Below are 54,072 nucleotides of genomic sequence, written 5' to 3'. Positions count from 1 at the left end.
GTCGTCCTCGGAGCGCAGAAGGTAGGCCAGGTTGGACAGGGCGAGCCGGGCGATGTCGCCGGGGCCCGCGTCGATCGCGTGCTGGTAGGCCGTGCGCGCCGAATCCGAGTCCCCGCGCTTGGCGCGCGAGTAGCCGAGATTGATCCACGCCCGCGGCGCCGCGTCGGGATGGCCGGATTCGGCGGCGCGCTCGTACATCGCCTCGGCTGCCGCCGTGTCGCCGCGCTCGGCCAGCAGCAGGCCCAGGTTGTAGGCCGCGCGCGGCCCGGCGTCCTCATGGCCGGAATCGACCGCGACGTGGTAGGCGCCTTCCGCGGCCGGTTTGTCACCCGCCGCGCTCAGCAGTCCGCCCAGCTCCGCGGCGGCCAGCGGCGCCCAGTTCGGATGGCCGGAGGCGATGGCGATCTGGAACGCCTCGCGCGCGGCCGCCACGTCGTTGCGCCTGCGGTGCATCTTGCCGAGGTCGAAGGCCAGGTCCGGCGGCCGCTTCAGCATTGTTCCCATTCCAGCCTCGGCACCGAGTGGTGCGGATCCTTTTCCGAGAGTTCTACATCGGCGCGCGATTCATGGCTACCCGTGGCGTGGGATAGGCCCGGTGCGAGACGGTTCAGTCGGGGCCGATCTCGGTGGCCAACGTGCGCAATCCGGCGATCAGCTCGTCGGGCGACGGCGCGTGGTCGGGATCGACCAGCCACTGGGCCATGAGACCGCCGATCAACGCGTGCAGCACCGCGCCCACGGCGCGGTCGGCTTCCGCGCCGCGGCTCGGGCCGAACAACTGCCAGAGCTGCTGGCGCGCGTGTTCCTCCGCGGTCGCCAGCTCCGCGCGTACCTCGGGGGAGTGCAGCGCCTGCGCGAGGCCTTCGATATTCGCCGACCAGAGCGGCCGGTCCTCGGTGAACGACGCGATGAGCTTGCGCCAGAAGACTTCCAGGCGCGCCGCGGGCGTAACGAGGTCGTCCTGCGGCAATGCCTCGGCGATTCGCTGCACCGCCTCCGCGCTCGATTCGATCATCGCCTGGTTGAGCAGCTTGTCCCGGGTGCCGAAGTGGTAGTTGATCGCGGCCAGGTTGCTGCCGGAGGCGGCGACTATCTCGCGCACGGTCGTGCGTGCGTAGCCGCGCTCGGCCAAGCACTGCTTGGCCGCGGCGAGCAGGTCTTCGCGGGTTCCCACTCCAGCACCTTAGCAAGGGGCCATACGCGTGTTTATAACGTACGTTTCAAACAAATGTATGTGACAAGCGTTTGAAACGTACGTATGGTGGGGTTCGTCCGCACGAGAAGGAACGAGATGATGACCGATCACCGCCCCCTGTCCCCCTTCGAAAGCAGCTACTTCGGCTCCGACACCAGAATCGGCAGCATCCCGGTGGGTGGCATGCCGCTGTTCATCGGTTCGACCGTGCAAGGCGTCCTCGACGTGTCCGCGCTGCGCCGCGTCCTCGCCGAACTGGCGGCCGCGCACCCACTACTGCGCAGCCAGGTGACCGACGCCGAAGGCGCGAAATGCTTCCGGCGCGACGAGTCCTATCGGCCGCGCTTGACGATCACCGAGGGCGGCGAGCCGGAGTACCTGGAATTGGTGAACACCCCCCAGGACTGGACCGGCGGGTTGTTCCACGCGCATCTCCTGCGCGACGGCGACCACGATCGGATCGTGCTGGTCGTCCACCACGGAATCGCCGACGGCAGATCCGCTTTCGCGCTGCTCGCCGAGCTGTGGGAGCGCTACACCGCGCAGGTGACGGGCGCGCCTGCGCCACAGGCGAATCCGGACCAACGCCTGCCTGAGGCAATGGACACCAGGCTGGCGCGGATCGTCTCCGACGAGGAGGTCGGGGGCCTGCTCGACCTGATGAGCGCGGGCGCGGCCATGATGAGCCCGGATCTCGCGCCGCGGCACTTGCCCGAGCTCGGCGACGGCGCGCACCGGCCGAACCGGTTGACCCTGGACCGGATCGAACTCGACGACACCGAGACCGCCGCGGTGATCGCCGCCGCCCGCGCCCACGGTGTCTCGGTGAACAGCTTGGTCACCGGAGCTGCGCTCGCCGCCTTCCGCGCGGAGCTGGAGCCGCCTGCGGGAGCACTGCCGATGATCTGCGGCCATGCGGTCGACATCCGCGCTGACCTCGTCCCGCCGCTGCCCGTCAGCACCGTGCTCAACTGCGTGTCGGGAGTGGGCACCTACGCGCTCGTAGAACCGGAAGCCGATCCGATCGCGCTGGCGCACACGGTGGCATCGGGCATGCGCGCCTCGGCCGAGCGCAGAGAAGCACTGCTGGTGATGCTCGCCGCCCAGCGGGTCACCGACCCGGTGACCGCCGCGCTGTTCTCCTCGCCGAACACCTTCGCCATCTCCAATATCGGTCGCCTGCACGCGTTCTCGACCCCACCGGGACTGCGTATCGTCCGCAACGACGTCTTCGCCATGACGGTGGGCATGCCGCCGAAGCTGACGGTTTTCACGGTCGGCGACCGGATGACCATCCAGGTGGAGTACGACACCGCACGGCACAGCCGGTCGCAGCTGGGCGCGGTGAGCCAGGCGCTGACCCGGACGTTGGCCGCCGTTCGCGCCGCCTAGCCACGCGCCGTCGCCGGTTCCGTCCGACGGCCTGCCAGTGGAGATGCCACGACGCAAGCGGGATGGGGCGGGTTCGAACTCGACAGGCCGGCGACGCCCGCGATCGGCTCCGGTCGCGGTCTCACTCCGCGGGCGGCTCGTGACGGCCTGCCAGGCGAGTGGTCAACTTCCTGGCGAACTTCCGGCGGCGCTTGGGTGAGCCGGTCCGGCGATCGATGTCGGCCTCTACGTCGGCCGGGACGTCATAGCGGCGGATGTAGGCGCCGGAGAACGCCTGCACCGTCGCGGTGACCGGAATGGCGAGCAACGCGCCCGTGGCGCCGAGCAGCGCCGCGCCCGCCAGCACCGCGCCGAAGGCCACGGCGGGGTGCATGTCCAGGGTGGTCGCGGTGATGCGCGGTTGCAGTACGTAGTTCTCGAACTGCTGGTAGAGCACGATGAAGCCGAGGATCCACAGCGCCGTGCTCGGCCCGTGCACCAGACCGACGATCACCGGAAGCGCACCGGCGAGGTACGTGCCGACGGTGGGAATGAACTGCGAGACCACACCGACCCACAGCGCGAGGGCGAACGCCGACGGCACGTCCAGCAGCCGCAGCATGACGTAGTGCGCGAGTGTCGAAGCGAGCGCGAGCAGTGCGCGCGAGTAGATGTAGCCGCCGGTCTTGTCCACCGCGATGTCCCAGGCGCGCAACACATGCCGCTGGCGGCGCGGCGGCAGGAGCGAGCAGACGGCGGTGCGGATCCGGGGGCCGTCGGCGGCGAAGTAGTAGGTGAACAGCAGGATGCCGAGGATCTGGAAGAGCGCGCCGATCGCGGCCGTGCCGATGCCCCAGACGTTGCCCGCCAATCCGGTGAGGTAGCCCTCCAGGGTCGAGCTCCAGTCGGTGGCGTACTTCTGGATGTCCGTACTGGACAGGTCCTTGTGGAAGGTGTGGTTGATCCAGTCCACGCCGCGGTCGGCGTATTCGGGGGCGTGCTGCACCAACGTGGTGACCTGCTCGACCAGCAGCGCTCCGAGCGTCCAGAAGAAGCCGACGACGAGGGCGGTCAGGACGAGGAACACCAATCCGGTCGCCGGACCACGCCGCATGCCGCGCCGCGCCAGCCAGTTCACCGCCGGTTCGATCGCGAAGGCGAGAAACAGCGAGACGAGCAGAATCGTCAGCAGACTCCGCAGTCGCTCGAGCACCCAGAAGGCCGCCAGCAACCCGGTGACCGTCGCCGCGGCGAGCAGGAACGCGCGCGGCAGCCACGGTGGCATGCCGCGTGCGGCGATGTCCGGTCGTGGCGTCTCGTCTTCGTCCTCCGCAGGCACAAGGCCAACGTACCCACGCCACGACCGGTTCGCGCACGACACCGCGCGGCCGCACCGGTGGAGCGAGCGGGCTCACATGGTGGAGACGTCGATGACGAACCGGTAGCGCACGTCGCTGGCCACCACCCGGTCGTAGGCGCCGTCGATCTCGTCGGCGGCGATCAGCTCGATCTCGGCGCCGATGCCGTGCTCGGCGCAGAAGTTCAGCATCTCCTGGGTCTGTGCGATGCCGCCGATCATCGAGCCCGCCAGGGAGCGGCGGTACCCGGCGAGGTTGAGCGCCTTGACGCTCAGGGGCTTCTCGGGCAGGCCGAGGACCACCAGGGTGCCGTCCAGGTTCAGCAGGCGCAGATAGTCGTCCATGGGCAGGTTCGCCGACACCGTGTTGAGGATCAGGTCGAACCGGCCGCGCAGCTCGCGGAAGGTCTGTTTGTCGCTGGTCGCGTAGTAGTTGGTGGCGCCGAAGAGCTTGCCGTCGTCCTGTTTGCTCAGCGAGTGGCTCAGCACCGTGACCTCGGCGCCCATCGCGGCCGCGAGTTTGACCCCGACGTGGCCGAGTCCGCCCATGCCGATGATCGCGACCTTCTTGCCCGGCCCAGCGCCCCAGTGCCGCAGCGGCGAGTACAGCGTGACGCCCGCGCACAGCAGTGGCGCCGCGACGTCCAGCCCGATCCCTTCGGGGATGGCGACCACGAAGTTCTCGGTCACCACGATCTGCGTGGCGTACCCGCCGAGCGTGTGTCCGCCGGGCTCCACCGCCGGATCGACCGGGGTGTTGTAGGTCATGGTCGCGCCCGCGGTGCAGTACTGCTCCTCGTCGGCGAGACAGGGCGCGCAGACCCCACAGGAATCGACCATGCAGCCGACGCCGACGCGGTCGCCGACCCGGTGCTTGGTGACCGCGGATCCGACCGCGGCGACCACGCCCGCGATCTCGTGGCCCGGCACGCAGGGGTAGCGGGTTCTGCCCCACTCGTTGCGGGCGGTGTGGATGTCGGAGTGGCAGATTCCCGCGAACTTGATGTCGATCAGCACGTCGCGCGGACCCAGGTCCCTGCGGTGGATCGTGACCTTCTCGAACGAGCCATCGGCGGTGGACAGGGCATAGGCGGCGGCAGTACTCATGAGGACATGCCTACCGTCGCATGGGTGCGGTTGCCAACTTTGACACGGAAAAGGCGCGCTCACGAGCTATTTTTCCGGCGGGCTGCACGGTTCGATGATCTTCGGCGGCGCGCACCGGCGACAATGGATTCGGGAGGTTCGGCCGAGGCGGGAGAGCCATGGACGAAAAACGGCAGCAATGGATCGGGGCGCGTCGCGCGCCCGGTGGTGGCCGGGTGTTCGTGCTGGTCGTCACCCTCATGCTCGTGGTCGCCGCGTTCCTCGGGTATCGCGGCGATCTCCCGGACCGCGACCGGCCCGGCCCCGCCGGGACGGCGGCCTCGGTCGCGTTCGTCCCGCCCGAGCCGCTCGACGCGGGACTCGTCACCGCGGCGGTGCGCCCGGCGCTGGTCAACATCAACGCCTCGGCCGAGCGATCCGGGCCAGGTGCCGCGGGCTCCGGCATCGTCCTCACCGCCGACGGCGAGGTGCTCACCAGCCACCACGTGGTCAAGGGCGCGGACACCGTGACCGTCACCGACGTGGGCAACGGCAAGGTCTACGACGCGGCGGTGCTCGGCTACGACGCCGACGCCGACATCGCCCTGCTGGACTTGGCCGCGGCCAACGCGCTGCCGACCGCGACCATCGGCAGTTCGGCCGGGTTGCGGCTGCGTGAGGAGCTCCTGGCGATCGGCAACGCCGGCGGGACCGGCGGCACGCCCACCGCGGTGCACGGCCCGCTCACCGACCTTGACAGCGCGATCGTGGCGATCAACGCCGCCGATCTGTCGCGCAAGGCGCTCAACGGGATGCTCGAGGTGGCGGCGGCGGTCACGCCGGGACAGTCCGGCGGAGCCCTGGTCGATCACAAGGCGTCCGTCGTCGGCGTCATCGCGGCGGCGTCGGGCGACGGGGCGCGCACGGCCGACCATCCGGCCAACGGCTACGCGGTGCCGATCGATGCCGCGATGCGAGTGGTCCAGCAGATTCGCTCCGGCACCCCGACCGACACCGTGCACATCGGCCCGACGGCCACGCTCGGCGTGCTCGTCTCCAACGCGCTTCCGGCCGGTACCGGAGCGCGCGTGGACATGGCGATCTACGGCATGCCCGCCTCTGCCGCCGGTCTGGCCGCCGGGGACGTGATCACCTCGCTGGACGACCACACCGTCAGCAACGCGCAGTCGCTGCGCATCGCGCTGAACAGGCGCAAGCCCAACGAGACCGTCCGATTGGGCGTCACCGGCGCGAGCGGCGCGCGCACGGTGCCGGTGGCGCTGGTCGCGGGCCCGCCGAACTGATTCGGATCAGACCAGCGACAGCCAGTAGTCCTGGAAGCGCAGGAACACCAGCAGCAGCACGACCGCGTAGAACAGCGCGACGATCGTCCAGCGCCACTCGGCGAGCACCCCCAGCGGACCGCGCGAGCGCCCCCACAGCTGATCGGTGCACACCGCGAGCAGCGGCGTGATGATCGCCCACACCACCATGCAGTACGGGCACAGCGCGTTGATCCGGTACAGGCTCTGGAAGATCAGCCAGCAGATGAAGCCGACCCCGAGCAGGGTGCCCAGCCACAGCCCGCCCCAGACCCAGCGCGGGAAGCCGACCCCGGCTACCGACAGCACGCCGAGCGTGACGACGACCGAGAACCCGACGATGCCGATCAGCGGGTTCGGGAACCCGAAAACCGCGGCCTGATCGGTCACCATCACCGACCCGCAGGACAGGATCGGGTTGATGCTGCACGACGGCGTGTAGCCGGGATCGGTGAACAGCTTGAACCGTTCCACGGTCAGCGCCACGGCGGCCAGCCAACCGGCCAGCCCGCCGATCAACAGGACCCACGCGGCCCGGGGCCCCGCGGTGATCACTGGCCCGCGGCGGCGCTGATCACGGGTGCGAGACCGCCTGCGCCGAAGACCTGCTGGCTGGACTCGACCTTCTTGCCGTTGACGAACACCGACGGGGTCGACTGGATGCCGCTGTCCAGCACTTCCTTGGTGCGGGCCTGGACGTACTTGTCGTACTTGTGGTCGGTGATGCACTGGGCGATCGCGTCGTCGGTGTAACCGGCGCTCTTGGCGATCTGGACCAGCTGATCGTCGGTCAGGCCCGCGCCGCCCTCCGGGGGCTGCTGGGCGAACATCGTCTTCAGCCAGGCCTGGTACTTCGACGGGTCGGCCTCCGCGACGCAGTAGGCGGCGTTGGCCGCGCGCGAGGAGTAGCGCGTGGTGGACGCCTTGTCCAGGAAGGCGATGATGTTGTACTCGACCACCGCGGTGCCGTTGGCCACCGCTTCCTCGAGCACCTGTCCATTGGCCGCCTCGAAGGCCTTGCACGCGGGGCACTGGAGGTCGGCGACGACCCGCACGGTGACCTTCGCGTCCGGCTTGCCGACGCGGACGGCGCCGTTGTCGGTGATCGAGGCGGGCACGGGGCCCGCGTTCGCGGTGCCGGTCGCGGCGATGGACGGAGCGGGCCCGGGGTCGTCCTTGTGGGCCTTCTTCACCGCGATGCCGATGCCGATCGCCGCGATCAGAGCGACGAGCACGGCGGCGACGCCCACCTGGATCAAGATCTTGCGGTTGCGGTCGGCGCGTTCCGCCGCCAGCAGCGGGTTCGACTTCCCACCCTGGTTCTTGCTCACCGTGCGCTCACCACGCCTTTCGCTCGCCGGACGGTTTCTGCCGCCACGATCGTAGATCCGCCGACCTTCTCCCCGCGTGATCGGCCCACAGCCGCCATCATCGTCGGCCTACCTGAGAGATTCCGTAAAACAGGGCGTAGCGGCGCTTCGGGAGGCGCCGATACCGGCCGGGCCGCTGGTCCGCTGACGCTATGCCCGCGCCAGCCGCCGCTTCTGCTGTTCGACGTCGAAGGTCGCCGGGGGCCAGTCGAGGTCGAGCCGCTCTAGGGCCGCGATCAGCAACTCGGTGACGGCGAGGCGGGAGAACCACTTGCGGTCGGCGGGCACGACATGCCAGGGCGCGTACTCGGTGGACGTGCGGTCCAGCACCGCCTGGTACGCGTCCTGGTAAGCGGGCCAGAACGCGCGCTCGTCGATGTCGGACGGGTTGAACTTCCAGAATTTGTCCGTGCGTTCCAGCCGCTCGGCCAGGCGCCGCTTCTGTTCGTCGAGCGAGACGAACATGGCCACCTTCACCAGCGAGGTGCCCTCGTCCACCAATTCCTGCTCGAACGCGTTGATCTCGTCGTAGCGCGGCTCCCACACCGTCGGCGGCACCAGATTGTGTACCCGCACCACGAGCACGTCCTCGTAATGCGAGCGATCGAACACACCGAGCTGACCCGCGCGCGGCAGTGCCTTCCGGATGCGCCACAGATAGTGATGGCGGCTCTCCTCCGGCGTCGGCACCCCGAACGCGGCGTGGTCCACGCCCTGCGGATCGACCGATCCGATGACGTGCCGGACGATGCCGCCCTTGCCCGCTGTGTCCATGCCTTGCAGGATCAGCAGCACGTTGCGCCGGTCGCCGCCGGCCCGGCCGTTGGCGTACAGCTTCTCCTGCAGATCCGACAGCACCTGGGCGCGTTCGGCGAGCAAGGGCACGCCCGCCTTCTTGCCGCCGGTGAACCCCGGCGTCCCGGAGGTGTCCAGCTCGGCTACGCGCAAGCCATCGGCTCGCATGGCCTCGGTGGGCGGCACCGTCCACAATTTCGGCATGGCTCCAACCTAACCGCGTGGCGGTTCGGCCACGTCACACTTGCGCGAGCCGCAGTAACTGGGTGGCGAATTCCTCGTCCGCCACCGGGGTGAGGATGAGATCGTGCGCGGTGGTGAGCAAGTAGCGACCGTCGCCGGTGAAGTCCAGCCAGGTGCGATGGCGGGTGGGCGGGGACATCGGGTTCTCCGGCTCCACCGTGACGGTGATGAAGCCACGCCCGTCCACCGGCTTACGCAGGGTTTGGCGGAACTTCGCCGCGCCGCGGTGACCGTTGGTGACGAACGGCTCGGTGCGATCCGGATTCAGCACCGCGTCCTGCGGCTCCCGCATCGGGGCGAGCTTGCCCGGTCGCGCCGAGCCGATGATCTGCACCAAGCGTTCGCCCACGGCACGGGCGTGGCACATCTGTACGGTCACCCGGTCCGGCGTGGCGACCAGGATGCCCGCGTGGTTGTGCACCACCGCGGCGAACGCGAGGATCCGTTCGGTCTCGGACCCGCTGCCGTTGCGCGAGAGCGCCGAACGCTCGCCCGAGACGGTGATGGTGGTCGCGTCGTTGCGCGCGCAGAGCACCAGCGCGGCGGCGAGATCAGGATCGGCTTGGCGGGCGAAGCGCTGCGGCAGATGGAGGGCGTGGTACTCCGACTCGGTCCGCGCGGTGGCCGAAGGGACCATGTTGACCGGGTAGGGCCTACGGTCCAGGCTCGTTTCGTTCGTCCAGACATGCGTGAACTCGTCCGGGGTGAGCACCCATTTCACCGTGCGCCGCCTCCGCGCGCGGAATCCGGATCGCCGGGTGCGTTGTCGGCCGCCGAACCTTCCTGCGGCCGGGGGAATCGGGGAACGCGGTCGCCGGTGGCGGGCATCGTCGGGGTGTAGACGTAAGTCATCGTGTCCCGGACATCCGCTTCGATGTCTGCCGCCGCACTATCGTGTTCCATCCTACGTTTTCCACCGTAAACCGCTTCCGCGGCCGGGTCCGCCAGCGGCCGATACCGCTGCGGCGGCGCGATCGCGCCCCGGACCGTCTGCGCGGCATCGCTATTCAACTCCATCAGCCGAGCGACCGCCCGGCACACGTCGTGCGTATCCCCGCCCGCGCGGACGAACTGCCTGGTCGCGCTCACCGCGGCGTCGGCTGCCCGGCCCGACCAGCGCGCGAATTCGCGGTTGGTGGCATCGGAGAAGGCTTGGAACGCTTCGGCCACCGCGGTCGCGTTGGCCTGCCATGCCGCGGCGATCCGGCCCAATGCCGCAGGGTCGAGCGCTTCGTGCACCAGCTCCCAGATCTGCTGGTGGGTGTAGGCGCCGAACAGTTCCCGATCCGGCGCGTAGGCGGGATCGGTTGCGTCGTCGGTGAATCCGGCCAGTTCCTGCCGGATGCCGTCGGCGGCGGCGCGTGCCGTGGAGTCTGCCATCCGTCGTCCCCCTCAGTCGGTCCCGGCGCGCGGGTGCGCGCTCAACGGGGCTCCAGATAGTCGGCGACCAGCCGCAGTGCGGCCTGATTCGCCGCCTCGGCGTCGGCCAGCCGATTGGCCGCGGCGAGATACGCGGCCTTGAACAGCAGCGCCGTTTCCTGGAACGCGGCCAGGGTGTCCAGGTATTGCCTTCCCTTGGCGGAGAACCCGCGGGTGAGGCCGTGCCCGGTTGGCAGATCGGGGAAGCCGGTCACCTCGGTGACGAGGTGTTCGCCCGCCATCGCGCGGCCCAGATCGTCGACCAGTTGGTCGCACGCGGCGGCGAGATTCTCCGCGACCGCCGTGTCCAGCTCGAACCTTTCGCTCCCGCCCGCGCCGATGGCCGCCGCGTACAGCTCGCGCGCCGTCCCCTGTCCGGTATCGGGTACCGCCACGTGGAAGCCCCCTTCCGCTCGGTCCTGTTCGTACCGCGCTGTACTGGATTCGCACTTTACCGGGCGGTTCAGCGCGGCGGACCGCCTCGGTACGGGCTTGTGTGAAGGCCGCTGCGCACGTCTCCGCCGTTGTTACACTGACCAGCGGTCCGAGGGGCGGTGTGGGGAAGGCGACCGGTGGCCGGAATCGATGGCGTAGTCCCGAAGTATCTGCAGATCTCGGGGCATCTGCGGGATCTGATCGAGCGCGGGGAGTTGGCTCCCGGCGCCGAGGTGCCGTCCGAGCGCGAACTCGCCGCCCGCTGGAAGGTCGCCCGGCCCACCGCCGCCAAGGCGCTGAACACGCTGCGGCAGCAGGGAATCGTCACGTCACGTCGTGGGTCGGGCACCTACGTGGCCGAACGCTCGGCGCTGATGCGCGAGAGCGCGCCCCGATACGGCCCGTCCGCGTCCCAGCCCGATCCGGTGACCGTGCTGGGAGCTGAAATGGTGGAAGGACCGCAGGAGGTCACCGAATCGCTCGGTCTCCCAACGGCGAGTCCGGTGATCAGTGTGAAGTTGTTGTACGAGAACGGCTCCGGGGCAGTTCGGCTGGTCACATGCTGGTATCCCGGTGAATTCGCCGCAGCCGCCACGCTGGTGCACGGGACGGCGCCCGTGCCGGGCGGAGTCGTGCGGTGTCTGGAGGCCGTGATCGGCCGCGCCGCCGCAGTCGTGCGCGAGAGCGTCGGCGCCCGGCTGGCCACGGATGACGAACGCCGCCGTCTCGCGCTCCCGCATCCGGCGGCGGTGCTGGTCGTGCACCGCATCGGTCTGGACGTCCGAGGCGTCGCGCTGGAGTACCGCCAGAGCGTCCACCCGCCCGGCCGCCCGATCATGGAGTACGAGTATTCGGCCAGGTCAGCGACCGATTTCCGCCGTTGACACCCCTGTGCCGCAACTGGCATAGTCCACTTGTCGGAAGTATCGAAGGGTGGGAGGGGCGATGTCCGATCAGTTGACCGTCGGCGGCTGGGTGGTCGTGGGGGAGCAGTGCTCGGTCCGCTTGGCCCCGGTACCGCGCGACGACTTCCTGGCCTTCGTGTTCGAAAGCAGCGGAACCGAATTCGAATTGGCCTTGGCGCCCGCGATCCTGCACCGCATGGTCGCTCTCGGGACCGCCCCGTCCGCGCCGTGACATCGGCGAGCCACACCGCGGCGGAGCGCCTTACGCGCACCGTGGGTCGCGGCGGTTCCTGCCGACGCCTGCGGAACAAGCTGATCTCGAGGCCGAAAAGTCAGTGCGGGTGCGTGCTTCGGCTATCTCCGCGGTGTGGTCTACGCGTCGATGAAAAGGTCGTTGGCGAGAGCGCCGGAGCCCGGTACGACTCGGTAGTGGTCCAGGTCGGTGCGGCCATGGAAAGCGAGGACATCCTCGTCCAGGAGCAGCCGGCCGGTGTAGGTCGCGGCGGGGCTGGTCACGATCAGCAAAGCGGCGTCCGCGCAGATGAACGGGTTGCGGGACGCGGCGACGGCTTCCGCGCCGCCGAGCAGATTGCGCACCGCGGCGGTGTCGATCTTCGTGCGCGGCCACAGGGAGTTCACGGCGATGCCGTAGGGCCGGAACTCGTGTGCCAGACCGACGGTGGCGATGCTGACACCGTATTTGGAGACGGTGTAGGCCACGCCGTTGCCAACGTGCTCGGGGTTCATGTTGAGCGGCGGGGAGAGGGTGAGGATATGTGGATTCCGCCCGGCCGTCGCCGAGTCGCGCAGGTGCGGCAGCGCCAGCTTGGACAGCAGGAACGGCGCGCGGAGATTGACGGCTTGCATGTGGTCGTAGCGCTGCATGCCGATCTGCTCGGCGCCGGTGAGATCGACCGATCCCGCGTTGTTGACCAGGATGTCGATGCCGCCGAAGCGCTCGGCGATCCGATCGACCGCCTCCGCCATCGCCTTGTCGTCGCGGACATCCGCTACCAACGGCAGTACCGCGCCACCCGCGGCCTCCGCTTCCGCGGCGGCCGTGTGGATGGTGCCGGGCAGCTTGGGGTGCGGCTCCTGGGTGCGGGCGATCATCGCGACGTTCGCGCCCTCCGACGCGAACCTGATCGCGATCGCCAGGCCGATGCCACGGCTCGCCCCGGTGACAACGGCGGTCCTTCCCGCGAGCAGATCCCCGGTGGCCTCTCCTCGGGCGGACGCGGGCGTGGGTAGGGGACTGTTCATGGCGGGGTCCTCTGGCTGGAATACGCGATCTTGTGGAGTGAGGCTAGCTGGCATTCGCCGGGAGCGTGACAGATCCGTTGTCCCCGAGCTGTTTACAGCGGCTTGCGGGCGGTGCTCGCCGTGCCCGATGGGACGATCGAAGCCGGTGCGTCCATACGCGGCAGTGGTTGAAAAAGCAATTGGATTTTCTCGGCGATCCGGGGAACCGAGAGCAGTCGGGACGCGTCCAATAACAGTGACGACCTTTTGAACGATGCACAGGCGGGCCTGGGGGTGAGGGGATCGGTGCGATGTCGGACGCGACCAACGGAGGTGCGATGGCGATCCGGACGGTGCCGCAGCCTCCGTTCCCGCCGGGGTTGCTGGCCGATCTGCACGCCGGCAATGTGACGGCCGCGCAGCGCGAGCAGTTGTGGCCGATCGTCTCGCGTGATCCGCAGGCGGTGCGGTATCTGCGCGGGCTGGATGAGATCAGCGCGGAATTGGGTGCGCTGAGCCGGGAGGAACGCGTCATCCACTCCATGCCCGAGGACGTCACCGCCCGGCTGACCGAATTCATCGAAGCGCTCCGATCACCCCAGGACACCGCGGTCCACGCGATCGCGCCCGGGCGGGCGGGCGGGGCCCGGCTCGATATCAAATATTCCCAACGCGGCGCGGCTCCCTCGGTCGCTGTCGACGAGCATCGCCGCACCAGGGCGCGCTGGTTCGCCGCGGCAGCCGCGGCGATCGTCGCCCTTGCCGCAGCCGGCTCAGCCATCTCGACGATGGACGGCCGTGACCGCCCAGCCCCCACCGCGCGACCCGCCATCGGAAATGACGAAGTCACCGCCACCATGGCCTTCGGCGCGCTGGGCCGCCACACCGTCAGCGGCTCCCTCGCCGACCCCGAAGCGCTGCAACGCTGTGTCCACGCGAACGGGCTCGACCGCACCGTCCTCGGCTCGGCCGACATCGCGTTCCAGGGCGGCGACGCGGTGCTCATCCTGCTCAACGGCCCGCACCCGCCCGCCGTCACCGCATTGGTCGTCGGAACCGGCTGCGATACCGGTGACCCGCAGCGCCGGGTATTGCAGGACATCGGCTGACCGCGCGCGGCGGGTCACGTTCCACCGCGCACGGCCGCGCGCACGCCTGCGCGCGATAGGCTATGACAGTCGTCATGAACATGGGAGGAGAAGGGTGGCCGAAACGCCGCAGGCGCGGGATCGAATGGTTGCAGGCGCGGCCGACATGATCCGCCGCCGCGGTCTGAACGCGACCAGCGTGCGGGAATTGGCCAAGCACGCCCAGGCTCCGCTGGGATCCACCTACCACTACTTCCCCGGCGGCAAAGCGCAGCTGGCGGCCGAAGCCGTGCGCTTCGCCGATGCGCTGGCCGCCCGCAAACTCGCGCAAGGGCTGCCCGCCGGGCCGGTCGCGGGATTGCGGTCGTTCGTCGACATGTGGCGAAAGGTTCTGGCGGACAATGATTTCCAGGCTGGCTGCCCGGTGCTCGCGGTCGCGATCGAGGACCCGGGGGACGACGACGAGCCGCAGCGGGCCGCCGCGTCCGCGTTCGAGAACTGGACCGGCCTGCTGACGCGGTCGTTGCGCGACCACGGCGCGAGCGAGGCCGACGCCGAGCGGACCGCCACCCTGATCGTCGCCGCGGTCGAGGGCTCGGTGGCGATGTGCCGGGTGGAGCGCAGCACCCTTCCGCTCGATCGGACCGTGGACAAACTCGAGTTCCTGATCCGGGCCGTCACCGCGGAGGTCTAGTGCGCGGGCTTCGTCGCGCTGACGTACTGGAGCAGGCGATGGACCCGCTGGTCGATCTCCACCAAACCCTCCTCGGCGAACAGGGCGGGAAAGGTCCGGGCGCCGAACACCCGCAGCCCGCTCAAACCGCCGACCACGCGGCTCATCTCACCGATGGGGTTGGCCGCCCGGTGGCTGGTGGTGATGGCGATCCGGCCACCGGGAGCGAGAACGCGAATCATCTCGCGAGCGGCGACGAGTGGGTCCGGAATGAGGTAGAGCGCGCCGAAACAGCAGACCGCGTCGAAGGTTCCGTCCGCGAACGGGAGCCTGCGCGCGTCGCCGCGCAGATACCCGACGCGCGGTCCGGCGTTGTCCGCGACGGCGCGCGCCAGCATCGGCTCCGAATAGTCCACGCCGATCGCATAGCCCTCGCCGGACAGCGCCTCACTCAGGTATCTGGTGAAATTGCCCGGTCCGCAGGCGATGTCGAGCACCTTCTGCGCGCCGCCGAGCCGCAGGGCGGTGACCGCGTCGCGGCGGTCGGACGCGGTCGTCCGCCCACTGGCGAGATAGAACAGCGCCGGCCGCCAGGCGCGCTCGTACACCGCGGCGAGCGCGGGGGCATTCATCGTCTTGCGTGCGAGATTCACCGGAGCACGTCCCTCAGGCGCGGTCGACGGTGATCGTCATGCCCGCCGCGCGCAGTCGCTCGGTGAGGGCGTCGCCCATCGCCGCGGCCGGGGTGAGAATGCCCGCGAGCTCGGGTTGCTTCTCCGTGTCGAACGCCAGGCACAGACCGCTCTCGCCGAGCAGTACGGCGGTGGCCTGGTATCCCGGGTCGCCGGTGCCGGAGAAGGTGGCCACGTACTTCGCGCCCGAGGTGGTGTGCGCGAACGTCTTCATGCTGAACCAGCCGCTCTTGCGGGCCTGCTCGCTCGGTCCGGTGCCCGGCTTGGGCAGCAGGCGATCGAGCAGCTTGCGACCCGCCGATGCCCGCGACAGCAGGGCGCCCGCGGTCATGCCCGCCACGATGCCGCCCGCCATCCCCGCCGCTACCAGCGGCGCCACCCGGGACTTTCCGGCGCTCATGACTTCGCGGTAGCGGAAATTCTTGCCGTACACCCAGCCGAGCAGGCCGTTGCTGCGGCGCACGATCTTGGTGTTGTGCGCGGCCATGACGAACGTGCTGACCCACCCGTCCAGGCTGGGGTCGATCGCGCTCGCCCGCGACAGCGCCTGATCGGACTGGCGGCCGACGTCGGGATCCATCGACCTGTCCGGGCTCAGCGAGTACGGGTGCGACATCACCTTGCCCTTGGCCGGGTCGGCGGCGATCGCCTCCATCATCGCGCGGCCGGAATCGATGGTGCCGCCGCTGACGCCGCCCTTGAGCGAAGCCACCAGCGTGACGTCGACGAGCTCACCGGTGTTGTCCTCGACCGTGCGGCGGTAGAGCTGATATACGCTCAGATCGGACGGAATCGAGTCGTAGCCGCAGGAATTCACGATCTTCGCGCCCGTGGCGACGGCCTGTTCGTGATAGTTGTCGATGGCGTCGCGGATGAACAGCGGCTCGCCGGTGAGGTCGGCGTAATGGGTGCCCGCCTTCGCGCACGCCGCTACCAGCGGCATCCCGTAGCGCAGGTACGGGCCGACGGTGGTGACCACGACCTTGGTGCGCGCCGCCAGCTCGTCGAGCGCGCTCTGCTCTGTCGAGTCGGCCACCACCAGACCCCAGTTCGCGGCCGTCGGGCCGAGGTCGTCGCGTACGGTCGTCAACTTGTCCAGCGATCGTCCCGCCAGCGCGATTCGCGCGGATTCCGGCGCGGCCTCGGTGAGATATTCCGCGGTCAGCTTGCCGACGAAACCCGTCGCGCCGAAGAGCACTAGGTCGAATTCCCGTGTGTCTGCCATGGTCTTCCGTTCTGCGGTCGTGCCGCCGTTCGGCGGCTACTTGGTGGTCTTCTTGCGCGGCCGTTGCGGCGCGGCGTGCGGGCGGTCGGCGAGCCAGGCGTGATGGGCCCGGCCGAGCTCGGTGACCGGTGGTTCGTCGTAGAGCCATTCCCTGGAGATGCGATGCCAGTTCGCGGTGCAGCCGAGGTGACCGAGCATGCCGAAGGTCAGGAAGTCGGCGCGGCGGGAGAAGAGGTGCTCCGGCGGCAGATTCTGCTGCTTCATACCGGTGAACTCGCTGGCCCTCGGGTCGACCGCGAGCAGGAAGGCGCCGCTGGCGAGCTCGGGAGTGATGGTCAGTTCCTCGTCGATCAGACACCATTCCGAGGCGGCCAGTACGTATTCCAGGCACTCCTCGGCGCCGATCTCCTGCGGCGAATCGATGACGCCGCGCTGGATCATCAACTCGCGCAGGTCTTCCGCGCGATCTTCCGCCGCGGCACGCAGACAGACCAGCTCGAATTGCACGTGCTCGGCGTCCATGCGGTTGAACAATCCGAAATCCAGGAAGCCGACCCGGCCGTCGCCGGCCAGCAGAACGTTGCCCGGATGCGGGTCGCCGCAGAATTCGTTGAAGGTGAACAGCGATCCCACGTAGAACCGGTAGATGATCTCGCCGATCCGGTTGCGCTCCGCTTGGGGCAGCTGCCGGATCTCTTCGAAGCCCTTGCCCTCCACGTATTCGGTGACCAGCACCCGCGTGGTGGAGAACTCCGGCAGCGAGCGCGGGACGATGACGAAAGGATGCCCGGCGTACAACTCGGCGATCTGCAACTGGGTGGCCGCCTCGGCCCGGTAGTCCAGCTCGGCCTCCATGTTCAGCCGCAGCTCGTCCAGCACCGCGGGCGTCACCCACGGCATCGCGGACTGGAGCACGCGCCGGAACATCGCGAGATTCTTCAGATCCGCGCGCACCGCCGCATCGATGCCCGGATACTGCACCTTCACCGCGACCTGGCGGCCGTCGTGTAGTCGCGCCCGGTACACCTGGCCGATCGAGGCGGCGGCGACGGGCTCGGCGTCGAACTCGGCGAATACCGCGTCGAGCGGCTTTCCGAAATCGTCCTCGATCACCTGGCGCATGGCCGCGAAGGAGACCGTCGGGGCCGCGTTGCGCAGCACGGCCAGGCGTTTCTGGAACCGCTCCCGATGGTCCTCTGGCACCAGATCCAGATCGAGCACCGACATCATCTGGCCGAGCTTCATGGCGACGCCCTTCATGGTGCCCAGCACCGTGACCACCTGCTCGGTGGTGCGGATCATCGATTCCTCGGCCATCTTCGCCCGGACGGCCTCGGATCTGCCTCGCATGGTCAACCGCGCGCGCTGGGTGCGAAGCACCGAACTGGCTGCCACCGCGCCCAGCTTCGTGCCACGAGCAAGCCGAGAGGTCGGTACTTGCTTCGCCATCGAGGTACCTCCGTTGGTGCCGCGGTCGGAGCGACGGACGCGGGCGGCAGCGTGCGGGACACCCGCACGGACCGCCGTCGAGTACGGCGCCTGCGGTGACGCAACGCACTCGGCGCACCGCTCGGGTTCAGACTAGCCAAGGATTCGGCAAAGTCGAGAGTGCTGGTGAACTTTTGCAAGCGCTCCAGCTAGCACCAGGGCCGATGGCTCGATTCAGTCTTGCGCCGGCGCCTCGGGGGCGGGCAGCACATGCTGCTGCGCGTTGAACGCGGCGGGCGAACCGCCCGCGCGGGCCATGCCCTCGATGGCGCTCCAGGCGAGCATGGTGAGGTAATCGATCACGTCCTCGCGGGACAGCGACTTGTTGGTGGTCCACCAGTGCGTGGCCAGCTGGATGCCACCGACCAGCACGTACGACGCCAGCGCGGCGCCCTCGGTCGCTACGCCCCGGTCCTTGGCGCGATCGGTGATCACCGCGCACACCACCTCGGCGAAGAGCTTCTCGAACTCCGCGAGCGAGGACTGGTCGGCCGAGCCGTTGCCCATGATGAAGCGGTAGACCTCGGGGTCCTCGTCGACCGTGCCGACGTACTCGGCCAGGGCCGAGCGCACCAGCTGGTATTCGTCCGCGTCCAGGCTGATCGCGCCGTACACCCGCGGCATCAGCGTGGTCTCGATGAACCGCTGCATGGTCGCGTGGACGAGGTCGTTCTTGTCGGAGAAGTAGCGGTAGAGCACGGTCTTGGAGACGCCGATCTCCGCGGCGATCTCGTCCATGCCCGCGTTGCTGCCGCGGGCGCGCACGGCGGCGAGAGTGCCGTCGACGAGTTCCTCTCTGCGGTCGATCTTGTGTTGCCGCCACCGGCGCTTGCGGCCGTCCATCCGGCCGCCGCGCACCGCCGACGGTCGCTCGCCGACATCGACAAGGTCTTCGGTGGACAGCGTGGGCTCCCTCGTTCGTATGTGCTCCGGTGGCTACCAGCTTAGGTCCCCGATACCCGTGATATGCGCTTTTGAGCCCGGATGCGGTAGGAACCACAGTCCGGGCGTGTCCGGCGCCCGGCACGTCCGGTTTGTGCGCAGGCACTCACCCCGCTCGCTCACTTCGCCGCGCACAGCAGAATGGGAGGCATGGAGAAAGCTCCCGGCAACACCGCGGTGCTGAACGCCCGGGGCGACCGCGCCGGTGACGCCGCGCCCGCCGCCGCGCCCCTCGGCTTCGCCGCCGTGCTCGACGAGGCGGCCAAGCGTCGTGACCTCTGGCGGATGAAGGCGTTCGCCACCGGGCTGCTCGCCCTGGCCACCGCGATCTATCTGTTCTGCCGCTGGACCGAATCGCGCGGGGCGGGCGGCGACTGGGTCGGCTACCTGCGGGCCGCCTCGGAGGCGGGCATGGTCGGCGCCCTGGCGGACTGGTTCGCGGTGACCGCCCTGTTCCGTCATCCACTCGGCCTGCCCATCCCGCACACGGCGATCATCCGGCGGAAGAAAGACCAGCTCGGCGCCAGTCTCGGTACGTTCGTCGGCACGAACTTCCTGGCGCCCGAGGTGGTGTCGGCCAAGGTGAACTCGGCGCAGATCTCCTGGCGGGTCGGGCGCTGGATGGCCGATCCGAGTCATGCCGCGCGCGTGGCGCAGGAGAGCTCGACCATCCTGCGCGCCGTCGTCGGCGTACTGCGCGACGAGGACGTGGAGCAGGTCATCGACAACACCATCGTCAAGCGGATCGCGGAGCCGCTGTGGGGTCCGCCGATCGGCCGGGTGCTGGCGGAACTGCTCGCCGACAACCGGCAGTTGGCGTTGCTGGATCTGCTCGCCGAGCGCGCGCACCAGTGGGCGCTCGGATCCCAGGAGACGATCGATCGGATCGTGTTGCGGGACGCGCCGCAGTGGGCGCCGAAATTCGTCAATATCTTGCTTTCCGAACGGATCTACCGGGAACTGGTCGAGTTCACCTGGAAAGTCCGCTCCAATCCGGAGCACGAGGTCCGTCTCGCCGCGAACCGGTTCCTGGAGGAATTCGCCGAGGACCTGCAATTCGATGACGCCATGATCAAAAAGGCGGAGCGGATCAAGGCGCAGATCATGGGCCGGGAGGAGATCACCGGACTCGCCTCGGCCACCTGGCGCGCGGCGAAGCGGCTGATCCTGGAGTCCGCCGACGATCCGAGCAGCACGCTGCGGCGCAAGGTCGCCGAGAACGTGCAGCAGCTCGGCGAGCGCTTGCGCGACGACGCGGACATGCGGGCCAAGGTCGACAACTGGATCGATCGCGGCGCGCGCTACTTGGTGGAAAACTATGCCGGTGAGATCAGCACCCTGGTCACCGACACGGTTGCCCGGTGGGATGCCGAGGAAGCCAGCAAGAAGATCGAATTGCAGGTCGGCCGGGATCTGCAATTCATCCGTATCAACGGGACCGTCGTCGGTTCGCTTGCCGGACTGACGATCTACACGATTTCCCACTTGATGTTCGGCGGTTGATCCGCGGCGTGCGGAACGTTTGCCGAAACGCTGCTAGCAGACTGCTTGCAATAGCTAGCACCCTGACCTAGAATCGAATTCGTACAACCGCCAGAAGGTGAGTGATGGCTGACCAGCCCGAGGTTTCCGCCGAGTACACCGAGAGATCGGACGAGCATTCGTCCGGCATCGGCGAACGAGGGGGTCGCGTCGTCAGTGCGGCGCACGACATCGGAGGCTTCATCAGGGCGCAGCGGGAAGCCGCGCAAGTCTCGTTGCGTCAGCTCGCCCAGCTGGCGGGGGTGAGCAATCCGTATCTCAGCCAGATCGAGCGCGGACTGCGAAATCCGTCCGCCGAAGTGCTCACGCAGATCGCGAAAGCGCTGCGGGTCTCCTCGGAGGTCTTGTACGTACGGGCTGGCTATCTCGAGCAGCGGCCGCACAGTCCGGTCCGGGACGCACTGCTCGCCGACACGTTCATCAGTGAGCGGCAGAAGCAGGTGCTGCTGGACATCTATGAATCGTTTCGCCGGGAAAACGGAGGAAACGAGGTAGGGGGGGACGTATGGGACAGCGACGTTCCGCGCACGACAACCGAAACTCCGCCACGCCAGGAGAACGAAACACCATGACCGAGAAGAACGCCACCGTCACCAAGCCCCTGCTCGCCACCGTCGGCGCGGGTGACGCCCTCTACGCCGCCGTCAACGACGTTTTCGCGCAGGTGCGCGAGCGTGCGGCCGCCACCGAGGTGCAGGCCCGGGTGGAGGAGGCGCGCGAGCGCTTCGCCAACGTTCCCGCCGACGTCCAGGACCGGTTCGAGTCGCTGCGCGAGCGGCTGTCCGGCCTGCCGTCGGAGCTGCCGGACGACCTGGCCGAACTGCGCGAGCGGTTCACCGCCGAGGAGCTGCGCGCGCTGGCCGAGAAGTACTACCGGCAGGCGCTGGACATCTACGCCGACCTCGCCGTCCGCGGTGAGGAGACGATCGAGCGGCTGCGCGCCAACCAGGTCGTCGAGGAGCGGATCGGCAAGGTCGAGACGCTGTACGGCGACGCGGTCAGCCGCGCCGAGGACGTGCTCGGGCGCGTCAACGGACTGATCGGCCGCCCGGCGAAGGTCGAGGCCGACGAAGAGATCGACCCGGCGCCGGTCGTCGAGGCCGAGGTCGTCGAGGTGACCACCGAGGCCACCCCGGCTCCGGTCGTGAACGGTGAGGCCAAGAAGGCTCCGGCCAAGAAGGCCCCCGCGGCCAAGAAGGCTCCGGCCAAGAAGGCCGCTCCCAAGAAGCCCTGAACGGCCCGCGGCTGAAGCGATTCGACGCCCTCGCGCACCCCTGGTGCGCGAGGGCGTTGCTTCTATGATGGGTGGGGTGAATATGGTGCACGGATTGACCGGGATGATCCTGCTGGTGCTGTGGCTGGCGGCGCTCGGTGCGACGATTTTCGCGCTGATCCACGCCGTGCGTCAGCGTCCGGACGCGTTCACCGCGGTGGACAAACTGACCAAGCCGATCTGGCTGGCGATTCTCGGGGCGGCTGTGCTCGTGCTCCTGCTCTCCCCCGCGGGTCTGGGCCTGCTCTCCTTCGCGGCGATCATCGCCACGGGCGTCTACTTGGCCGACGTCCGGCCCAAGGTGGACGAGGTGCAGCGGGGTCCGCGCTGGTGAGGGCGGAGTTCGCCGACAGGTAAGGGTGCTTGCACTAGCAAGCGGCGCGAATCGGGGTTACTGTATCTAGCAGTAACACAAAGGAGTGTCCGATGCGTGCCATGCTGCCGACCGCGTTGACGAGCTTCCGGGGCATGCTCCGGAGCTTGCGCGACGCGCACAGCGCCGACTTGCGGTCGCGTACCTACCAGACCGCCGCGTTCAACCCGCCGACCGCGCCGCGCGAGGTGGTTCCGGTCCAGACCGGTGACGGCGTCCGGCTGCGCGTACACGCCTACGGCCCGTCGGATGCCCCCGCCATCGTGCTCGTCCACGGGTGGACCTGCTGCCTGGAATACTGGAATCCGCAGATCAACGCGTTCGCCGGTGACTATCGGGTGATCGCTTACGACCAGCGCGGTCACGGCGAGAGCGAATACGGGTCGAGCGAGCTGACCATGGAGCTGCTTGCCGACGACTTGGCCGCCGTGCTCGACGCCGCGCTCGCGCCCGGGCAGCGGGGCGTGCTCGTCGGCCACAGCCTCGGCGGCATGACACTGCAGGCCTGGGCGGGACGCTATCCCGAGCGGGTCGCGCGTCAGGCGCTCGCGGTGCTGCTGACCAATACCGCGGCGGACCGGTTGATCCTGGAGACGACGGTCGTGCCGCTGCTGAACCGTCCGCTGCGGCTGCTGCAATTGAAGGTGCCGCTGCCGTTCCTGTTCGGCAGGCTCGGGCTCGGCGCCCCGATGGTCTTCCCGCCCATCGCGCCGGTGCGCTGGCTGTTCGCGCGTCAGATCCTCAGCACCGCGGCCAAAGGCGAGCTGTTGGATTTCAGCATGGCCATCGTGCGGTCGTGTCCCGCGCGGGTGCGCGCCAAGTTCGGATTCCTGCTGGCCACGATGGATGTCGGGGAGTCGGCCCGGAATCTGGTGGTCCCCACGACGGTGATCTCGGGACAGTTCGACGACATGACGCCGCCGGTGCACTCCGAGCGGATCGTCGAAATGCTCCGGCAGACCGGCAGTCTCGCGCGCTATCAGGTGCTGCCAACAGGGCATCTCGGCAATGCCGAGGCCTACGTGCGGTTCAACGAGGAACTCGCGCGCGTCCTCGCCGCCACGCGCAAGTCCAGCCGCGCCGACCTCGCGGGCTGACGCGCCCAGGCGCTCGCGCCGGTCAGGAGAAGACGACCGTCCGGCGGCCGTGCACCAGGACGCGGCCCTCCAGATGCCAGCGCAGCCCGCGCGCCAGAACCACCCGCTCGATGTCGCGACCTTGACGGACCATGTCGCGCACTTCGTCCGCGTGGTCGATGCGGATGACGTCCTGCTCGATGATCGGGCCCGCGTCCAGTTCCGGGGTCACGTAGTGGCAGGTTGCTCCGATCAGCTTCACGCCACGGGCGAAAGCCTGGTGGTACGGGCGAGCGCCGACGAACGAGGGCAGGAAGCTGTGATGGATGTTGATCGCCTTGCCCGCCCAGTGTTCGCACAACTCGGCCGGCAGCACCTGCATGAACCGCGCCAGCACCACCGCGTGCGGATCGTGCGCGTCCACCAGGGCGCGGACCTCTTCGAACGCGGGACCGCGCTCAGCCGGGTCCTTCGGGAACGGCACGTGATGGAACTTCACCCCGTGCGCCTCGGTCATCGCCGCCAGATCCGGATGGTTGCCGATCACCGCCTCGATGGTGGCGGGCAGTTCACCGCTGGCGGCGCGTCCGAGCAAATCGTGTAGACAATGGCCGTCCTTGCTGACCAGCAGTACCGCGCGACGGCGCGCGCCGGAGTCCAGCAGTTGCCATTCGCTCTCCGGCCCCAGTTCCGCCGCCACCCCGGCGAACCGGTCACGCAGCTCCGCGATGCCGAACGGCACCGTCGCGGCCCTGATCGCCTGACGCGTGAAGAACCAGCCGGTATCGGCGTCGGAGTGATACCCCGCCTCCACGATCGAGCCGCCGAACTCGGCGATGAACGACGTGATCCGGGCGATGATGCCCGGCCGATCCGGGCAGCCGAGAGTCAGCACGTAGCGGCGGTCGTCCGAGACGGGTGGAGCGGAACTCATGGGGTTCATCCTCCCAGGTGCGCCGCCGGACATTCGCCGCGCCTTCGCCGAGCGCTCGACAAGGTGTCTCCGAGTGCGATCGCCGTCTATGATTGAAGGCAATGAAGGCAATGACGCTATTGCGGTCGACTCGGAGTGGGTGAGTGGATATGGCCAGGCTGACAGTTCGTGATCTACCCGACGAGGTACGCGAGGCACTGCGTGTGCGCGCGGCCCAGCATGGACGCAGTACCGAGGCGGAAGTCCGCGCGATCCTCATCGAAGCCGTCACGCCTGTGGCACAGGTCGAACTCGGGTCGTTGTTGGCGGAGATCGGTCGTGAGATCGAACTCACCGATGACGAGTTCGACGCCCTGAACGCCCGTGACCGACGGCCGATCCCTCCCATGGAGTTCGAGTGATCGTTCTCGACACCAACGTCATCTCCGAACCGCTGCGCAAGGCTCCGGACTCGCGTGTAGTCGCTTGGATCAATGCTCAACCTCTGCGCACTTTGTACCTGTCAGCTGCCACTGTGGCCGAACTCCGGTTGGGAATTGCCGCGATGCCTGCGGGCAGGCGGCGAGACACACTGCGCGACAGGTTCGAAACACGCGTGTTGCCTCTGTTCGCCGAGCGAATACTCGCTTTCGACCTGACCACCTCTGCGGTGTACGCCGAACTCATGGCGGCTGCGCGCGCCACCGGTGCGGCGATCGGGACTGCCGACGGCTATATCGCCGCGACGGCCAGCGCCGCTCGAATGGCCGTCGCCACTCGCGATACCGCGCCGTTCCGAGCTGCCGGGGTGCCCGTCATCGACCCGTGGGCCTAGCGCCCGGGCCGTTCGTCTGCGGCGCAGGTCGCCTTGTCCCCTATGCGTCCGAGTCGAGTGGTGCTCAGAGGTTGTAAAACGGTTCGGCGTAGTGGAATTCGCCGGCGATCTGGGAGTCGTAGGCCGAGAGGGAGCGGACCTGGAAGTGGCTGATCCACGACGGGTCGTCGGGGGTGATGCCGAGGCGGGCGGCGGGGACGAAACCGAAGCGCGGGTAGAACTCCAGGCTGCCGAGCAGGCCGATCAGTGGTTCGTCGAGGGCGTCCGCGGCGCCGAGCGCCGCGTGCATGAGGGCGGAACCGACTCCGGCGCCCTGATGGTCGGCGAGAACGCCGATCGGGCCGAGCGCCAGCACGGGGAACGGGCCGACGGCGGCTCTGGTCAAGCACAGGTGGCCGACCACGCTGTCGTGCTCGATCGCCACCAGCGAGAGCGTCGGGATCCAACCCTCGTCACTGCGCAGCTGGGCGACCAGGTCGACCTCGGGCGGGTCGGCGCCGGGGCGGCCACCGGACGCGGCGGCGGGGGCATAGCGCGGTGCGAATGCGCTGCGATGCACCGCCGCGATGGCAGCGGCGTCGTCGACGCGTTCGCGACGGATCAGCACGGTCGTCTCCTCCCGAACGAAGTAGGGCCCATCCGCACACGTTAGTCAGCGACCGTGGCGTCACGTTGTCCGATGCGCCATCAGCTACGAGTGTGCGCGAACTGCCGCCAGGCGCGCAACGGAATTCGATTCCGGTGTGCCAGACTCTCACCCCATGGCAAGTTCCACGTCGCTGACCAGGGCCGAAGTGGCCGCCATGATCGATCACACGCTGCTCGCTCCGGAGGCGACGCCCGCGCAGGTCGGCGTGTTGATCGAAGACGCACGGGCGCTTGGCGTCCTCGCGATCTGTGTGTCGCCGTCCATGTTGCCGGTGCGCGCGCCCGGACTGGTGGTCGCGACGGTCGCCGGATTCCCTTCGGGGAAGCATCATTCGCTGGTCAAAGGCGCCGAGGCGCGGCTCGCGGTGGATCAGGGCGCCGCCGAGGTGGACATGGTCATCGATGTCGGCGCGGCTCGCGCCGGTGATTACACGGCGGTGCTGTCCGACATCGTCACGGTCCGCGAGGCCATCGGGGATCGGGCGCTGTTGAAAGTGATCATCGAGTCCGCCGCGCTGCCGGACGACGCGATCGTGCAGGTGTGCCGGGTCGCCGAACGCGCGGGCGCCGATTTCGTGAAGACCTCCACGGGATTTCACCCCGCGGGCGGCGCGAGCGCGCACGCGGTGCGGTTGATGGCCGAGACGGTCGGCGACCGGCTCGGCGTCAAGGCCAGTGGCGGCATCCGGACCGCCGAGGCGGCCGCGGAGATGATCGCGGCGGGCGCGACCCGGCTCGGACTGTCGAAATCGCGTGAAGTGCTCGACGGTTTCCCGATCTGACCGTCAAAGCGCAAGGCCCGAAGGTCTTGCGGCGGTGCGGGTTCAGCAGCGCGTGTCGGAGCCGTTGCTGTTGCCTGCGGGCTCGAGCTGGGCACGCCCGCCGGAGAGGTGGACGTCGACACCGGAGTCGGTGACCTTCAGGTCGGTCGCCGCCATGCCGAGCGGGTAGCTCTGCAGGCTCTTGGTGAACAGGTCGACGATGCTCTGCACCAGGTCGGAGGGCAGGCCGATGCCGAGCAACTCCGCCGACATCGTCTCCACCTTGACCATGCCGTTCACGATCTGCGGCTTCAACTGGAGTTCGGCGAAGCCGCCGAGCACCGACAGGGTGAGCATGCCGGTACTCGCCGAGGAACTCACCCCGCTGACCATGCCGCCGAGGGTCTCTTTGATTCCCTCGTTGCTCCAGGTGACGTCGGCCGAGGAACTGCCGATCTCGCTGCCGTTCTGGTCGGCGACGTCGACGTCGCGGAAGACGGCGTGCACCACCATCCCGACGGCGGGACCGAACTTGGTGTCGTCACTGTTCACCTTGACCGTCGGCACCTTGCCGTCGATCCAGGTGAGCAGCATCGGCTTGGGCCCGAAGCTCACGTCGATCTTCGACCCCATCTCCTTCTCGAACTGCGAGCTGATGCAGTTCGACACCGTGTGCCTGGCGTAGGCCTCGCCGCCGACCAAGACCGTGGCGAGCAGAATCGCTACCACGGTCAGGGCGATCAGCAGGGTCCGCCGGTTGATCGTCGAGGGCGAGGTTGCGTTCGTACTCATGGCCAAAATTCTTCCCGACCTTTCTGTGCCGTCTCTGAGGAGGTCGTGAGGGGTTCGAATGTGACATGAAGCACAAAAATCGAGCGTAGCCTGATGCCCATGGCCGGCGATGAGGCAAGCCGCGCGATCGGATCCGCGGAACAAGGATGGCGTGTTCTGCGCCGCTGGGCCGGTCGGCACGCCGGTTTCTTCACGACTCGCCAGGTGCTGCGCACCGGGTGCGGAGCGCGGGTGCGAGCAGCCCTTGGCGACGGTTCGGTGACGAGGGCCGGAGTCGGCATGCTCCGGTTGGCCGGGTGGCCGGACGGCCCGCTCGACGAGTACGCGATGTGGGCGGCCTGGTTCGACGGCGCCGCGGTGGTCTCCCATCAGAGTGCGGCGGAGTTGCACGGGCTCGGCAGCCTGTGCCCGCGGTTCCTGCACCTGTCGGCGCGCGCGGGACGTCCGCCGGTGACGCCGCGGCTGGTGGTCGTGCGCCGAACGCTGGCAGGCGCCGACGTGGAATCGGCGGGTGCGTTCCTGGTGACGACGCCGGTCCGCACGGTGCTCGACCTGGCCGAGGCCGATATCGGGCAGTCCGCTTTGAACGAGGTGGTGGCCGACGCGGTCGCGATCCACCGGTGCGCGGGCGAGGAGATCACCGACGCGGGTGCGCGCTTGTCGCCGCGCGCCGCGCGACGGGTATATCAGGCGCTTGCCGTAGCGTGACGAAACCGCGCTAGCTCGTACCGAGCGGCGCGACCGCCGACCACGGCACCGAGAGCACGCTGTCGCGCAGGCGGCGGCGGTAGTGGCGGATCGGGAAGCCTTCCGCGTGCAGCGCCCGCGCCGCCGCGCGCCAGCGGACCCGGGGGCCATATGGTGCCATCGGCGCGGCGTGGGCCCACGCGCGATCGGCGGCGGTCAGCAGCGCGTGAATCGGTTCACCGGGAACGTTGCGGTGGATCAACGCCTTCGGCAAGCGTTCGGCGAGGTCGGAGGGACGCTCGACGGTGAAAGGATCCCAGGCCAGCGTGAGCGAGCGTGGTCCGTGCCGGTCGAGCAGGATCCATGCGCAGCGTCTGCCCAATTCGTCGCAGGTGCCGTCGACCAGCACCCCGTCCGGCGCCAACCCGGCCAGCACCGTCGACCATGCCTCGCCGACCGCCGCTTCCGGGTACTGCCGCAGGACGTTGAAGGCGCGCACCAGAACCGGCCGCAGCCCGGCCAATTCGAATCCGCCCCGTGCGAAGGTGACGCCGTCGCGGCCGGGCACCACGCGCTGCGGGTCGATCTCCAATCCGACCACCCGCACGTCGGCGCGGATCGTGCGCAGCCGAGCGGCCAGCTCGAACGTGGTCCACGGGCTCGCGCCGTACCCGAGATCGACGACCAGCGGATCGGGCGCACCGCGCAACCGGTCGGCGACGAATTCGTCGTTGATCAGCCAGCGGTCGCTGCGGCGGAGACGATTGACGGCGGTGGTGCCACGAGTGATATTGCCGACCGGTTTGGTCAGCGAGTGGGGTGTTGTTCTTCCAGCCACTGAACCGTGAACTCGGCCTCGCCGCGGAACAGGTCGACCAGGTTCACCAGCATCAGCTGTTCCAGGCGCGGACCCACCATGGGGATGAAAACTTTCGCCTCCGACGAGAAGCGCATGGTGCAGCCGGTGTCGGTGGGGAACAGGCGGATGGTGCCGCCGAGGCTGCCGGGGCCTGCGGGAATGGACGCCGAGTACTTGCCGGTGGTCTCCTCCGCGGCGTACGGGCTGTAGAACTCCTTGCGGGTGATCACCATGTCCTTGCGCATCACCGTCTGCGCGATTTCCGGCAGCATGTCGCGGGGCAGGACGTGGTGCAGCTCGACCGTGATCCCGTCGTCGCCCGCCTCCAGCCGGACCACCTCGTTGCCGGGGGTGTACTTCCGCATCTCGCCCATCCGCGCGTCCCAGTAATCGCGGTTCGACAGCGCCGCGTACAGCTCTTTTGTGGTGTGCAGCGGATAGCGGGCGGAGTAGTCCAATCGGCGTGCCATGGGCTCACACGTTACTGGGTCCGGCGGCGCCGACCTCGATGGGCGGGTGGAGTGCGGAACTGACACGAAGGCCGGGACCGCACGATGTGACGTCGAACAGTGACCGTGCTCTCGAGACCGGTCAGTGCGCCGTGAGCCACTTGCCGGTGAACTCCGCCTCGTTCTTCAGCAGCTCGGTGAGGTGCTCGGCGATCGCCTTCTCGATCTTGCTGCCGAACAGCGGAATCTTCACCTCGATGGTGCCGTCGACCGTGGTGACGGCGCCGGAGCCGTCGGCGGCCAACGCGATGGCGCCGCGGACCTCGGCGGGCGCGCCCTCGACGCGGGCCTCGAAGGTGGCCTGGTCCCCGGTCCAGCGCTCGACGCGCGGGATGATCAGATCGCCGGGCCGCACCGCGGTGATCGCGGCGGGGAGCTGTTCGGCGGGGATGGCCTGCACCATCTCGACGCGCACCTCGTCACCGCTGACGGTGACCGACTCCAGCCGGGCATTGGGGCCGCCGACCTCCGCGATGCGATCCTTCCAGTACTGGTCGTTCGCGAATGCCGCGCGCACCGCGGCGGTCGGATGGGTGTAGCGGGCCGTGTACGCCAGCGGTGTAGCCATGGGTCCACACGCTACCGTGTAGCGCTCGAGTCCCACGAGTCGTGCTGTCGGATGTGCTCGGGGCGGAGAATGCCAGCGTGTAGCTGTCAGCGCACCCGCTGCTGTTCGGCATTCGAGCTACCCGAGCGGTGCTATCCGATCCGCTCGCGGGCTGATACACCAGCGTGTAGCTGTCGGCGCGCACGCTACCGTTTAGCATCGTGCGAACTTCACGAGTGGTGCCGTCGGATCTCCTCGCCGATACCGGCGCGCGGCTATGCGCCGACGTGCGGTTGGCGGAGCTGACCACGCTGCGAGTGGGTGGACCCGCCCTGGTCGCCGAATGCGCGACGACCGAAGCGTTGGTCGCGACGGTCCGTGCGCTGGACGCGGCGGGTGTCCCGGTGCTGCTGCTCGCGGGTGGCTCGAATCTGCTGATCGGCGACGACGGCTTCGACGGCGTCGTGGTGCGGATCGCCACCGGCGGCGTCGAGATCGGCGACGGCGGCGTGGTCGCCGAGGCGGGCGCGGACTGGGACGCCGTGGTGCGGGCGACGGTCGAGGCGGGTCTCGGGGGATTGGAGTGCCTGTCCGGCATTCCCGGTTCGGCGGGTGCGACGCCTGTGCAGAACGTCGGCGCCTACGGCGCGGAGGTGGCGAATCTGCTGCGCCGGGTGCGCCTGCTGGATCGCGCCAGCGGTGAGATCCGATGGGTGGAGCCCGCGGAACTCGGTTTCGGCTACCGCACCAGCGTGCTCAAGCACCGTGACGACGCCGTCGTGCTCGCGGTCGACTTCGCGCTGCGCGCAGACGGTTCCAGCGTGCCGCTGCGTTACGGCGAGCTGGCCTCGGCACTGGGCGCCACGGACGGCGAGTCCCGCTCCGCGGCGCAGGTGCGGGAGGCGGTGCTGCGGTTGCGCGCGGGCAAGGGCATGGTTCTCGATCCCGCCGACCACGACACCTGGAGCGCGGGTTCGTTTTTCACCAACCCGGTGGTCGCGCCGGAGCGGGTGGCCCAGGTGCGCGCCGCGATCGCCGCTCATGTGGGCGACATCGCGGTGCCGACCTATCCGGCGCCGGACGGAGTCAAGTTCTCCGCGGGCTGGCTCATCGAGCGGGCCGGTTTCGCCAAGGGCTTCCCCGGCGACGGTGCGCCCGCCCGGCTGTCGACGAAACACACACTGGCGCTGACCAATCGCGGCGGCGCCAGCGCGGCCGATGTGGTGGCGCTGGCCAGGACGGTCCGCGACGGCGTGGCCGAGCATTTCGGGATCCGGCTGGAACCCGAACCGGTCACCGTGGGTCTCACCCTCTGACCCGTTGAGGCCGACACCACACGCTGCGTCGACGGGTCGGCGCGCGCGCCGCGCGTAGATTCGACGAAGTGAACCACCGCACGATGATCCGCCGATCGGTTGCCGTGGTGTCGACCCTCCTGCTCGTGGTCGTCGCTCTGGTGGCCGGTTGCACGATAGACCGCGGCTCCGGAAAGCCGCGTCCCGCTGCCGGTCCGATCGCCAAAGCGACGTTGACCCCCGCCGCCGACGCCACGAACGTCAACCCGACAACGCCGGTCTCGGTGACGATCAGCGACGGCACGATCGATCAGGTCGCGCTGACCAACGTCGCGGGCAAGCAGGTCCGCGGCGAACTCGCGCCGGACCGGCGTGCTTACACCATCACCGAGCCGCTCGGCTACGACGCCACCTACGCCTGGTCGGGCACCGCCGTCGGCGCCGACGGCAAGCCGATCCCGATCGACGGCTCGTTCCACACCCTGAAGCCCAAGAGCACCGTCCCCGCGACCCTGAACATCGGCGACAACCAGGAGGTCGGCATCGCGGCGCCGATCATCCTGCAGTTCAAGTCCTCCGTCACGAACAAGGCGGCGGTGGAGAAGGCGCTCACGATCACCACCGACCCGCCCACCGAGGGCGCGTGGGCCTGGTTCCCGGACGACGGCGGCTCCCGCCTGCACTGGCGTCCGAAGAACTACTGGACACCGGGGACCGCCGTGCACGTCTCGGCCCGCCTCTACGGCCTCGACCTCGGTGGCGGCAACTACGGCGATTCCGATCTGACCACCGATTTCCGCATCGGCCGCAGCCAGATCGTCAAGGCGAGCGCCCCGAGTCACCGCATGCAGGTGGTCCGCGACGGACGGACGGTCTTCGATTTCGCCGTCAGTTACGGCGAGGGCAACGAGGCGCGCAACGTGACTCGTTCCGGTGTCCACGTGGTCACCGAGAAGTACGAAGACTTCATGATGTCGAACCCGCCGTTCTACACCAATGTTCGCGAACGCTGGGCGGTACGCATTTCCAACAACGGCGAATTCATCCACGCCAACCCGGAATCGCTGTCGGCGCAAGGGTCGGCGAACGTCACCAACGGCTGCATCAATCTGTCGCCCGGTGATGCCCAGGCGTATTTCCCCACGTCCCTGTACGGCGATCCGGTCGAGGTGAGCGGAACCTCGATCCCGCTCTCGGCCGCCGACGGCGACCTCTACGACTGGACCATCGACTGGGACACCTGGAAAACCATGTCGGCGTTGCAGGGCGCGCCGTCGGCCGTGGTCTCCGCCACACCGCTGCCCCCGCAGCCCGCGGGGGCGCGCTGACCGGTTCTAGCGCACCTTCACGTTCTGTTCTTCGGTCGCGTCGTCGGCGTGTTCCTCTTCGACCTCTCGGTCGGCCTGGCGTTGGGCGCGGACCGCATCGTGCCGCTCGGCGAGCAGGTCGCGAATCTCGGTCAGCAGTTCGATCTGGGTGGGCTCGGCCGCCTTCGGCGTGCCGAAGCGATTCTTGATCGTCTTCATGGGCAGGATCAGCACGAAGTAGAGCACCGCGGCGACCATGAAGAAATCGATGGCGGCCGTGATGATCGGGCCGACGGCGATGAAGGTGGCGGGCTTGGAGGGGATCAGCTGCACGCCGAGGCCCAGCTGGTTGGTGCTGCCGAACACCGCGAGCAGCGGATTGACGACACCTTTCGTCACCGAGGTCACCACGGAGGTGAACGCGGTGCCCATGACGACGGCGACCGCGAGATCGATGACGTTCCCGCGCATCAGGAACTCTTTGAAGCCCTTGAACATGAGCCGAATCACTCCCATCCGATGTCCTTACGCGTGCGGCTTCTCGGATGTTAACGGCTCCGGGCGAACAGCGAAGGCCCAGCAATTCGCGGCCGGGCCGGCGCTGCCGAAAGAGTAATGCGCTTCGGCTATGAAGTGCGGCGGGCGAACCGGCCCGCGTCGGCCTGGTCGCGCGGCTTGATGATGATCTGGTCCAGATCGACGTGCGCCGGTCGCGACGCGACGAACCCGATGACCTCCGCGATGTCCTGGGCGACCAGCGGATCGATGCCCTCGTACACCTTGGCCGCGCGTTCGGCGTCGCCGCCGAAACGCACCAGCGAGAACTCGGTCTCCACCGCGCCGGGCGCGATCTCGGTGAGACGCACCGGCTGCCCGAGCAGCTCTCCGCGCAGCGTGCGGTGCAGCACGGCTTGCGCGTGCTTGGCGGAGGTGTACCCGGCGCCGTTGTCGTAGGCGGTGAACGCGGCCACCGACGTGACGGTGACGATCAGCCCGTCACCGGAGGCGATCAGCTTCGGCAGCAGCGCCTTGGTGACGCGCAGTGTGCCGAGCACGTTGGTCTCCCACATCCAGCGCCAGTCGTCCAGGTCGGCCTCGGCCACCGGAGCCAGGCCCTTCGCGCCGCCCGCGTTGTTGACCAGCACGTCGACGCGCTCGACCGCCTCGGTGAACGCCCGCACCGACTCGTCCGAGGTGACGTCGAGTTCCAGTGCGGTGCCGCCGATCTCGTCGGCGAGGCGGCCCAGGCGATCGAGCCTGCGCGCACCGACGTAGACGTGATAGCCCTGCTTCGCCAGCTCACGGGCGGTGGCCTCCCCGATCCCCGAGCTGGCTCCGGTGACGACGGCGGTGCGAGTGCTCATGCGAACAGATCCTAGGTGCGCGAGGTTTGCCGGGTCCTGGCGGTCCCGCGAGCACGGTTAGCCTCGGTGCATGGCAATTCGGGACGTGGTGAGCGCGGACGGAACCAACATCGTCTACCGGGTGAGCGGCCCGGCGCACGGCAGGCCGCTGGTGCTGCTGCACGGCTGGTCGGCGAATCTGCGCTGCTGGGGTGGAGCCGCCGACGACCTCGCCGCGCACATGCGGGTGGTCGCCGTCGACCTGCGTGGCCACGGTTACTCCGACGCGCCCGCGGCGGGCTACGACGATCCGAAGAACTGGGCGGCCGACGTCGCGGCGGTGCTGGCGGCCGAGGGCATCGCGTCCGGGGCGGTGCTGCTCGGCTGGTCCTACGGCGGGATCGTGCTGACCGACTACTTGACCGCATATGGCACCGGCGCCGTGGCGGGCGTCGTCTACACCGGCTCGATGGCGAACATCGGCCCCGGTGTGCCCGGCGCGGCGACCGGCAGCATGATGCGGGAGGCGATTCCGGGCGTCTTCGAGGAGAGCGCGGGGCGGGCGGTACGCGCCTTCGGTGTATTCGGCAATGCGAACACCGGACCGGGCGCGGACAAGGGACCGGACGCGCAGCGCTTGTTCGGGGCCAGTCTCGCCACCCCGCCCGCGGTGCGCAAAGCGCTGTTCTACCGGACCGTCGACAACACCGAGACCCTGCGCACACTGGACGTTCCGGTGCTCGTCCTGCACGGGACCGCCGACCGGGTCGTTCCCGTCGACAACGGCCGCTATATCGCCGAGGCCGTGCCGGACGCGCGTGTGTCGTTCTGGGAGGACGCCCAGCACGGCCTGTTCATCGAGGACCGTTCCCGGTTCGTCGCCGAGGTGCGCGCGTTCATCGAGAGTCTGTGATCGGATTCATGTCTGCTCTGTGATAGCTCTCACTTGCCGCGGATAGCGTGTCTGGGCCGGGGAACGCAACGTGCACTATGGATAGTGTGAGTCAGCGCCTGGACCTACGGCCGAACCGTATCGCCGTGTTATCGGTGCACACCTCACCACTCGCTCAGCCCGGCACCGGCGACGCGGGCGGCATGAACGTCTACGTCCTGCAAACGGCCGTCGAGCTGGCCCGGCGCGGCACCGAGGTGGAGATCTTCACCCGGGCCACCGCGTCGAACGTCCCGCCGGTCCAGGAGGCCGCGCCCGGCGTGCTGGTGCGCACCGTGGTGGCAGGCCCGTTCGAGGGCCTGGACAAGCACGATCTGCCCACCCAGCTGTGCCCCTTCACCGCGGAGGTGCTGCGTCAGGAGGCCAGGCACCTGCCCGGCCACTACGACCTGGTGCACTCGCACTACTGGTTGTCCGGCCAGGTCGGCTGGCTGACCAGGGACCGGTGGCGGGTGCCGCTGGTGCACACCGCGCACACCCTGGCGGCGGTGAAGAACGCCGCGCTGGCCGAGGGCGACTGTCCCGAACCGGCGACTCGCGAGATCGGCGAGAAGCAGGTGATCGCCGAGTCCGACCGGCTGGTCGCCAACACCGCCGAGGAAGCCCGCCAGCTGGTGGAACTCTATGGCGCCGACCCCGAGCGCATTGATGTCGTCCCGCCGGGTGCCGACTTGACCTGCTACCGCCCCGGTGACAAGGCCGCCGCCCGCGCCGCGCTCGGGCTGGCCGCCGACGAGCGGATCGTCGCGTTCGTCGGCCGGATCCAGCCGCTGAAGGCGCCCGATGTGCTGGTGCGCGCCGCGGCCGAGGTCTTGCGCGCCGACCCGGAGCGCAAACTGCGCGTGCTGATCGTGGGCGGCCCGTCCGGCAGCGGGCTGGAGCGGCCGGACGCGCTGATCGATCTGGCCGCCGAACTCGGCATCGCCGAGCGGGTCAGTTTCCTGCCCCCGCAGCCGCCGCAACGGCTGGTGCTGGTCTACCGCGCCGCCGATCTGGTCGCGGTGCCGAGCTACAACGAGTCCTTCGGCCTGGTCGCGATCGAGGCGCAGGCCAGTGGCACCCCGGTGCTCGCCGCGGACGTGGGCGGTCTCGGCACGGCCGTACGGCACGAGGTGTCCGGCCTGCTCGTCCCCGGCCACCGCACCGTGGACTGGGCGAACGCGCTGCGCCACCTGCTGGACGACCCGGACCGGCTGCACCGGATGGGCGAGCAGGCCGTCGCGCACGCGGCCAACTTCTCTTGGGCGCACACCGCCGACGGGCTGCTCGCCAGCTACGCCGCGGCCATGGCCGGTTTCCGGGACGAGCGGGCGGCTTTCGGCGGACGCGGCCTGGCGCACAGCGCTGTGCGGGAGGATGCCTACGACCGGGTGTCCGACGACCACACCGGTCTCGCCGCGGAGCGGACGGCCGCCCTGCTCGGCGAGAACAGTCAGGCGAGATCGCGGGCGCTGTGGCGGCGCCGGATGGGAGTGCGCCGGTGAACGAGGTACAGACGACCGCGCGGCTCATCGATGAGACGCTGCGGGACAGGGAGATCGAATACACACGGCCGGGGGAGGAGACCTTCGTCGTCGTCCTGCCCGGTGAGCGCAAACTGAAGACCACGGTGATGGTCACTGTGGGCAAGCACGGGGTCCGCTTCGAAGCGTTCGTCTGCCGCAAGCCCGACGAGAACTTCGAAGGCGTGTACAAGTTCCTGCTGCGCCGCAACCGCAGGCTCTACGCCGTCGCGTACACCCTCGACCGGGTCGGCGACATCTATCTGGTGGGCCGGATGTCCGCGCACGCCGTCACCGCCGACGAACTGGACCGGGTGTTCGGCCAGATTCTCGAGGCCGTCGACGCCGACTTCAACGTGCTGCTGGAACTCGGATTCGCCGAATCCATTCGGCGGGAATGGAAGTGGCGCGTCTCGCGCGGCGAGTCGCTGCAGAACCTGCGCGCCTTCGAGCATCTGGTCGATTCCGCCGACAAGCCGTAGCCGGTCGTCGCGCCGTCCGGCTCCCGGGTGACAATCGCAGGTGGCTCGGATCGGCGAAGGGACGGCATTGGCGATTCTCGCTCTGGACATCGGCGCGACGAAGTTCGCGGCCGGGGTGGTCGGCCCCGGTGCCGAGGTGCGCGACGTGCGCCGGGTGGACGTGCCGGACGCGGGCGTGTGGGACGTCTGTCGCGAACTGCTGCGCGCGGTCGCGGGGCCGGAACCCGTCAGCGCGGTAGGTATCGGTGCGGCCGGGCCGGTGGATGTGCGCACCGGCGTCACGGGTCCGTTGAACATCCCGGAGTGGAAGACGGGATTCCCGATCGTCGCCGCCGTGCGGGAACTCTTTCCCGCCGCCACGATTCGTTTCGCCATCGACGGCGCTTGTCTCGCGCTGGCCGAACATCGCCTCGGCGCGCTGCGCGGGGTGCCCGACGCGCTGGCCATGACGGTGTCGTCGGGCATCGGCGGCGGGATCGTCGCGGGCGGCAAGGTGCTGCTCGGGCGCACCGGCAACGCCGGGCACGTGGGTCACATCGTCGTGCCCGGGTGGGACACGCCCTGCGGCTGCGGCGGCCGCGGCTGCGTCGAGGCGGTCGCGAGTGGCATGTCGTCGGTGCGCTGGGCGCGCGAGCAGGGTTGGCCCGGCGCCACGGGGGCGCGGCTGGCCGCGGACGCGCACGCGGGCGACGAGATCGCCGTCGCCGCGCTGCACCGGGCGGGCACCGCGCTCGGCGCGGCGGTCGCCTCGGCCGCCGCTCTGCTCGACGTCGACCGGGTGGTGATCGGCGGCGGGTTCGCGCAATCCGGTGCGCCGCTGTGGGATCCGTTGCGGGCCGCGGTGGACGCGCACGCCGGACTGAAATTCCTGCGCGGACTGCGCGTGGAACTCTCCGAGATCACCCACGGGGCCACCCTGGCGGGCGCGGGTGTGCTCGCCGCGGAGCACACCGCCGACGAACCGGTCTGACATCGCGCTTTCGCGCCAGGACCGGGGCGGCGGAGGCGGGAACCGATGCGACCCGGCGCAGCGCGCATGGGAGGATGGCCGCATGACGTACACCCTCGTGCTGCTGCGCCACGGCGAAAGCGAATGGAACGCCCTGAACCTGTTCACCGGCTGGGTGGACGTGCATCTGACCGACAAGGGCATCGCCGAGGGCAAGCGGGCCGGGGAACTGCTGGCCGAGCACGGCATCCTGCCGGACGTCGTCTACACCTCGCTGCTGCGTCGCGCGATCTCCACCGCGAACATCGCGCTGGACGCCGCCGACCGGCACTGGATCCCCGTGATCCGGGACTGGCGGCTCAACGAGCGCCACTACGGTGAGCTGCAAGGCAAGAACAAGGCGCAGGTCAGGGAGAAGTACGGCGACGAGCAGTTCATGCTGTGGCGCCGCAGCTACGACACCCCGCCGCCGCCGATCGACCCGGCCAACGAGTACAGCCAAGAGGGCGACGCGCGCTACGCGGGCATCGATGTCCCGAAGACCGAATGCCTGCTCGACGTGGTCAACCGGATGGTTCCGTACTGGGAGTCGACCATCTCCAAGGACCTGCTGTCCGGCAAGACCGTGCTGGTCGCCGCGCACGGAAACTCGCTGCGCGCGCTGGTCAAGCACCTCGACCGGATCTCCGACGAGGACATCGCGGGCCTGAACATCCCCACCGGCATCCCGCTGCGGTACGAGCTGGACGAGAACCTGCGCCCGGTGCGTCCGCACGAGTACCTCGACCCGGAGGCGGCCGCCGCGGGCGCCGCCGCCGTCGCCGGTCAGGGCGGCAAGTAACCCGCATACCGAGCACTCTCGACGCGCTGTCACCCGCCCGGGTGGCAGCGCGTCGTCGTTTCGATGAGGTGTTGCCGTGCGACACGCCGGAGGGATGCCTGTCGATCCGCGGCGCGATGTCGGCGATTTAAGTTACCCACTATTTCTACCGTCTAGTAAGTAGGTACACTCTGGTCGTTCGACCAGCCGAGAGGTGGATCACGTCCGATGAAGAACGCGCTGCGGGCCACGGTGGCGGCGGTTGCCGTCACGATGCTCGTCCCCTTGCTCGTCGGCGGCGCCGATGCCGTCGCGCCGCCCACCGGCCCGGACGGCGGCGCTGCCGGAGCGGCTTGGACCGCCACCCAAGATGATCCGCAGCAGTACCCGAACATCAACATCCAGTGGGACGTCCCCATCACGATGAGTGACGGAACCGTCCTGAAGGGCAACGTCTACCGGCCCGCGGACGCCTCCGGCCGCCCCGTCGACACCCCTACGCCGACGATCGTCAATCTCACGCCGTACACCAAGCTGGTGTCGAACCTGGCCGATCACGCGCAGTCGATCCCCGGCCTGTCCGACGCGCTGATCGAATTCTTCCGGCAGATCGACATGAGCGGCACGCCGCTGTCCGGCGTCACCGACCTGACGAAGGCGTTCGGCGGGGGCGAACTGCGCAACTTCACCGTCGACCGGCAACTGATCAAGAGCGGCTACTCGCAGGTGGTCGTCGACGTGCGCGGCACCGGTTTCTCTCAGGGCGTCTGGGACATGCTGCGCGGTCGCGAACAGCAGGACACGCTCGAGGTGATCGACTGGGCGTCCCGGCAGCCGTGGTCCAACGGACGCGTCGGCATGAACGGCATCTCCTACTCCGGGATCAATCAGGTGCAGGTCGCGCAGAAGCGCCCGCCCGCCTTGCAGGCGATCTTCCCGGTCGTGCCGGGCAGCGACCTGGTCAACGACGTGCTCGCACCCGGCGGCGGCTTCGGCTTCAACTTCATCCCGCTGTGGCTCACCGCGGTCAACGGGCTCAAGCTGATTCCCGATCTCGCCTCGGTGCTCAACGGGCAACTGGACACCACGTGGCTGGCCGACCGCGCCCGCGATCCGTTGACCTTCATGGACGTCCTGCTCAACGTCTACACCACCGCGCGCATCGAGGATCTCGACCCGCGCGCCAAGGAACTGCTGACCGACGGCTCCGGCCCGCGCCAGGACTGGCTCGGTGATCCCAGCGGTATCCGGACGCCGACCTTCGTCACCGGCGGCTGGCACGACCTGTTCACCTACTCGGAATCCAAGATCTACGACGAGATTCCGCTGCCGCCGGGCCAGAAGCAGCTGCTGATGGGCAACACCTATCACCTCAACTCGGGCAACGAGTACGGCAAGCCGGGCCTGCCGCCGCGGCTGGATGTGTTGCAGCGCGCGTGGTTCGACCGGTGGCTCAAAGACATCGACAACGGCATCGAGCAGTACGGCCCGATCACCCTGCGTCAGCAGGGCGGTGGCTGGATCACCACCGACTCGTTCGCCGCGTCGACCGCCGCCGCGAATCCGGGGCAGGCGGTGCATCGCAGGATGTACCTGTCCGCCGCCGCCAGCGGCACCGCGAACAGCCGCTACGACGGTTCGCTCGATGCCACGGGCACCGGCGAGCCCGCGCGTCTGACCGTGGCGCCCGGCCTGACCAGCCTGTGTTCCAACGACGCCGCCCAGGGCAGTGCCGGTGTGCTTTCGGTCATCGACGGCTGTGCGAAGGACTCCAGGGTCGAGGAACTCAACGGGCTGACCTTCACCAGCGCCCCGGTCGGCGAGCCGACCACGATTTCGGGGCGGATCGCGGTGCGGCTCAACACCGTTCAAGATGCCGCCGATGGGTACTGGGTGGTCACGGTGAACGATGTCGCGCCGGACGGGCAGTCCAGCGTGCTGTCGTCCGGTCAGCTCATGGCTTCGCTGCGGGCGATCGATGAGGCGAACAGCAGCAAGTCGGCCAGCGGCGACTACACCGATCCGCGGCCGTACACCTCGCTGGATCAGCGGCAGCCCACGGTCCCCGGCGAGGTGACCACGCTGGACATCGCGCTGCCCGCCACCGAGGCGATCCTGCAACCCGGTCACCGCCTGCGCGTCGACGTCTACGCGGGCAACTTCCCAAAGGGCTTGCCGATCCTGCCGATGCTGATCGACACCGGCTTGCGGCCTCAGCATCTGGAGCTGGACCCCAGCCGTCCGAGCTTCGTCAACATCCCGGTCAGCGGCAATCCGGGCTGGTAGATCCGGGGCGGGTCCGGGCGTGCACCCCGCGCATCGACGTCGCGGGGTATGGGCGAGGGTGCACGCTCCGGCCTCATCGTCGTGCGGTCAGTCGGCGACGGCGAACGCGGCCTCCAAGGGCGGGAACATCGCGCGGGCGTCGTGCCCGGCGAACCAGAGACCGACGGTGAACACCGACATCGCCTCCAGGTACCGGGCCCGGTGCAGCCCGCCCGCCGGGAGCGCCCGCGATCCCAGGTCTTCCGCCAGCCCCGCGACCACCCGCAGCGCGGCCTCGTCGTCACCGCACAGCGGCACCGCCAAGCGGCGCTCGTCGAAGACGCGCGCCTTCGCCTGCCACACCTCGGCGGCGCACAGGTTGAAGGCCTTCACCACGTGCGCTCCCGGCGCCAGCGCAGCGACCCGTTCCGCGACAGCGTCTTCCGCCAGGACGAAGGCGGTGGCTCCTTCCGGCGCCGTCGCATCCGGGGCGAAGGCGTTGGTGCAATCGACCACCGTGCGTCCGGCCAGCAGCTCTCCGGTCGCGTGCAGCACCTCCGACAGCGCGGGCACCGGTAACGCGAGCAGCACGACCTCGCCGAACGTCGCCGCGTCGGTGATGCTCCCGGCGCGCCCGCCGATCGAGGCCGCCGATTCCGCCGCGGCGGCGGCGGAGCGGGCGCCGATGAGTACTTCGTGCCCCGCCGCGCTCCAGCCGCCGCCGAGCGCCCGCGCCATCGCGCCGGCGCCGATGATTCCGATTCGCATTCGAACTCCTGACTCGAAATGTGTTCGACGACGACGCTAGGAAATCCGAAAGGCACCCGGAGGTGCGCAACGGCGCTGGCAAGCTGGAGCCGTGAACGCAGCACCGATCGACCCGGTCAGCGCCGAGCGGGTGGAATACGCGCCCTACGGCGACTTCGAATCCGACTGCCCGGCCCGGATGGGTGTGGACATCTTCGGCAACTCCTGGCTACCGGTGCTCGTCTACCTGCTGCGCGAGGGGCCGATGCGTCCGGGCGAGCTGCGCGCGGCCATCGGCGGCATCAGTCAGAAGATGCTGACGCAGACGCTGCGCCGGATGGAACAGATGACGCTGGTGCGCAGGCACCGCTACGCCGAGGCCCCGCCGCGGGTCGAATACGAGCTGACCGAGGCGGGCGTGGACCTGTTGACCCCGATCTACGCCCTGGGCGAGTGGGTGGACAAGCACGGTGCGTCGGTGAACGCGGCCCAGGCCGAGGCCGACGACGAAGAAAACCGACCGCTCGGTGAATACGAGGCGGATACGTGACGTCGAACAGCGCGTAAACATGCGGCTAACGGGGCCGGAAGGGCCTATGACCTGCGCGAAACTTCGTGTACCCCGCGTTGGCCGACCGGTCGGCGACCGTACGATTCAAGTGTGAGTGTTCCCCAGGCCGTGCTGCTGGCCATCTTGGCGGCTGTCGTCGGCCTGGCAGTCGGCGGGCTACTGATCCCGTATGTGAATGCCAGGCAGGCCGCGCGCAGGCAGGCCGACTCCGGTCTCACCATGTCCCAGGTTCTCGACCTGATCGTGCTCGCCTCCGAGAGCGGGATCGCGGTCGTCGACGAGTACCGCGACGTAGTGCTGGTCAATCCGCGCGCGGAGGAACTCGGCCTGGTCCGCAATCGCCTGCTCGACGAGCGGGCCTGGGCCGCGGTGGAGAAGGTGCTGGCCACCGGCGAATCCGCGGAGTTCGACCTCACCGCCAAGAATCCGGTCCCCGGCCGCGGCCGCATCGCGGTGCGCGGGGTCGCCAGGCAACTGTCGCGGGAGGAGACCACCTTCACCGTGCTGTTCGCCGACGACGATTCCGAACAGGCGCGCATGGAGGCCACCCGCCGCGACTTCGTGGCCAACGTCAGTCATGAACTCAAGACCCCGGTCGGCGCCATGAGCCTGCTGGCCGAAGCTTTGCTGGAATCCGCCGAAGACCCCGACGCCGTGCGACACTTCGGTCAGCGCGTGCTCGGTGAATCCCGCCGCCTCGGCAAGATGGTGACCGAGCTCATCGCGCTCTCCCGCCTGCAAGGCGCGGAGAAACTGCCCGAACTCGAGGTGGTGGACGTGGACACCGTGGTGATGCAGGCGGTCGACCGTTCCCGCACCGCCGCCGAAGCCGCCGGGATCACGGTCAGCACCGACCGCCCGAGCGGGCTCGAGGTGCTCGGCGACGAAACCCTGCTGGTCACCGCCCTGTCCAACCTGGTGGAGAACGCGATCGCCTACTCGCCGGCCGGTTCCCACGTGTCGGTGAGCCGCTCACTGCGCGGCGATCACGTGGCGATGGCGGTCACCGACCGCGGCATCGGCATCGCCAAAGAGGACCAGGAGCGGGTGTTCGAGCGATTCTTCCGGTCCGACAAGGCGCGTTCGCGCCAGACGGGCGGCACCGGTCTAGGCCTGGCTATCGTCAAACACGTGGCCGCCAACCACAACGGGGAAATCACCCTGTGGAGCAAGTTGGGCACCGGATCGACGTTCACCTTGCGCATACCCGCCCATCACGAAGCAGGCGCCGACGACGACCACGACGGCGCCGTGGTTGGCACGAATGAAACAAGCCCGCGTCCTCCGGGACCGGGCCGACCGAATGGTGTGGAGGCACGCAGATGACGAGTGTTCTGATCGTCGAGGATGAGGAGTCGCTGGCCGATCCGCTCGCGTTCCTGCTGCGCAAGGAGGGTTTCGAGGTCACCGTCGTCGGTGACGGGCCGTCCGCGCTCGCCGAGTTCGACCGGTCCGGTGCGGACATCGTCCTGCTCGACCTGATGCTGCCCGGCATGAGCGGCACCGACGTGTGCAAGCAGTTGCGCACCCGCAGCGGCGTCCCGGTGATCATGGTCACCGCGCGCGACAGCGAGATCGACAAGGTGGTCGGCTTGGAGCTGGGCGCCGACGACTATGTCACCAAACCGTATTCCGCCCGCGAGCTCATCGCGCGCATCCGCGCCGTACTGCGCCGGGGCGCGGGCGACGAGCTGGAGGGCTCCAACGAGAGCGGCGTGCTGGAAGCGGGTCCGGTCCGGATGGACGTCGACCGGCACACCGTGATGGTGAACGGCAAGCCGGTCACCTTGCCGCTCAAGGAGTTCGACCTGCTCGAATACCTGCTGCGCAACTCCGGGCGGGTGCTCACCCGCGGCCAGCTGATCGACCGCGTGTGGGGCGCCGACTACGTCGGCGACACCAAGACCCTCGACGTGCACGTCAAGCGGCTGCGCTCGAAGATCGAGACGGATCCGGCCAAGCCGGAACACCTGGTCACCGTGCGCGGCTTGGGCTACAAACTGGAGGCGTGAGCGCTCCGCGCGGCGAGAACCCGCAACGGCCGAGAGCACTGCGGTGCTCTCGGCCGTTGCGTTCAGCGGTGTGTCAGGGGACGTAGATCCACGTGGTGCCGAGGGGGGTCTCGGTCTTCTGCAGGGTGATCCAGCCCAGATCGTCTTCCTGCATGCAGTCGTAGAGATCGACGGTGTTGGTACCGCGGCAGGCGATGGTGTGGGAGGTGCCGTACGGGCTCGCGATCAGGAGCTTGCCCGCGGCCTTGGCGTTGACCGCGGCCGGATCGGTGGCCGACACGAACTCCGTGGTGAAGTCGAAGAACTTGTGCGGGTCGCCGTTCGGCTCGGCGTGGGCTACTCCGGTCAGCGAGAGGGCGGCGCCCAGGGCGATGGTGGCCGCGGTGAGAACTTTCTTGGACATAACGGCACATCAAACCCGATCCGGGTAAAGCTCGCATGGCGACGGGGTGAACCGCCCGGCGAATCGGTCCGCCGACCGCGGCCGACCGAGCGCCCGACCGGCAAACTGGTCAGGCGATCGGATCCGTGGATTCGCGCATCCGCTCGGCGTGCACCGTCGCCGGGTGGACGGCGATCAGGCCGAGTCCCTCGCGGCGCTTGCAGTGCCTGGCCAGCTCCGCGTAGGCGGGCGCGCCGATCAGTTCGGTCAGCTCCGGTGCGTAGGACTGCCACACCGGCTTGGAGCCGACATGGGCGTCGGGAGAGCCGGAGCAGTACCAGTCCAGATCGGCGCCGCCCGGCCCCCAGCCGCGGCGGTCGTATTCGGTGATCACGGTGCGCAGGATCTGCACGCCGTCGGGCCGGTCCACCCAATCCTGGGTGCGGCGGATCGGCAGCTGCCAGCACACGTCCGGCTTCACCTCCAGCGGCTCGATGCCGCGCCGCAGCGCCATGGAGTGCAGGGCGCAGCCGATGCCTCCCGCGAAGCCGGGACGGTTGAGGAAGATGCACGCGCCGTCGAACCGGCGCGTGCGCAGCGCGGGCTCGTCGTCCAGTTCGTCGAGTTCCAGATAGCCGCTCTTGGTGACTTTGCCCTGCGCGTTGGTCGCCTCGTCCCGCAGCTGCCAGTCCTCGGGTGTGAGCATCTTCACAGCGCGGCTCAGTCGTTTGCGGTCGTCCTCGTCGGAGAGGAACGCGCCGTGCGAGCAGCAGCCGTCGTCCGGCCGGTCGGCCAGGATGCCCTGACAGGCCGGGGTGCCGAACACGCAGGTCCACCGCGACAGCAACCAAGTGAGATCGGCGACGATCAGATGCTCGTCATTTGCCGGATCTACGAACTCGATCCACTCACGGGGAAAGTCCGGATCGACTTCCGGGGCCGGGTCGATCTTCCCCGCTGGTCGGGGCCGGGTCGGGCTGCTCGGTGATGCGCCTACCGTCACGAAATAGGACGCTAACAGTTCAGTCGCCTGGGCTGAAGTGCCACACCACCCAGTACCGTGTTCATGTGCGGCTTGGGGTACTCGATGTCGGAAGCAATACCGTTCACCTGCTCGTGGTGGACGCGCATCGTGGCGGTCACCCCCTGCCGATGAGCTCGACGAAAGCCACCTTGCGGCTCGCGGAGAACATCGACGTCGCCGGTCGAATCACCGAGGCGGGCGCGCAGCGGCTGATCGACACCGTGGCCGAATTCGCCAGCATCGCCGAGACGTCCAGATGCGTCGAACTGATGCCGTTCGCCACCTCGGCGCTGCGGGAGGCGGCCAATTCCGAGGAGGTACTCGGTCGCGTGCGCGAGTCGACCGGCGTGGACCTGCGGGTGCTGTCCGGCGTCGACGAGGCGCGGCTGACCTTCCTCGCGGTGCGCCGCTGGTACGGCTGGAGCGCCGGGCGCATTCTCAACCTGGACATCGGCGGCGGATCGCTCGAGATGACCAACGGCGGCGACGAGGAACCCGACGTCGCGCTGTCCTTGCAGCTGGGTGCGGGCCGGTTGACCAGGGAGTGGCTGCGCGAGGACCCGCCGGGCAAGCGCCGGGTCGCCGTGCTGCGGGACTGGCTCGACGCCGAGCTGGTGGTACCGGCGAAGAAGCTGCTCGAGCCGGGCAAGCCCGATCTCGCCGTTGGCACCTCGAAGACCTTCCGGTCGCTGGCCCGGCTCACCGGAGCGGCACCCTCCGCGGCGGGTCCGCGGGTGCGTCGTACACTCACGAGCTCGGGTCTGCGCCAACTGATTGCGTTCATCTCGCGGATGACGGCGGCGGACCGTGCAGAATTGGAAGGCGTAAGTTCCGATCGGTCACAGCAATTGGTGGCCGGCGCACTGGTCGCGGAGGCGAGTATGCGGGCACTTTCGCTCGATACTTTGGAGATTTGCCCGTGGGCGCTGCGTGAAGGGCTGATCCTGCGCAAACTGGATACCGATATGAATGGTGGACCCGAAGCAACGTACTCAGCGGGCACGGCGGCCGGTGACGGTCGGCCCGCGCCCGGCGGCGCGCCTTCGCCGGGCTCGATCGGGACGGTGTCGTCATGAGCGAGGATTCCAAACAGCTGTCGGTCGCGGAACTGCTGGCGCGTAACGGCCAGCAGAGCGGAGGCTCGTCCGGCGGTGGCAGACGTCGCCGCAGTGGCCGTGGCATCTCCGTCGCCGAACTGACCGGCGACCTGCCGGTCATCCGGGACGGCGGTGGTCACTCCGCGCACGCGGCGCCGGATTCCGACGCGGAGGAGCCCGCCTACGCGCCCCCCTCGTTCGATCCGCCCGCGCCGGAACCGGTTTCCTACTCGCCCGAGCCACAGCCCGATCCGTCGTCGTATTCGCCCATGTCGGGCCCGATTTCGATGTACGACCCGCTGGCCGGTTACGCGCAGCCGGACCCGCCGCAGGCCGATCCGCCGCCCGGGCGATCCAGCCGGGTCATGCCCGGCCGGGAGATGCCCTCTTCGCGGCACGGCACGTCCTTCGATCCGCTGTCGCCGGATACTCCGGTGTCCGATCTGTTCTCGGTCGCGCCCGGTCCGTACGCCCCCGACCCACTGGCGGGTGTGCCCGAGACGCCCCCGCGCTCGGGGCGCAGGCGCAGGCGGGAGGAACCCGAAGAAGAGGCCACCGAGGTACGGTCCTGGCACGAGGTTCCGCACGAGCCGTTCGGCCGGGACGCGCTGTCCGACCGCGGGGTCGGTGAACCGGGCCGCAACGGCCACGCAGAGCGGGACGCACCCGGCTTCGGCCGTTCGCCGCTGCCCGAACGCAACGGCGCCAGGGGTGGGCGCGCGGCCAGGCGCAGAGCGGCGGAGGCCGCGGAAGCCGCCGAGGATCTCGGTCCGTCCACCGCGGCCTGGTCCCCGTCCACCGGCGGCTTCGCCCCGGAATCGGAACCGCTGCCCCTTCCGCCGCCGCCCGATCCGAGACCGAAGCCGACCAGGCCCGCTCCGCCCGAGCCGCAGCAGGAGGCGCATCGGAGATCAGCCCGCCGCGAGGGCGTCGGCGAGAACGGACTACCGGCCTGGTCGGCCCGCCGGCACAAGCCGCAGGCCGATTCCGCGCCGGAATCCGTCGGTATCCCGACCGCCGCGTGGTCGCTGGCCAGCCAGGATCAGCAGTTGCTCTCCGGCCAGACGGTCGCGGGCGACCTGTTGCGCGACGGCGTCGACCGGGCCGAACGCGGCGCGGCGGCGCGCAACGGCAGGGGCGGTCGCGGTAGGCGCGCCGCGGCCGAGGCCGCGGAACTGGACGGCGTCACCGACGTCTACGAGCCGATCGCGCTGGACGAGGACGAAGACGACGAGGACGACATCGTCGACGAACCTCGCGTCACCAGCCGGGCCACCTCGCGCCGGTCCCGGGCCGTCAAGAAGGCGGAGGACGACGAGAACCGGCGCCAGTGGATGATCCTCGGCGGCCAGAGCACCGGCGCCGCCGTCGCGGGCATGCTGCTGTTCAAGGGCTTCGAGCGGATGTGGGAGATGCTGCCCTGGGTCGCGCTGGCCCTGGCGATGATCGTGATTCTCGGCCTGGTGGCCCTCGTGCGGATCCTGCGCAGGACCGACGACATCCTCAGCACGGTGATCGCCGTCGTCGTGGGCATCTTCGTCACGCTGGGGCCACTGGCCTTTCTTCTCAGCACGAACTGAGCATGGAGCAAGTCGTGGCGAATATCGGGCAGGCGAACGAGACCGGGTCGCGTACGGGCGAGGGATCGCCAGGAGATACCGGGGGCGCATCCCGGCCGAGGGGGATCCGGGTGGGGCTCTCGACCGCCTCGGTGTACCCGCAGAACACGGAGGCCGCGTTCCGTTACGCCGCCGAACTCGGCTACGACGGCGTCGAGCTGATGGTCTGGGCCGAGCCCGCCAGCCAGAGCATCGCCACCGTGCAGGCGTATTCGCGCAGTTACGGCGTTCCGGTGCTCGCGTTGCACGCTCCGTGCCTGCTGATCTCACAGCGGGTATGGGGTTCGGATCCGGTGGCCAAGCTCGAGCGCAGTGTGCACACCGCCCAGGCGCTCGGTGCGGGCACGGTCGTCGTGCACCCGCCGTTCCGCTGGCAGCGCCGCTATGCGGCCGGGTTCGCGGCGCAGGTGGCCGAGCTCGAGGAGAGCAGCCCGGTGCTCGTGGCGGTGGAGAACATGTTCCCGATGCGGGCGGACACGCTGTTCGGCCGACGCGAAGGCGCGGTGCGCCGACTGGAGCGCCGTGGTGGCCCGGGTCCGGCGCTCACCGCCTTCAGCCCCTCCTACGACCCGACCGACACCGGGTTCCGCCACTACACCCTGGACCTGTCTCATACCGCCACCGCAGGAGCCGACCCATTGGCGCTGGCGGCCCGCATGGGCGCGGGTCTGGTCCATCTGCACCTTGCCGACGGCCGAGGCGCCGCGCACGACGAACATCTCGTTCCGGGCGATGGCACCCAGCCATGTGTGGAAGTGTGCGCGAGCATGGTCCGCAGCGGTTTCACCGGCCAGGTCGTCGCCGAGATCAACACGCAGAACGCGCGCACGACCAAGGAGCGGGCCGAGATGTTGCATCGCACGCTGGCCTTCGCCCGCAAGCATCTGACCGAGGCCGCCGCGCCCACTCCCGCCGGCGCGCGGCACAGCTCGCCCGAACCGCCGATGTGACGCTCGTCGCTACTCCGGTATGCGGCCATGGGGTCGGTCGCCGGTTGCGTTGTACGTTGTACGAACCCGTTGCCGACAGTGTGGTCACGAGGCCGCGAACGACGCCATCGGGTGCGGTCGACGCAGGACAGGAGTGAGGATGACGACGGAGCTGACGGCCGAATTCGGCCCGGCGGCCACGACCGACGCACCGTTCAGCCAGGTGTGCGCGCTGGAACCGGCGCCGCCGCGAACCCCGGACACCGGCCGCTACCTGGGCTTCATCGACGACATCTGGACCATCGGCCCGAAGGTGCACGGCGGGACGATGGTCGCGGGCAGCGCGGCCGCGGCGACGAATTGGCTGCGCGCCGCCGATCCCGCGCTGGTCGGGATGGCGCCGGTCGCCGCGAGTTCCGATTTCCTCGGCGCGCCGAACCCCGGCGAGGTCGAATACGAGGTGCGCTTGCGGAAGATCGGTCGCCAGATCTGCCTGGCCGACGCCGACCTCGTCCAGAACGGCCGCGTCCTGGTGCGCACGGCGCTGACGTTCAGCCGCCTGGACGACGCGAACCCGATCTACGCGCCCGAGCACTCCGACATGCCCACGGAGCCGCCCGCCGATGCCATCGGCTACGAGCCCGGCTCCCAGATGGGCGACATCGTGCACGTCGGCCGAGGCGCCGACATCTATCTCGACCGCGACTGGGCCCGCTTCCTCGCGGGCGCGAAGGGCGAGCCGCGCCTGCGGTTGTGGATTCGTCCGCGACCGGGCGACGAGCAGGACCCGGACGTCGCGATGTACTTCGCCATGATGAGCGCCGACATGAGCCCGCCGGTCCCGATGAACCTCGGCCACTTCGGCTGGGCGCCCACCGTGCAGATGACCACCTACCTGCGTCGTAGGCCCGCGCCGGGCTGGCTGCGGATCGTCGCCACCACGCACGAGGTGGGCGAGCGCATGTTCGACGAAGATCAGCTGGTGCTGGACTCGACCGGCGCGGTCGTCGCGCAGAGTCGTCAGCTGGCGCTCGTTCCCCAGCGCTGAGCCGCCGCGCGCGCCGTCTAGCCTTGAGGCCCATGACGAGAATTGCGGTGATCGGTGGCGGGCGCATCGGGGAGGCGTTGGTCGCCGGGTTGCTGGAGTCCGGGCGGCTGACCAAGGATTTGGTCGTCGTGGAGACGCATCGGGAACGGGCCCATCAGCTCGCCGACCGCTTCGGCGTCCGGGTCACCGACGACCTCGCCGATGCCGCGGTCGGCGCGGATCTGCTGGTGATCGCGGTGAAACCGGGCGATGTGGACGCCGTGCTCGCGCCGCTGGGCAAGGCGGAGATCGGCAGCGACCGCGATCAGGTGCTGGTGTCGCTTGCGGCCGGTGTGCCGACCGCTCGACTGGAGGGCAAAATGCCCGCCGGGTTCCCCGTGGTGCGGGTGATGGCGAATACGCCGATGCTGGTGGGGCAGGGGATGAGCGTCATCGCGCCGGGGCGCTATGCGCGCGAGCGGCATCTGGAACTGGTGACCGAGATGCTCGGCGCGGTCGGCAAGGTGGTCACCGTGGCGGAGAGCCAGATGGACGCCGTAACCGCGGTGTCCGGATCCGGGCCCGCCTACTTCTTCCTGGTCGTCGAGGCCTTGGTGGACGCGGGTGTCGGCCTCGGGCTCACCAGGGATGTGGCCACCCAGCTCGTCGTGCAGACCATGGTCGGCTCGGCCGCCCTGCTGGACAGTTCCACCCAGACCGCGGCGGAGTTGCGCGCCGCGGTGACCTCGCCCGCGGGCACCACCGCGGCCGCGATCCGCGAACTCGAGCGCGGAGGACTACGCTCGGCATTCTGGGAAGCCCTCTTCGCATCGAAGGAACGGTCGGTCGAACAGGGCGCATCAGCGGAGTGACCGGTCTGTTCAAAATCGGAAAACCCGATTTCTCACACCCGTCGCAGTAACACCACTGGTCCCGCTAAGCTTCAAGGAGCACGTGCGTGTCTGTTCCGCCGGTGGGGAAGCCGGCGGCGCGGACGTGCCGGAGGTCAATGGTGCAATGATGTCTGCGAACAAGATGTCTGCGAATTCCGGAGCGTCCGGCGGCTCCGGTCCCGCAGCAGGTCGGGGGAATTCCCGCGCACAGCGTGAGGCCGCGACACAGGGGCAACCTGTACTCGGCGGCGGCACCCAGTTTCTCACCGTCGCCGAAGTGGCGAGTCTGATGCGGGTGTCCAAGATGACGGTCTACCGGCTCGTGCACTCGGGCGAGTTGCCCGCCGTGCGCGTCGGACGATCGTTCCGGGTGCACGCCAAGGCGGTGCACGACTATCTGGAAACGTCCTATTTCGACGCCGGATGAGGCGGTTTCGGTACCGCTGGGGCGTGACGGTACGATAGCTCCTCGGTTCGTGTTCGCCCGCCGGTGGCATCGTTGTTCGTTGCCCCGTGGTATCCGGCGGCGCGAACACGGGGCGTGAGGCTTGCCGAGTGACCCCGGCCCGTCGGCCGGGGCGCGGCAGACGGGCGTCCGGCAATCGCGCACGGGCAGCGTGCGCGCCGAGTAGAGAGAACGCGAGGACAACCCTATGGGTTCTGTGATCAAGAAGCGCCGCAAGCGCATGTCGAAGAAGAAGCACCGCAAGCTGCTTCGCCGCACGCGTGTTCAGCGGCGCAAACTCGGCAAGTAGGCATCGCTGCGTGGTAGCTGCGCGAGCCCGTCACCAATAGGTGACGGGCTCTTTTATTTGAAACTTGAAATTTTGGAATCACCGTTTGTATCACGTGACTGAAGTCATCGTTAGATCCTGGTTAATACTCTCGGTGCGCGGGTAGGCAACCGCTACGCTGGGCACTGGGAATAATCACAAGGGCGGCTGGCAATGGAAAGCGGGTGCCGGTGAGTTCTGAGGGTCGGGAAGTGTACGCGCCGAAGGTCGTGCTGGTCACCGGGGCCAGCCGGTTCTTCGGCGGCACGGTCGTCGCCCGCCTCGCCCAGCACCCCGCGATCGAGCGGATCCTCGCCGTCGACACGATGACGCCGAGCCGAGAGTTGCAGCGGCGCATGGGCCGCGCGGAATTCGTCCGGGCGGACATTCGAAATCCGTTGATCCGTAAGGTGATCGATGGTGGCGAGGTGGATACCGTGGTGCACACCGCGCTGCTGACGCGCCCGCCCGCGGGCGGCGGTCGCGCGGTGATGAAGGATTACAACGTCCTCGGCGCGATGCAGCTGTTCGCGGTGTGCCAGAAGGTGGCTTCGGTGCGCCGGGTGGTGCTGCGCTCCTCGTCGGCGGTTTACGGTTGCAGCGCCAAGGATCCCGCGAAATTCACCGAGGAAATGAGCGCGCGCACACCGCCGCGCGGTGGGTTCGCGCGGGACATGATCGATATAGAGGGTTATGTTCGTGGGCTGGCCCGGCGGCGCCCCGATATCGCCACGTCAATTCTGCGATTCGCCCCCATCGTCGGCCCGCGGCTGGCCGCCCGCGGCGCGCAATATCTGCGTTCGCCGGTGACCCCGACCGTATTCGGCCGGGACGCCAGAATGCAGCTGCTGCACGAGGAGGACGCGGTGGCCGCGTTGACCCACGCGGCGCGCGGCGCGGCAGGTGGCACGTACAACATCGCGGGCGACGGCGCGCTCTCGCTGTCGCAGGCGGTCCGGCGGGCGGGCCGGATCGAGTTGCCCGTTCCCTTCACGGTGTTCCGCACCGCGGGTCGCCTGCTCATGGGCCCGGTGCTGCGGGAGTTCTCCGCCGAACAGCTCGACTATTTCCACTTCGGTTGTGGCCTGGACACCACGCGCATGCGCACCGAATTCGGGTTCGTGCCGCGCTGGACGACGGTGCAGGCATTCGACGACTTCATCGGGGGCGCAGCGTTGCGGCCCGTGGTCGATCCAGCGTGGATCGACGCCGCAGAACACAAACTGCTCGGCCTGCTCGGGGCCGGTACGGGAGCACACCAATGAACGACGTAGCGAAAGTCATCCGACTCCACGACCTCCAGATCGAGGCGCGCCAGCGGCCGGCGCCACGCAGGCTGGCCGCTCCGAGTCCGGTGACGTCGCTGGTGGAGCGGCGCGCGGCGGTCGCGCCCGCCGCGCCCCAGTCGCTGTCGGGCATGCTGCGCGGCGCGCTCGGCAAGCAGATCTCCAAGACCGCGGATTTCGCGCGCCGCAGGCTCACCGGCGACTACCAGGTCGACGAGTTCGGTTTCGACGAGCATCTGCTCGAGTCGGTCATCCTGCCCGCCCTGCGTCCGCTGTCGGACCTGTGGTTCCGGGTGGAGGTCAGCGGCATGGACAATCTCCCGGAAGCCGGCGGCGCGCTGATCGTGGCCAACCACGCGGGCACCGTGCCGATCGACGGTCTGATGCTGCAGCTGGCCGTGCACGATCGGCATCCCAAGCAGCGCGCGTTGCGCTTGCTGGCGGCCGACCTGATCTTCGAGACGCCGGTGCTCGGGGTGCTGGCTCGCCGGGCGGGCCACACGCTGGCCTGCCGGGAGGACGCCGAACGGCTGCTGCGCTCCGGCGAGCTGACCGGCGTGTTCCCCGAAGGCTTCAAGGGCGTCGGCAAGCAGTACACCGATCGCTACAAGCTGCAGCGCTTCGGTCGCGGCGGCTTCGTCGCCGCCGCGGTGCGCACCGGCGTGCCGATCATCCCGTGCTCCATCGTCGGCTCCGAGGAGATCTACCCGAAGCTGGCCGACCTCAAGCCGCTGGCCCGGCTCCTGGGTCTCCCGTATTTCCCCGTGACGCCGCTTTTCCCGCACCTCGGCCCGCTGGGCGCGGTGCCGCTGCCGTCGAAGTGGTACATCGAATTCGGCGCCCCCATCCCGACCGCGCCGTACGAGCCCGAGGCCGCCGACGACCCGATGACCATGTTCGAGGTCACCGATCAAGTGCGCGAGACCATCCAGCAGACGCTCTACAAACTGCTCACCAAACGCCGCAACGTTTTCACGGGGTAGAGGATGCGCTAGGAACCGTCGCGGCGGGGGGGTGCAGCCGCCCCCGCCCCACCCCCCCCCCCCCCCCCCGGCCCGGGCGCGGGGAGTCCCCCCCAATACGCCCGACGGCCCCGTAGGGGATATGCTCGAATCACCCCCCCCGGGAGGGCGG

At 69.1% G+C, this 54,072-nt stretch carries 61 protein-coding genes (1 of these 61 running past the window's edge); 35 read left to right on the top strand and 26 right to left on the bottom strand.

Translation table 11 applies throughout. The annotated features are described in order from the left end of the window. A protein-coding gene (locus tag ACFV2O_RS26285) for a tetratricopeptide repeat protein (RefSeq protein ID WP_379254045.1) crosses the window boundary here: on the bottom strand, positions 1 to 495 show its start. 831 nt of this gene lie to the left of the window's left edge; only the first 495 of its 1,326 coding nucleotides appear in the window; it begins with the start codon at positions 493 to 495; its stop codon lies off the left edge, out of view. A 112-nt stretch (positions 496 to 607) separates the two neighbouring features. Continuing rightward, complete coding sequence (locus ACFV2O_RS26280; RefSeq protein ID WP_364424384.1) at positions 608 to 1,174, bottom strand: TetR/AcrR family transcriptional regulator; 567 nt, start codon at positions 1,172 to 1,174, stop codon at positions 608 to 610. Between the two features lie 120 nt (positions 1,175 to 1,294). Here ACFV2O_RS26280 and ACFV2O_RS26275 point away from each other — a divergent pair, with 120 nt between their 5' ends. Further along, a complete protein-coding gene (locus ACFV2O_RS26275) occupies positions 1,295 to 2,587 on the top strand; it encodes a hypothetical protein (RefSeq protein ID WP_379254044.1) in 1,293 nt (430 codons plus the stop codon). A gap of 121 nt (positions 2,588 to 2,708) precedes the next feature. Here the strand turns inward: ACFV2O_RS26275 and ACFV2O_RS26270 are convergent, their stop codons facing one another. Next, positions 2,709 to 3,905: an AI-2E family transporter gene (locus tag ACFV2O_RS26270; RefSeq protein ID WP_379254043.1), complete on the bottom strand. Its 1,197-nt coding sequence runs from the start codon at positions 3,903 to 3,905 to the stop codon at positions 2,709 to 2,711. Between the two features lie 72 nt (positions 3,906 to 3,977). After that, entirely contained in the window at positions 3,978 to 5,030 is a 1,053-nt protein-coding gene (locus ACFV2O_RS26265) for an NAD(P)-dependent alcohol dehydrogenase (protein ID WP_379254042.1), read from the bottom strand. A gap of 158 nt (positions 5,031 to 5,188) precedes the next feature. Here ACFV2O_RS26265 and ACFV2O_RS26260 point away from each other — a divergent pair, with 158 nt between their 5' ends. Then, a complete protein-coding gene (locus ACFV2O_RS26260) occupies positions 5,189 to 6,313 on the top strand; it encodes a S1C family serine protease (protein ID WP_379254041.1) in 1,125 nt (374 codons plus the stop codon). Between the two features lie 6 nt (positions 6,314 to 6,319). On the opposite strand, the gene ACFV2O_RS26255 is transcribed toward ACFV2O_RS26260, so the two are convergent. From ACFV2O_RS26255 to ACFV2O_RS26230, 6 genes are all read right to left on the bottom strand, one after another. Beyond that, a complete protein-coding gene (locus ACFV2O_RS26255) occupies positions 6,320 to 6,886 on the bottom strand; it encodes a vitamin K epoxide reductase family protein (protein WP_379254040.1) in 567 nt (188 codons plus the stop codon). Then, the gene (locus ACFV2O_RS26250) at positions 6,883 to 7,662 is read right to left on the bottom strand and encodes a thioredoxin domain-containing protein (protein ID WP_356962631.1); all 780 of its coding nucleotides are present in this window, start codon (positions 7,660 to 7,662) and stop codon (positions 6,883 to 6,885) included. Before ACFV2O_RS26250 ends, ACFV2O_RS26255 begins: the two co-directional genes overlap by 4 nt. Before the next feature lie 189 nt (positions 7,663 to 7,851). Further along, positions 7,852 to 8,700: a polyphosphate kinase 2 family protein gene (locus ACFV2O_RS26245; protein WP_355071859.1), complete on the bottom strand. Its 849-nt coding sequence runs from the start codon at positions 8,698 to 8,700 to the stop codon at positions 7,852 to 7,854. 34 nt (positions 8,701 to 8,734) lie between these two features. Further along, positions 8,735 to 9,460, bottom strand: a complete 726-nt coding sequence (locus tag ACFV2O_RS26240) for an ESX secretion-associated protein EspG (RefSeq protein ID WP_355071861.1) — start codon at positions 9,458 to 9,460, stop codon at positions 8,735 to 8,737. After that, entirely contained in the window at positions 9,457 to 10,119 is a 663-nt protein-coding gene (locus ACFV2O_RS26235; protein ID WP_355071862.1) for a hypothetical protein, read from the bottom strand. The genes ACFV2O_RS26240 and ACFV2O_RS26235 overlap by 4 nt, the downstream gene beginning before the upstream one ends. A 41-nt stretch (positions 10,120 to 10,160) precedes the next feature. Next, the gene (locus tag ACFV2O_RS26230; RefSeq protein WP_355071864.1) at positions 10,161 to 10,553 is read right to left on the bottom strand and encodes a hypothetical protein; all 393 of its coding nucleotides are present in this window, start codon (positions 10,551 to 10,553) and stop codon (positions 10,161 to 10,163) included. A gap of 177 nt (positions 10,554 to 10,730) precedes the next feature. On the opposite strand from ACFV2O_RS26230, the gene ACFV2O_RS26225 reads away from it, so the two are divergent. Beyond that, positions 10,731 to 11,477 carry a GntR family transcriptional regulator gene (locus ACFV2O_RS26225; protein ID WP_379254039.1) on the top strand — a complete coding sequence of 249 codons (747 nt, stop codon included), beginning with the start codon at positions 10,731 to 10,733 and terminating at the stop codon, positions 11,475 to 11,477. 61 nt (positions 11,478 to 11,538) lie between these two features. Continuing rightward, positions 11,539 to 11,730 (top strand): hypothetical protein, encoded by a 192-nt coding sequence (locus ACFV2O_RS26220; RefSeq protein WP_379254038.1) that lies wholly within the window; start codon positions 11,539 to 11,541, stop codon positions 11,728 to 11,730. Between the two features lie 140 nt (positions 11,731 to 11,870). Here ACFV2O_RS26220 and ACFV2O_RS26215 read toward each other — a convergent pair whose 3' ends face one another. Continuing rightward, the gene (locus ACFV2O_RS26215; protein WP_379254037.1) at positions 11,871 to 12,761 is read right to left on the bottom strand and encodes an SDR family oxidoreductase; all 891 of its coding nucleotides are present in this window, start codon (positions 12,759 to 12,761) and stop codon (positions 11,871 to 11,873) included. A 317-nt stretch (positions 12,762 to 13,078) separates the two neighbouring features. Between ACFV2O_RS26215 and ACFV2O_RS26210 the strand changes: the two genes are divergently transcribed. After that, on the top strand, positions 13,079 to 13,849 hold the full coding sequence (locus ACFV2O_RS26210; RefSeq protein ID WP_379254036.1) for a hypothetical protein: 771 nt from the start codon (positions 13,079 to 13,081) through the stop codon (positions 13,847 to 13,849). A gap of 124 nt (positions 13,850 to 13,973) precedes the next feature. Continuing rightward, positions 13,974 to 14,522: a TetR/AcrR family transcriptional regulator gene (locus ACFV2O_RS26205; RefSeq protein ID WP_379254095.1), complete on the top strand. Its 549-nt coding sequence runs from the start codon at positions 13,974 to 13,976 to the stop codon at positions 14,520 to 14,522. Here the strand turns inward: ACFV2O_RS26205 and ACFV2O_RS26200 are convergent. The 4 genes from ACFV2O_RS26200 to ACFV2O_RS26185 form a co-directional block, all read right to left on the bottom strand. Beyond that, a complete protein-coding gene (locus tag ACFV2O_RS26200; RefSeq protein WP_364424360.1) occupies positions 14,519 to 15,154 on the bottom strand; it encodes a class I SAM-dependent methyltransferase in 636 nt (211 codons plus the stop codon). The two genes, ACFV2O_RS26205 and ACFV2O_RS26200, sit on opposite strands and share 4 nt — an antisense overlap. A 13-nt stretch (positions 15,155 to 15,167) precedes the next feature. Then, positions 15,168 to 16,418, bottom strand: a complete 1,251-nt coding sequence (locus tag ACFV2O_RS26195) for a saccharopine dehydrogenase family protein (RefSeq protein WP_379254035.1) — start codon at positions 16,416 to 16,418, stop codon at positions 15,168 to 15,170. Positions 16,419 to 16,454: 36 nt separating this feature from the next. Further along, positions 16,455 to 17,867 carry an ABC1 kinase family protein gene (locus ACFV2O_RS26190; RefSeq protein ID WP_379254034.1) on the bottom strand — a complete coding sequence of 471 codons (1,413 nt, stop codon included), beginning with the start codon at positions 17,865 to 17,867 and terminating at the stop codon, positions 16,455 to 16,457. Positions 17,868 to 18,080: 213 nt separating this feature from the next. Continuing rightward, entirely contained in the window at positions 18,081 to 18,749 is a 669-nt protein-coding gene (locus ACFV2O_RS26185; RefSeq protein WP_379254033.1) for a TetR/AcrR family transcriptional regulator, read from the bottom strand. A gap of 249 nt (positions 18,750 to 18,998) precedes the next feature. Here ACFV2O_RS26185 and ACFV2O_RS26180 point away from each other — a divergent pair, with 249 nt between their 5' ends. The 5 genes from ACFV2O_RS26180 (at position 18,999) to ACFV2O_RS26160 (ending at position 23,133) form a co-directional block, all read left to right on the top strand. Beyond that, a complete protein-coding gene (locus ACFV2O_RS26180; protein WP_379254032.1) occupies positions 18,999 to 20,351 on the top strand; it encodes a DUF445 domain-containing protein in 1,353 nt (450 codons plus the stop codon). A gap of 104 nt (positions 20,352 to 20,455) precedes the next feature. Next, positions 20,456 to 20,962 carry a helix-turn-helix transcriptional regulator gene (locus ACFV2O_RS26175; protein WP_355071881.1) on the top strand — a complete coding sequence of 169 codons (507 nt, stop codon included), beginning with the start codon at positions 20,456 to 20,458 and terminating at the stop codon, positions 20,960 to 20,962. After that, positions 20,959 to 21,624 carry a heparin-binding hemagglutinin gene (locus tag ACFV2O_RS26170; RefSeq protein ID WP_379254031.1) on the top strand — a complete coding sequence of 222 codons (666 nt, stop codon included), beginning with the start codon at positions 20,959 to 20,961 and terminating at the stop codon, positions 21,622 to 21,624. The genes ACFV2O_RS26175 and ACFV2O_RS26170 overlap by 4 nt, the downstream gene beginning before the upstream one ends. A gap of 82 nt (positions 21,625 to 21,706) precedes the next feature. Further along, a complete protein-coding gene (locus ACFV2O_RS26165; RefSeq protein ID WP_040870424.1) occupies positions 21,707 to 21,997 on the top strand; it encodes a DUF2516 family protein in 291 nt (96 codons plus the stop codon). Positions 21,998 to 22,089: 92 nt separating this feature from the next. Beyond that, entirely contained in the window at positions 22,090 to 23,133 is a 1,044-nt protein-coding gene (locus tag ACFV2O_RS26160) for an alpha/beta fold hydrolase (protein ID WP_379254030.1), read from the top strand. A 22-nt stretch (positions 23,134 to 23,155) separates the two neighbouring features. Here ACFV2O_RS26160 and purU read toward each other — a convergent pair whose 3' ends face one another. Then, a complete protein-coding gene (gene purU / locus ACFV2O_RS26155; RefSeq protein WP_379254029.1) occupies positions 23,156 to 24,046 on the bottom strand; it encodes a formyltetrahydrofolate deformylase in 891 nt (296 codons plus the stop codon). Positions 24,047 to 24,195: 149 nt separating this feature from the next. On the opposite strand from purU, the gene ACFV2O_RS26150 reads away from it, so the two are divergent. Then, entirely contained in the window at positions 24,196 to 24,447 is a 252-nt protein-coding gene (locus tag ACFV2O_RS26150; protein WP_364424350.1) for an Arc family DNA-binding protein, read from the top strand. Further along, a complete protein-coding gene (locus ACFV2O_RS26145; protein WP_379254028.1) occupies positions 24,444 to 24,860 on the top strand; it encodes a type II toxin-antitoxin system VapC family toxin in 417 nt (138 codons plus the stop codon). The genes ACFV2O_RS26150 and ACFV2O_RS26145 overlap by 4 nt, the downstream gene beginning before the upstream one ends. A gap of 64 nt (positions 24,861 to 24,924) precedes the next feature. On the opposite strand, the gene ACFV2O_RS26140 is transcribed toward ACFV2O_RS26145, so the two are convergent. Next, positions 24,925 to 25,467 (bottom strand): N-acetyltransferase, encoded by a 543-nt coding sequence (locus ACFV2O_RS26140; RefSeq protein WP_364424346.1) that lies wholly within the window; start codon positions 25,465 to 25,467, stop codon positions 24,925 to 24,927. Positions 25,468 to 25,621: 154 nt separating this feature from the next. Here ACFV2O_RS26140 and deoC point away from each other — a divergent pair, with 154 nt between their 5' ends. Next, positions 25,622 to 26,290: a deoxyribose-phosphate aldolase gene (gene deoC / locus ACFV2O_RS26135; protein WP_379254027.1), complete on the top strand. Its 669-nt coding sequence runs from the start codon at positions 25,622 to 25,624 to the stop codon at positions 26,288 to 26,290. A 42-nt stretch (positions 26,291 to 26,332) separates the two neighbouring features. Here deoC and ACFV2O_RS26130 read toward each other — a convergent pair whose 3' ends face one another. Then, positions 26,333 to 27,061, bottom strand: a complete 729-nt coding sequence (locus tag ACFV2O_RS26130) for a DUF2993 domain-containing protein (RefSeq protein WP_379254026.1) — start codon at positions 27,059 to 27,061, stop codon at positions 26,333 to 26,335. A gap of 99 nt (positions 27,062 to 27,160) precedes the next feature. On the opposite strand from ACFV2O_RS26130, the gene ACFV2O_RS26125 reads away from it, so the two are divergent. After that, complete coding sequence (locus ACFV2O_RS26125; RefSeq protein WP_355071891.1) at positions 27,161 to 27,769, top strand: hypothetical protein; 609 nt, start codon at positions 27,161 to 27,163, stop codon at positions 27,767 to 27,769. A 10-nt stretch (positions 27,770 to 27,779) separates the two neighbouring features. Here ACFV2O_RS26125 and ACFV2O_RS26120 read toward each other — a convergent pair whose 3' ends face one another. The 3 genes from ACFV2O_RS26120 to ACFV2O_RS26110 form a co-directional block, all read right to left on the bottom strand. Then, a complete protein-coding gene (locus ACFV2O_RS26120) occupies positions 27,780 to 28,586 on the bottom strand; it encodes a class I SAM-dependent methyltransferase (protein ID WP_379254025.1) in 807 nt (268 codons plus the stop codon). After that, on the bottom strand, positions 28,556 to 29,077 hold the full coding sequence (locus tag ACFV2O_RS26115) for a DUF2505 domain-containing protein (RefSeq protein WP_355071895.1): 522 nt from the start codon (positions 29,075 to 29,077) through the stop codon (positions 28,556 to 28,558). The genes ACFV2O_RS26120 and ACFV2O_RS26115 overlap by 31 nt, the downstream gene beginning before the upstream one ends. A gap of 121 nt (positions 29,078 to 29,198) precedes the next feature. Then, a complete protein-coding gene (locus tag ACFV2O_RS26110; protein WP_379254024.1) occupies positions 29,199 to 29,684 on the bottom strand; it encodes a DUF2505 domain-containing protein in 486 nt (161 codons plus the stop codon). A gap of 200 nt (positions 29,685 to 29,884) precedes the next feature. On the opposite strand from ACFV2O_RS26110, the gene ACFV2O_RS26105 reads away from it, so the two are divergent. Further along, positions 29,885 to 30,979, top strand: a complete 1,095-nt coding sequence (locus tag ACFV2O_RS26105) for a UDP-N-acetylmuramate dehydrogenase (RefSeq protein ID WP_379254023.1) — start codon at positions 29,885 to 29,887, stop codon at positions 30,977 to 30,979. An 83-nt stretch (positions 30,980 to 31,062) separates the two neighbouring features. Further along, positions 31,063 to 32,286 (top strand): Ig-like domain-containing protein, encoded by a 1,224-nt coding sequence (locus tag ACFV2O_RS26100; protein ID WP_379254094.1) that lies wholly within the window; start codon positions 31,063 to 31,065, stop codon positions 32,284 to 32,286. A 6-nt stretch (positions 32,287 to 32,292) separates the two neighbouring features. On the opposite strand, the gene mscL is transcribed toward ACFV2O_RS26100, so the two are convergent. Beyond that, entirely contained in the window at positions 32,293 to 32,781 is a 489-nt protein-coding gene (mscL, locus tag ACFV2O_RS26095) for a large conductance mechanosensitive channel protein MscL (protein WP_379254022.1), read from the bottom strand. Between the two features lie 110 nt (positions 32,782 to 32,891). After that, the gene (locus tag ACFV2O_RS26090) at positions 32,892 to 33,629 is read right to left on the bottom strand and encodes an SDR family NAD(P)-dependent oxidoreductase (protein WP_356962604.1); all 738 of its coding nucleotides are present in this window, start codon (positions 33,627 to 33,629) and stop codon (positions 32,892 to 32,894) included. A gap of 70 nt (positions 33,630 to 33,699) precedes the next feature. On the opposite strand from ACFV2O_RS26090, the gene ACFV2O_RS26085 reads away from it, so the two are divergent. From ACFV2O_RS26085 to ACFV2O_RS26060, 6 genes are all read left to right on the top strand, one after another. Beyond that, positions 33,700 to 34,521 carry an alpha/beta hydrolase gene (locus ACFV2O_RS26085; RefSeq protein ID WP_355071900.1) on the top strand — a complete coding sequence of 274 codons (822 nt, stop codon included), beginning with the start codon at positions 33,700 to 33,702 and terminating at the stop codon, positions 34,519 to 34,521. Positions 34,522 to 34,598: 77 nt separating this feature from the next. Next, positions 34,599 to 36,044, top strand: a complete 1,446-nt coding sequence (mshA, locus tag ACFV2O_RS26080; RefSeq protein WP_379254021.1) for a D-inositol-3-phosphate glycosyltransferase — start codon at positions 34,599 to 34,601, stop codon at positions 36,042 to 36,044. Beyond that, entirely contained in the window at positions 36,041 to 36,544 is a 504-nt protein-coding gene (locus ACFV2O_RS26075; protein WP_355071902.1) for a YbjN domain-containing protein, read from the top strand. The genes mshA and ACFV2O_RS26075 overlap by 4 nt, the downstream gene beginning before the upstream one ends. Positions 36,545 to 36,611: 67 nt before the next feature. Then, complete coding sequence (locus ACFV2O_RS26070; protein ID WP_379254093.1) at positions 36,612 to 37,514, top strand: ROK family protein; 903 nt, start codon at positions 36,612 to 36,614, stop codon at positions 37,512 to 37,514. Positions 37,515 to 37,596: 82 nt separating this feature from the next. After that, positions 37,597 to 38,334, top strand: a complete 738-nt coding sequence (locus ACFV2O_RS26065) for a phosphoglyceromutase (protein WP_379254020.1) — start codon at positions 37,597 to 37,599, stop codon at positions 38,332 to 38,334. 207 nt (positions 38,335 to 38,541) lie between these two features. Beyond that, the gene (locus tag ACFV2O_RS26060) at positions 38,542 to 40,599 is read left to right on the top strand and encodes a CocE/NonD family hydrolase (RefSeq protein WP_379254019.1); all 2,058 of its coding nucleotides are present in this window, start codon (positions 38,542 to 38,544) and stop codon (positions 40,597 to 40,599) included. Positions 40,600 to 40,686: 87 nt separating this feature from the next. Here ACFV2O_RS26060 and ACFV2O_RS26055 read toward each other — a convergent pair whose 3' ends face one another. Then, positions 40,687 to 41,346, bottom strand: coding sequence for an NADPH-dependent F420 reductase (locus ACFV2O_RS26055; protein ID WP_379254018.1), 660 nt, complete (start codon positions 41,344 to 41,346; stop codon positions 40,687 to 40,689). A 91-nt stretch (positions 41,347 to 41,437) separates the two neighbouring features. Here ACFV2O_RS26055 and ACFV2O_RS26050 point away from each other — a divergent pair, with 91 nt between their 5' ends. From ACFV2O_RS26050 to ACFV2O_RS26040, 3 genes are all read left to right on the top strand, one after another. Continuing rightward, entirely contained in the window at positions 41,438 to 41,875 is a 438-nt protein-coding gene (locus ACFV2O_RS26050) for a helix-turn-helix domain-containing protein (protein WP_355071910.1), read from the top strand. A gap of 111 nt (positions 41,876 to 41,986) precedes the next feature. Further along, on the top strand, positions 41,987 to 43,222 hold the full coding sequence (locus tag ACFV2O_RS26045) for a sensor histidine kinase (protein ID WP_379254017.1): 1,236 nt from the start codon (positions 41,987 to 41,989) through the stop codon (positions 43,220 to 43,222). Further along, a complete protein-coding gene (locus ACFV2O_RS26040; RefSeq protein WP_355071912.1) occupies positions 43,219 to 43,908 on the top strand; it encodes a response regulator transcription factor in 690 nt (229 codons plus the stop codon). Before ACFV2O_RS26045 ends, ACFV2O_RS26040 begins: the two co-directional genes overlap by 4 nt. 73 nt (positions 43,909 to 43,981) lie before the next feature. Here the strand turns inward: ACFV2O_RS26040 and ACFV2O_RS26035 are convergent, their stop codons facing one another. Both ACFV2O_RS26035 and ACFV2O_RS26030 read right to left on the bottom strand, forming a co-directional pair. Next, positions 43,982 to 44,311, bottom strand: a complete 330-nt coding sequence (locus ACFV2O_RS26035; RefSeq protein WP_355071913.1) for a hypothetical protein — start codon at positions 44,309 to 44,311, stop codon at positions 43,982 to 43,984. Between the two features lie 109 nt (positions 44,312 to 44,420). Next, on the bottom strand, positions 44,421 to 45,293 hold the full coding sequence (locus ACFV2O_RS26030) for a hypothetical protein (protein ID WP_379254016.1): 873 nt from the start codon (positions 45,291 to 45,293) through the stop codon (positions 44,421 to 44,423). 65 nt (positions 45,294 to 45,358) lie between these two features. On the opposite strand from ACFV2O_RS26030, the gene ACFV2O_RS26025 reads away from it, so the two are divergent. The 9 genes from ACFV2O_RS26025 to ACFV2O_RS25985 all read left to right on the top strand — a co-directional run bounded on the left by ACFV2O_RS26025 (position 45,359) and on the right by ACFV2O_RS25985 (position 53,921). Then, on the top strand, positions 45,359 to 46,390 hold the full coding sequence (locus ACFV2O_RS26025) for a hypothetical protein (protein ID WP_379254015.1): 1,032 nt from the start codon (positions 45,359 to 45,361) through the stop codon (positions 46,388 to 46,390). Continuing rightward, complete coding sequence (locus tag ACFV2O_RS26020; protein ID WP_379254014.1) at positions 46,387 to 47,991, top strand: hypothetical protein; 1,605 nt, start codon at positions 46,387 to 46,389, stop codon at positions 47,989 to 47,991. Before ACFV2O_RS26025 ends, ACFV2O_RS26020 begins: the two co-directional genes overlap by 4 nt. 110 nt (positions 47,992 to 48,101) lie before the next feature. Further along, positions 48,102 to 48,980: a sugar phosphate isomerase/epimerase family protein gene (locus tag ACFV2O_RS26015; RefSeq protein WP_379254013.1), complete on the top strand. Its 879-nt coding sequence runs from the start codon at positions 48,102 to 48,104 to the stop codon at positions 48,978 to 48,980. A 139-nt stretch (positions 48,981 to 49,119) separates the two neighbouring features. Continuing rightward, positions 49,120 to 50,007, top strand: a complete 888-nt coding sequence (locus tag ACFV2O_RS26010; RefSeq protein ID WP_355071921.1) for a thioesterase family protein — start codon at positions 49,120 to 49,122, stop codon at positions 50,005 to 50,007. A gap of 32 nt (positions 50,008 to 50,039) precedes the next feature. Next, on the top strand, positions 50,040 to 50,858 hold the full coding sequence (gene proC / locus ACFV2O_RS26005) for a pyrroline-5-carboxylate reductase (protein ID WP_364424320.1): 819 nt from the start codon (positions 50,040 to 50,042) through the stop codon (positions 50,856 to 50,858). A gap of 145 nt (positions 50,859 to 51,003) precedes the next feature. Further along, positions 51,004 to 51,306, top strand: a complete 303-nt coding sequence (locus ACFV2O_RS26000; protein ID WP_379254012.1) for a helix-turn-helix domain-containing protein — start codon at positions 51,004 to 51,006, stop codon at positions 51,304 to 51,306. Between the two features lie 226 nt (positions 51,307 to 51,532). Then, on the top strand, positions 51,533 to 51,634 hold the full coding sequence (locus ACFV2O_RS25995) for a 30S ribosomal protein bS22 (protein WP_003402602.1): 102 nt from the start codon (positions 51,533 to 51,535) through the stop codon (positions 51,632 to 51,634). Between the two features lie 209 nt (positions 51,635 to 51,843). Beyond that, positions 51,844 to 52,917: an NAD-dependent epimerase/dehydratase family protein gene (locus tag ACFV2O_RS25990; protein ID WP_379254011.1), complete on the top strand. Its 1,074-nt coding sequence runs from the start codon at positions 51,844 to 51,846 to the stop codon at positions 52,915 to 52,917. Next, complete coding sequence (locus ACFV2O_RS25985) at positions 52,914 to 53,921, top strand: lysophospholipid acyltransferase family protein (protein WP_379254010.1); 1,008 nt, start codon at positions 52,914 to 52,916, stop codon at positions 53,919 to 53,921. Before ACFV2O_RS25990 ends, ACFV2O_RS25985 begins: the two co-directional genes overlap by 4 nt. Positions 53,922 to 54,072 lie beyond the last annotated feature (151 nt).

This window comes from Nocardia sp. NPDC059691, assembly GCF_042733915.1.
Taxonomy (GTDB): Bacteria; Actinomycetota; Actinomycetes; order Mycobacteriales; family Mycobacteriaceae; genus Nocardia; species Nocardia sichangensis.
The sequence above is the reverse complement of the archived record's forward strand: the minus strand, read 5'-3'. Positions and strand labels throughout refer to the sequence as shown.

What these genes read in the sequence shown, in the direction of transcription:
- ACFV2O_RS26220 (WP_379254038.1), top strand. Translation starts at nt 11,539, where the DNA reads ATGTCCGATCAGTTGACCGTCGGCGGCTGGGTGGTCGTGGGGGAGCAG.
- ACFV2O_RS26085 (WP_355071900.1), top strand. Translation starts at nt 33,700, where the DNA reads ATGGCAATTCGGGACGTGGTGAGCGCGGACGGAACCAACATCGTCTAC.
- ACFV2O_RS26265 (WP_379254042.1), bottom strand. Translation starts at nt 5,030, where the DNA reads ATGAGTACTGCCGCCGCCTATGCCCTGTCCACCGCCGATGGCTCGTTC.
- proC (WP_364424320.1), top strand. Translation starts at nt 50,040, where the DNA reads ATGACGAGAATTGCGGTGATCGGTGGCGGGCGCATCGGGGAGGCGTTG.
- ACFV2O_RS26170 (WP_379254031.1), top strand. Translation starts at nt 20,959, where the DNA reads ATGACCGAGAAGAACGCCACCGTCACCAAGCCCCTGCTCGCCACCGTC.
- ACFV2O_RS26035 (WP_355071913.1), bottom strand. Translation starts at nt 44,311, where the DNA reads ATGTCCAAGAAAGTTCTCACCGCGGCCACCATCGCCCTGGGCGCCGCC.
- ACFV2O_RS26165 (WP_040870424.1), top strand. Translation starts at nt 21,707, where the DNA reads ATGGTGCACGGATTGACCGGGATGATCCTGCTGGTGCTGTGGCTGGCG.
- mscL (WP_379254022.1), bottom strand. Translation starts at nt 32,781, where the DNA reads ATGGGAGTGATTCGGCTCATGTTCAAGGGCTTCAAAGAGTTCCTGATG.
- ACFV2O_RS26210 (WP_379254036.1), top strand. Translation starts at nt 13,079, where the DNA reads ATGGCGATCCGGACGGTGCCGCAGCCTCCGTTCCCGCCGGGGTTGCTG.
- ACFV2O_RS26180 (WP_379254032.1), top strand. Translation starts at nt 18,999, where the DNA reads ATGGAGAAAGCTCCCGGCAACACCGCGGTGCTGAACGCCCGGGGCGAC.
- ACFV2O_RS26160 (WP_379254030.1), top strand. Translation starts at nt 22,090, where the DNA reads ATGCGTGCCATGCTGCCGACCGCGTTGACGAGCTTCCGGGGCATGCTC.
- ACFV2O_RS26245 (WP_355071859.1), bottom strand. Translation starts at nt 8,700, where the DNA reads ATGCCGAAATTGTGGACGGTGCCGCCCACCGAGGCCATGCGAGCCGAT.
- ACFV2O_RS26040 (WP_355071912.1), top strand. Translation starts at nt 43,219, where the DNA reads ATGACGAGTGTTCTGATCGTCGAGGATGAGGAGTCGCTGGCCGATCCG.
- ACFV2O_RS26175 (WP_355071881.1), top strand. Translation starts at nt 20,456, where the DNA reads ATGGCTGACCAGCCCGAGGTTTCCGCCGAGTACACCGAGAGATCGGAC.
- ACFV2O_RS26110 (WP_379254024.1), bottom strand. Translation starts at nt 29,684, where the DNA reads ATGGCTACACCGCTGGCGTACACGGCCCGCTACACCCATCCGACCGCC.
- ACFV2O_RS26185 (WP_379254033.1), bottom strand. Translation starts at nt 18,749, where the DNA reads ATGGACGGCCGCAAGCGCCGGTGGCGGCAACACAAGATCGACCGCAGA.
- ACFV2O_RS26055 (WP_379254018.1), bottom strand. Translation starts at nt 41,346, where the DNA reads ATGCGAATCGGAATCATCGGCGCCGGCGCGATGGCGCGGGCGCTCGGC.
- ACFV2O_RS26010 (WP_355071921.1), top strand. Translation starts at nt 49,120, where the DNA reads ATGACGACGGAGCTGACGGCCGAATTCGGCCCGGCGGCCACGACCGAC.
- ACFV2O_RS26065 (WP_379254020.1), top strand. Translation starts at nt 37,597, where the DNA reads ATGACGTACACCCTCGTGCTGCTGCGCCACGGCGAAAGCGAATGGAAC.
- purU (WP_379254029.1), bottom strand. Translation starts at nt 24,046, where the DNA reads ATGAGTTCCGCTCCACCCGTCTCGGACGACCGCCGCTACGTGCTGACT.
- ACFV2O_RS26020 (WP_379254014.1), top strand. Translation starts at nt 46,387, where the DNA reads ATGAGCGAGGATTCCAAACAGCTGTCGGTCGCGGAACTGCTGGCGCGT.
- mshA (WP_379254021.1), top strand. Translation starts at nt 34,599, where the DNA reads ATGGATAGTGTGAGTCAGCGCCTGGACCTACGGCCGAACCGTATCGCC.
- ACFV2O_RS26190 (WP_379254034.1), bottom strand. Translation starts at nt 17,867, where the DNA reads ATGGCGAAGCAAGTACCGACCTCTCGGCTTGCTCGTGGCACGAAGCTG.
- ACFV2O_RS26215 (WP_379254037.1), bottom strand. Translation starts at nt 12,761, where the DNA reads ATGAACAGTCCCCTACCCACGCCCGCGTCCGCCCGAGGAGAGGCCACC.
- ACFV2O_RS26275 (WP_379254044.1), top strand. Translation starts at nt 1,295, where the DNA reads ATGACCGATCACCGCCCCCTGTCCCCCTTCGAAAGCAGCTACTTCGGC.
- ACFV2O_RS26060 (WP_379254019.1), top strand. Translation starts at nt 38,542, where the DNA reads ATGAAGAACGCGCTGCGGGCCACGGTGGCGGCGGTTGCCGTCACGATG.
- ACFV2O_RS25995 (WP_003402602.1), top strand. Translation starts at nt 51,533, where the DNA reads ATGGGTTCTGTGATCAAGAAGCGCCGCAAGCGCATGTCGAAGAAGAAG.
- ACFV2O_RS26150 (WP_364424350.1), top strand. Translation starts at nt 24,196, where the DNA reads ATGGCCAGGCTGACAGTTCGTGATCTACCCGACGAGGTACGCGAGGCA.
- ACFV2O_RS26130 (WP_379254026.1), bottom strand. Translation starts at nt 27,061, where the DNA reads ATGAGTACGAACGCAACCTCGCCCTCGACGATCAACCGGCGGACCCTG.
- ACFV2O_RS26100 (WP_379254094.1), top strand. Translation starts at nt 31,063, where the DNA reads ATGATCCGCCGATCGGTTGCCGTGGTGTCGACCCTCCTGCTCGTGGTC.
- ACFV2O_RS26260 (WP_379254041.1), top strand. Translation starts at nt 5,189, where the DNA reads ATGGACGAAAAACGGCAGCAATGGATCGGGGCGCGTCGCGCGCCCGGT.
- deoC (WP_379254027.1), top strand. Translation starts at nt 25,622, where the DNA reads ATGGCAAGTTCCACGTCGCTGACCAGGGCCGAAGTGGCCGCCATGATC.
- ACFV2O_RS26125 (WP_355071891.1), top strand. Translation starts at nt 27,161, where the DNA reads ATGGCCGGCGATGAGGCAAGCCGCGCGATCGGATCCGCGGAACAAGGA.
- ACFV2O_RS26235 (WP_355071862.1), bottom strand. Translation starts at nt 10,119, where the DNA reads ATGGCAGACTCCACGGCACGCGCCGCCGCCGACGGCATCCGGCAGGAA.
- ACFV2O_RS26090 (WP_356962604.1), bottom strand. Translation starts at nt 33,629, where the DNA reads ATGAGCACTCGCACCGCCGTCGTCACCGGAGCCAGCTCGGGGATCGGG.
- ACFV2O_RS26195 (WP_379254035.1), bottom strand. Translation starts at nt 16,418, where the DNA reads ATGGCAGACACACGGGAATTCGACCTAGTGCTCTTCGGCGCGACGGGT.
- ACFV2O_RS26205 (WP_379254095.1), top strand. Translation starts at nt 13,974, where the DNA reads ATGGTTGCAGGCGCGGCCGACATGATCCGCCGCCGCGGTCTGAACGCG.
- ACFV2O_RS26115 (WP_355071895.1), bottom strand. Translation starts at nt 29,077, where the DNA reads ATGGCACGCCGATTGGACTACTCCGCCCGCTATCCGCTGCACACCACA.
- ACFV2O_RS25985 (WP_379254010.1), top strand. Translation starts at nt 52,914, where the DNA reads ATGAACGACGTAGCGAAAGTCATCCGACTCCACGACCTCCAGATCGAG.
- ACFV2O_RS26000 (WP_379254012.1), top strand. Translation starts at nt 51,004, where the DNA reads ATGATGTCTGCGAACAAGATGTCTGCGAATTCCGGAGCGTCCGGCGGC.